General features: G+C 71.4%; 44 protein-coding genes and 2 pseudogenes (1 of these 46 running past the window's edge). 26 read left to right on the forward strand and 20 right to left on the reverse strand.

What is annotated here, in order from left to right; translation table 11 throughout:
- The 4 genes from ACFWTC_RS17570 to ACFWTC_RS17585 form a co-directional block, all read right to left on the reverse strand.
- Window positions 1-47, reverse strand: partial view of a YeiH family protein gene (locus tag ACFWTC_RS17570; RefSeq protein ID WP_384027743.1) — the start only. Its footprint begins 1003 nt before the window's first position; 47 of the gene's 1050 nt are visible here — the first part of the coding sequence; it begins with the start codon at window positions 45-47; the stop codon falls past the left edge of the window.
- Entirely contained in the window at window positions 47-595 is a 549-nt protein-coding gene (locus ACFWTC_RS17575) for a cysteine dioxygenase (RefSeq protein ID WP_383925674.1), read from the reverse strand. Before ACFWTC_RS17575 ends, ACFWTC_RS17570 begins: the two co-directional genes overlap by 1 nt.
- A gap of 79 nt (window positions 596-674) precedes the next feature.
- Window positions 675-1580: a LysR family transcriptional regulator gene (locus ACFWTC_RS17580; RefSeq protein WP_383925677.1), complete on the reverse strand. Its 906-nt coding sequence runs from the start codon at window positions 1578-1580 to the stop codon at window positions 675-677.
- Between the two features lie 108 nt (window positions 1581-1688).
- A complete protein-coding gene (locus tag ACFWTC_RS17585; RefSeq protein ID WP_384027745.1) occupies window positions 1689-3260 on the reverse strand; it encodes a S1C family serine protease in 1572 nt (523 codons plus the stop codon).
- A gap of 226 nt (window positions 3261-3486) precedes the next feature.
- Between ACFWTC_RS17585 and ACFWTC_RS17590 the strand changes: the two genes are divergently transcribed.
- The 3 genes and pseudogenes from ACFWTC_RS17590 to ACFWTC_RS17600 all read left to right on the forward strand — a co-directional run bounded on the left by ACFWTC_RS17590 (window position 3487) and on the right by ACFWTC_RS17600 (window position 6272).
- Complete coding sequence (locus tag ACFWTC_RS17590; protein WP_383925682.1) at window positions 3487-4287, forward strand: glycerophosphodiester phosphodiesterase; 801 nt, start codon at window positions 3487-3489, stop codon at window positions 4285-4287.
- Between the two features lie 85 nt (window positions 4288-4372).
- Window positions 4373-4974 (forward strand): annotated as a pseudogene (locus ACFWTC_RS17595) (ATP-binding protein).
- 323 nt (window positions 4975-5297) lie between these two features.
- Entirely contained in the window at window positions 5298-6272 is a 975-nt protein-coding gene (locus ACFWTC_RS17600; protein WP_383926507.1) for a DUF5926 family protein, read from the forward strand.
- 180 nt (window positions 6273-6452) lie between these two features.
- Here ACFWTC_RS17600 and ACFWTC_RS17605 read toward each other — a convergent pair whose 3' ends face one another.
- Together ACFWTC_RS17605 and ACFWTC_RS17610 are read right to left on the reverse strand one after the other, a co-directional pair.
- Entirely contained in the window at window positions 6453-7025 is a 573-nt protein-coding gene (locus tag ACFWTC_RS17605; protein ID WP_383926504.1) for a hypothetical protein, read from the reverse strand.
- A 110-nt stretch (window positions 7026-7135) separates the two neighbouring features.
- Entirely contained in the window at window positions 7136-7891 is a 756-nt protein-coding gene (locus tag ACFWTC_RS17610; protein WP_384027747.1) for a bifunctional DNA primase/polymerase, read from the reverse strand.
- Between the two features lie 470 nt (window positions 7892-8361).
- Here ACFWTC_RS17610 and ACFWTC_RS17615 point away from each other — a divergent pair, with 470 nt between their 5' ends.
- A complete protein-coding gene (locus ACFWTC_RS17615; RefSeq protein WP_383926499.1) occupies window positions 8362-9891 on the forward strand; it encodes a PP2C family protein-serine/threonine phosphatase in 1530 nt (509 codons plus the stop codon).
- 92 nt (window positions 9892-9983) lie between these two features.
- Entirely contained in the window at window positions 9984-11450 is a 1467-nt protein-coding gene (locus ACFWTC_RS17620) for an aminopeptidase P family protein (RefSeq protein WP_383926496.1), read from the forward strand.
- Between the two features lie 113 nt (window positions 11451-11563).
- On the opposite strand, the gene ACFWTC_RS17625 is transcribed toward ACFWTC_RS17620, so the two are convergent.
- Complete coding sequence (locus tag ACFWTC_RS17625; protein WP_383926493.1) at window positions 11564-12010, reverse strand: ATP-binding protein; 447 nt, start codon at window positions 12008-12010, stop codon at window positions 11564-11566.
- Between the two features lie 263 nt (window positions 12011-12273).
- Here ACFWTC_RS17625 and ACFWTC_RS17630 point away from each other — a divergent pair, with 263 nt between their 5' ends.
- The 9 genes from ACFWTC_RS17630 to ACFWTC_RS17670 all read left to right on the forward strand — a co-directional run bounded on the left by ACFWTC_RS17630 (window position 12274) and on the right by ACFWTC_RS17670 (window position 21999).
- Window positions 12274-13092 carry a hypothetical protein gene (locus ACFWTC_RS17630; protein WP_383926491.1) on the forward strand — a complete coding sequence of 273 codons (819 nt, stop codon included), beginning with the start codon at window positions 12274-12276 and terminating at the stop codon, window positions 13090-13092.
- 107 nt (window positions 13093-13199) lie between these two features.
- Entirely contained in the window at window positions 13200-13928 is a 729-nt protein-coding gene (locus ACFWTC_RS17635) for a YcnI family protein (RefSeq protein WP_384027749.1), read from the forward strand.
- A 68-nt stretch (window positions 13929-13996) separates the two neighbouring features.
- Window positions 13997-14650 (forward strand): SCO family protein, encoded by a 654-nt coding sequence (locus tag ACFWTC_RS17640; RefSeq protein ID WP_383926485.1) that lies wholly within the window; start codon window positions 13997-13999, stop codon window positions 14648-14650.
- Window positions 14647-15114 carry a copper chaperone PCu(A)C gene (locus ACFWTC_RS17645; protein WP_383926482.1) on the forward strand — a complete coding sequence of 156 codons (468 nt, stop codon included), beginning with the start codon at window positions 14647-14649 and terminating at the stop codon, window positions 15112-15114. The genes ACFWTC_RS17640 and ACFWTC_RS17645 overlap by 4 nt, the downstream gene beginning before the upstream one ends.
- 22 nt (window positions 15115-15136) lie before the next feature.
- Window positions 15137-17125: a copper resistance protein CopC gene (locus ACFWTC_RS17650; protein ID WP_384027751.1), complete on the forward strand. Its 1989-nt coding sequence runs from the start codon at window positions 15137-15139 to the stop codon at window positions 17123-17125.
- Window positions 17050-18408, forward strand: a complete 1359-nt coding sequence (gene efeB / locus ACFWTC_RS17655; RefSeq protein ID WP_383926479.1) for an iron uptake transporter deferrochelatase/peroxidase subunit — start codon at window positions 17050-17052, stop codon at window positions 18406-18408. The genes ACFWTC_RS17650 and efeB overlap by 76 nt, the downstream gene beginning before the upstream one ends.
- Window positions 18409-18450: 42 nt before the next feature.
- Window positions 18451-19386, forward strand: coding sequence for a prephenate dehydratase (pheA, locus tag ACFWTC_RS17660; RefSeq protein ID WP_383926476.1), 936 nt, complete (start codon window positions 18451-18453; stop codon window positions 19384-19386).
- 526 nt (window positions 19387-19912) lie between these two features.
- Window positions 19913-21190 (forward strand): serine--tRNA ligase, encoded by a 1278-nt coding sequence (serS, locus tag ACFWTC_RS17665; RefSeq protein WP_383926474.1) that lies wholly within the window; start codon window positions 19913-19915, stop codon window positions 21188-21190.
- Window positions 21187-21999, forward strand: coding sequence for an HAD family hydrolase (locus ACFWTC_RS17670; RefSeq protein ID WP_383926471.1), 813 nt, complete (start codon window positions 21187-21189; stop codon window positions 21997-21999). Before serS ends, ACFWTC_RS17670 begins: the two co-directional genes overlap by 4 nt.
- Before the next feature lie 222 nt (window positions 22000-22221).
- On the opposite strand, the gene ACFWTC_RS17675 is transcribed toward ACFWTC_RS17670, so the two are convergent.
- The 5 genes from ACFWTC_RS17675 to ACFWTC_RS17695 form a co-directional block, all read right to left on the reverse strand.
- Window positions 22222-22884, reverse strand: coding sequence for a rhomboid-like protein (locus tag ACFWTC_RS17675; protein ID WP_383926469.1), 663 nt, complete (start codon window positions 22882-22884; stop codon window positions 22222-22224).
- A 95-nt stretch (window positions 22885-22979) separates the two neighbouring features.
- On the reverse strand, window positions 22980-23699 hold the full coding sequence (locus ACFWTC_RS17680) for an ABC transporter permease subunit (RefSeq protein WP_383926465.1): 720 nt from the start codon (window positions 23697-23699) through the stop codon (window positions 22980-22982).
- 14 nt (window positions 23700-23713) lie between these two features.
- A complete protein-coding gene (locus ACFWTC_RS17685; RefSeq protein ID WP_383926462.1) occupies window positions 23714-24625 on the reverse strand; it encodes an ABC transporter ATP-binding protein in 912 nt (303 codons plus the stop codon).
- Window positions 24622-25509 carry an ABC transporter permease gene (locus ACFWTC_RS17690; RefSeq protein WP_383926459.1) on the reverse strand — a complete coding sequence of 296 codons (888 nt, stop codon included), beginning with the start codon at window positions 25507-25509 and terminating at the stop codon, window positions 24622-24624. The genes ACFWTC_RS17685 and ACFWTC_RS17690 overlap by 4 nt, the downstream gene beginning before the upstream one ends.
- Window positions 25499-26488, reverse strand: coding sequence for an ABC transporter ATP-binding protein (locus tag ACFWTC_RS17695; protein WP_383926456.1), 990 nt, complete (start codon window positions 26486-26488; stop codon window positions 25499-25501). The genes ACFWTC_RS17690 and ACFWTC_RS17695 overlap by 11 nt, the downstream gene beginning before the upstream one ends.
- A 216-nt stretch (window positions 26489-26704) precedes the next feature.
- On the opposite strand from ACFWTC_RS17695, the gene ACFWTC_RS17700 reads away from it, so the two are divergent.
- From ACFWTC_RS17700 to ACFWTC_RS17715, 4 genes and pseudogenes are all read left to right on the forward strand, one after another.
- On the forward strand, window positions 26705-27562 hold the full coding sequence (locus ACFWTC_RS17700) for a M24 family metallopeptidase (RefSeq protein ID WP_383926453.1): 858 nt from the start codon (window positions 26705-26707) through the stop codon (window positions 27560-27562).
- The gene (locus ACFWTC_RS17705; protein WP_384027753.1) at window positions 27559-29349 is read left to right on the forward strand and encodes an SDR family oxidoreductase; all 1791 of its coding nucleotides are present in this window, start codon (window positions 27559-27561) and stop codon (window positions 29347-29349) included. Before ACFWTC_RS17700 ends, ACFWTC_RS17705 begins: the two co-directional genes overlap by 4 nt.
- 4 nt (window positions 29350-29353) lie before the next feature.
- Window positions 29354-29947: pseudogene (locus ACFWTC_RS17710) on the forward strand (metal-dependent hydrolase); the annotation flags it as partial.
- Between the two features lie 10 nt (window positions 29948-29957).
- Window positions 29958-30872, forward strand: a complete 915-nt coding sequence (locus ACFWTC_RS17715; protein WP_383926448.1) for a MerR family transcriptional regulator — start codon at window positions 29958-29960, stop codon at window positions 30870-30872.
- Between the two features lie 196 nt (window positions 30873-31068).
- Here the strand turns inward: ACFWTC_RS17715 and ACFWTC_RS17720 are convergent, their stop codons facing one another.
- Window positions 31069-31959, reverse strand: coding sequence for an aquaporin (locus ACFWTC_RS17720; protein WP_383926445.1), 891 nt, complete (start codon window positions 31957-31959; stop codon window positions 31069-31071).
- Between the two features lie 133 nt (window positions 31960-32092).
- On the opposite strand from ACFWTC_RS17720, the gene ACFWTC_RS17725 reads away from it, so the two are divergent.
- The 3 genes from ACFWTC_RS17725 to ACFWTC_RS17735 all read left to right on the forward strand — a co-directional run bounded on the left by ACFWTC_RS17725 (window position 32093) and on the right by ACFWTC_RS17735 (window position 37677).
- A complete protein-coding gene (locus ACFWTC_RS17725) occupies window positions 32093-32632 on the forward strand; it encodes an RNA 2'-phosphotransferase (protein ID WP_383926442.1) in 540 nt (179 codons plus the stop codon).
- A gap of 129 nt (window positions 32633-32761) precedes the next feature.
- A complete protein-coding gene (locus ACFWTC_RS17730; protein WP_384027755.1) occupies window positions 32762-34648 on the forward strand; it encodes an HSP90 family protein in 1887 nt (628 codons plus the stop codon).
- On the forward strand, window positions 34645-37677 hold the full coding sequence (locus ACFWTC_RS17735; protein WP_384027756.1) for a tetratricopeptide repeat protein: 3033 nt from the start codon (window positions 34645-34647) through the stop codon (window positions 37675-37677). The genes ACFWTC_RS17730 and ACFWTC_RS17735 overlap by 4 nt, the downstream gene beginning before the upstream one ends.
- 49 nt (window positions 37678-37726) lie before the next feature.
- Here ACFWTC_RS17735 and ACFWTC_RS17740 read toward each other — a convergent pair whose 3' ends face one another.
- Window positions 37727-38632, reverse strand: coding sequence for an LLM class flavin-dependent oxidoreductase (locus ACFWTC_RS17740; protein ID WP_383926434.1), 906 nt, complete (start codon window positions 38630-38632; stop codon window positions 37727-37729).
- Between the two features lie 171 nt (window positions 38633-38803).
- On the opposite strand from ACFWTC_RS17740, the gene ACFWTC_RS17745 reads away from it, so the two are divergent.
- Window positions 38804-39709 carry a Cof-type HAD-IIB family hydrolase gene (locus tag ACFWTC_RS17745; RefSeq protein WP_383926432.1) on the forward strand — a complete coding sequence of 302 codons (906 nt, stop codon included), beginning with the start codon at window positions 38804-38806 and terminating at the stop codon, window positions 39707-39709.
- Between the two features lie 39 nt (window positions 39710-39748).
- Here ACFWTC_RS17745 and ACFWTC_RS17750 read toward each other — a convergent pair whose 3' ends face one another.
- The 4 genes from ACFWTC_RS17750 to ACFWTC_RS17765 form a co-directional block, all read right to left on the reverse strand.
- Window positions 39749-41485, reverse strand: a complete 1737-nt coding sequence (locus ACFWTC_RS17750) for a GAF domain-containing sensor histidine kinase (RefSeq protein ID WP_384027758.1) — start codon at window positions 41483-41485, stop codon at window positions 39749-39751.
- Between the two features lie 23 nt (window positions 41486-41508).
- Complete coding sequence (gene cydD / locus ACFWTC_RS17755) at window positions 41509-45060, reverse strand: thiol reductant ABC exporter subunit CydD (protein ID WP_383926426.1); 3552 nt, start codon at window positions 45058-45060, stop codon at window positions 41509-41511.
- 62 nt (window positions 45061-45122) lie between these two features.
- Window positions 45123-46124 carry a cytochrome d ubiquinol oxidase subunit II gene (gene cydB, locus ACFWTC_RS17760; protein WP_383926423.1) on the reverse strand — a complete coding sequence of 334 codons (1002 nt, stop codon included), beginning with the start codon at window positions 46122-46124 and terminating at the stop codon, window positions 45123-45125.
- A gap of 18 nt (window positions 46125-46142) precedes the next feature.
- Entirely contained in the window at window positions 46143-47648 is a 1506-nt protein-coding gene (locus tag ACFWTC_RS17765) for a cytochrome ubiquinol oxidase subunit I (protein WP_383926420.1), read from the reverse strand.
- A 183-nt stretch (window positions 47649-47831) separates the two neighbouring features.
- On the opposite strand from ACFWTC_RS17765, the gene ACFWTC_RS17770 reads away from it, so the two are divergent.
- The gene (locus tag ACFWTC_RS17770; RefSeq protein ID WP_383926418.1) at window positions 47832-48200 is read left to right on the forward strand and encodes a cyclophilin-like fold protein; all 369 of its coding nucleotides are present in this window, start codon (window positions 47832-47834) and stop codon (window positions 48198-48200) included.
- Window positions 48201-48289: 89 nt separating this feature from the next.
- Here the strand turns inward: ACFWTC_RS17770 and hisC are convergent, their stop codons facing one another.
- Entirely contained in the window at window positions 48290-49369 is a 1080-nt protein-coding gene (gene hisC, locus ACFWTC_RS17775; RefSeq protein ID WP_383926416.1) for a histidinol-phosphate transaminase, read from the reverse strand.
- A gap of 361 nt (window positions 49370-49730) precedes the next feature.
- On the opposite strand from hisC, the gene ACFWTC_RS17780 reads away from it, so the two are divergent.
- The 3 genes from ACFWTC_RS17780 to ACFWTC_RS17790 all read left to right on the forward strand — a co-directional run bounded on the left by ACFWTC_RS17780 (window position 49731) and on the right by ACFWTC_RS17790 (window position 53210).
- Window positions 49731-50846, forward strand: a complete 1116-nt coding sequence (locus ACFWTC_RS17780) for a LacI family DNA-binding transcriptional regulator (protein ID WP_383926413.1) — start codon at window positions 49731-49733, stop codon at window positions 50844-50846.
- A gap of 215 nt (window positions 50847-51061) precedes the next feature.
- Window positions 51062-52249, forward strand: a complete 1188-nt coding sequence (locus ACFWTC_RS17785; RefSeq protein ID WP_383926512.1) for a metallophosphoesterase — start codon at window positions 51062-51064, stop codon at window positions 52247-52249.
- A 148-nt stretch (window positions 52250-52397) separates the two neighbouring features.
- On the forward strand, window positions 52398-53210 hold the full coding sequence (locus tag ACFWTC_RS17790) for a hypothetical protein (protein ID WP_383926410.1): 813 nt from the start codon (window positions 52398-52400) through the stop codon (window positions 53208-53210).
- A gap of 78 nt (window positions 53211-53288) precedes the next feature.
- Here ACFWTC_RS17790 and ACFWTC_RS17795 read toward each other — a convergent pair whose 3' ends face one another.
- Window positions 53289-54293 (reverse strand): aldo/keto reductase, encoded by a 1005-nt coding sequence (locus tag ACFWTC_RS17795; RefSeq protein ID WP_383926509.1) that lies wholly within the window; start codon window positions 54291-54293, stop codon window positions 53289-53291.
- Window positions 54294-54400 lie beyond the last annotated feature (107 nt).

A 54400-nucleotide genomic window follows, 5' to 3' on the forward strand; every position in this document is an offset into this window, starting at 1 on the left:
ACAGTGCGGGCCGCCGACGCCCCCTGGGGGCGGTGGAGGAGCGCCATCAGTCGACGGGGAGCGTGTAGGAGCGGCGGATGCTGGTGCCCAGGCGGGACACGTCGGCGCCGTACACGTGGAGGGATATCGCCGTGGTGGAACAGGAGTTGCGGACCTGGTGGATGTCACCGGGCGGGGCGAAACCGCACACCTCGCCCTGCCCGTTGACCACGTCCTCCGTGGCCACCAGCCGGGCCGTTCCGACGCCGGGCGCCAGCCGGTAGCGCCGCTCGCTCTCCTCGCCCTGATGCACGCCGGCCACGCACCACGACACGTGGTCGTGGATGCAGGTCTCCTGGCCGGGCAGCCACACCAGGGCCACCACCGAGAAGCTGCCGTCGGACTCGGCGTGCAGGATGTGCTGCCGGTAACGGTCCGGGGACCCTTCGCTCTGGGCCGGGGTCAACAGGTCGGGAGCGCCCAGGTGCGGTGCGAGGCGTTCGCCGACCAGGTACGCGGTCAGGTCGGGAGCCAGGCCCCGGTGCACGACAGTACGGATCTCACTGACGAGGGCGGCCATCCTCGTGGTGGGAGGGGCCGGCGTGGTGGTGGTCATGTCGGCAGGGTCCTGCGGACGTTCCATCACGTCCAACGACAGTTGTGACCCGAAAGCCCAAGCACCGCTTATGGGTCGGTCAGCAGCCGACCCGGTTCGCCGCGACCCGCTTCAACGCGTCGAGCACCACGGCCGTCGCCGGGACGCGCAGGTGGTCCCGGTAGACGTAGGCGGCGATGTGACGGCGGGCGGCGGGCTGGAGCGCCCGACCGCAGACCCGGTTGAGGGACAGGGAGGGGAGCACCAGCGCGGGCATCATCGCCACGCCCAGACCCTGCGCCACCAGGCTCTGCACCACCAGGTTGTCGTCGGTCGCGAAGCGGATGTCGGGTACGAAGCCCAGCTCGGCGCACTCGTGCAGCAGGTTCGCCCGGCAGCGCGGGCAGCCCGCGATCCACCGCTCCCCGGCGAGGTCGGCCAGGTGCACGGCGCGCCGCCGGGCCAGCGGGTGGCCGGTCGGGAGCAGAACCGTCAGCTGGTCCTCCAGCAGCCTGACCTCGGCGACCTCCTCCGGGATCTCCTCGTGCAGCCCCGGATAGGTGAAGGCCAGCGTGATGTCGCACTCCCCGCGCTCCAGCCTGCGCAGGGAGTTCGGGGGCTCGCCCTCCAGCAGTTCCACCTGAATGCCGGGGTGGTCCTTGTCCAGGCCGCTGAGCGCCTCGGGGACCAGGGTGGCGTTGGCGCTGGGGAACCCGCACAGCCGGACCCGGCCGGTGCGCAGGCGGGCGTACGCCTTCAGCTGCGCCTCGGCCGCGGAGAGGCTGCCGAGGATGCTCACGGCGTGCCGGGACAGGGACTCCCCCGCTTCGGTGAGCTGCATCCTGCGGCCGACCCGGGTGAACAGCGGGGTGCCGACGGCGCGTTCGAGCGCCTTCATCTGCTGGGTGATGGCGGGTTGGGTGTACCCCAGGACGCGGGCAGCCGCCGAATAGGACCCGGAGGCCACGACCGTGTGGAACGTCCTTATGTGCCGGGAATCGAACACGAGCGAAGCATAAGCGGACGTTGGGAGGGGCCGCAGGCGGAATCCCGCCTACGGCCCCTCCGGACCCGCCACCGTCAGCCCCCCGCTGTCGGCTGCTTGTCCCCCCGGCTACTTGTCGCCGACCCGCGAGCCGAGCGTGATGTCGACCGTGCTCGGCTTGCCGTCGCGCTGGTAGGTCAGCTTCACCGTGTCGCCGGGCTTGTACGTCCAGATCATGCTGATGAGCGTCGGGCCGCTGTCGACCGGCTTGCCGCCGAACTCCGTGATCAGGTCGCCGGGCTTGAGGCCCGCCTTGCCGGCCGGGCCGTTCGGGTCGACCAACTCGTTGGCGGGCGCACCCTGCTCGGAGATCTTGGCGCCCGCGACCTTGGCCTGGAGGTCCACGGAGACCGAGATCACCGGGTACACCGGCTTGCCCGTCTTGATCAGCGACTCGGCGACGTTCTTCGCCTGGTTGATCGGGATGGCGAAGCCGAGGCCGATCGAGCCGGCCTGACCGCCGCCGAAGCCGCCGTTGCCGGCCGACTGGATGGCGGAGTTGATGCCGATGACCGCGCCGCGTCCGTCGAGGAGCGGGCCCCCGGAGTTGCCCGGGTTGATCGAGGCGTCCGTCTGCAGGGCGCTCATGTACGAGTTCTTGCCGCCGGAGCCGTCACCCGAGGCGACCGGGCGGTTCTTGGCGCTCACGATGCCGGTGGTGACCGTGTTCGACAGGCCGAAGGGAGCGCCGATCGCGATGGTGGAGTCGCCGACCGCCACCTTCTCGGAGTCGCCGAGAGGCAGCGGCTTGAGGCCGGCCGGCGGGTTCTTCAGCTTGAGCACCGCCACGTCGTAGCCCTGGGCACGGCCCACGACCTCGGCCTCGTACTTCTTGCCGTCGGAGAAGGTCGCGGAGAGCTTGCCGCCGTTCGCGGCGGAGGCCACGACGTGGTTGTTGGTGAGGATGTGGCCCTGCTGGTCGTAGACGAAGCCGGTTCCGGTGCCGCCCTCGCCGTCGCCGGCCGAGGCCTCGATGGTGACCACGCTGGGCAGCGCTCCGGACGCCAGCCCCGCGATGGAGCCCGCCTCACGCTTGAGGTCCTTGGGGGTGTTGCCCGCGCTGATCGTGGTCGAGCCGGTGCCGTTGTCGCTCCGGTCGGCCGCCCAGTAGCCGACGCCGCCGCCGATGCCGCCCGCGAGCAGGGCCGCGACGAGGACGCCGGCGATCAGACCGCCCTTGCCCTTCGGCTTGGGCGGCGGGGTGCCGTCGGCGCCCAGCGGGGTGCCCCAGCCGCCGCCGTGGCCGCCGCCGCTGTAGGCCGGGACGGTGGGCGGCGGGGGCGGCCACCCCTCGGCGCCGTGCGCAGCCGGGCCGGGGCCCTGGCCGTACGCCGGACCCTGGGCCTGGGGACCCTGGCCGTAGCCCTGGCCCTGGGGGGCCTGGCCGTACGCGGGAGCCGGCGGATGGCCGTACGCCGGGGCCGGGTGCGCCGGGACGGGTGGGATCTGCTGCGTCGGCTCGGTCCCCGGCGGGGTCGTCGGCGGAAGCTGCTGGGTCACCGGCTCGGAGACGGGCGGAACCGGCGCGGAAGCGGGCTGCGGGGCCGGGCCCGCAGCCCGCGTCTCGGAGGCCGGAGCAGGTGGTACGGACGGGGCCGCGGGGTGCTGGGGGGCCGCGGTGCCCTCGTTCTCGTTGCTCACAGCGCTCTCTCCTCGTCACACACGGCTTCGGCAATCTCTGGCGATATCGGTTCGGCTGAACGTTCGACGTGCCGCACAAGTTCCTGGGCAAAGCCTTTCCCATGACCCGTCAGAGCACTGTAAGCCGGACCTGTGAGTCTCCCCGCATTCTTTATATCTGACATTTCGGACGGCCGACAGGACCCGGCCCCGCCGCCCCGCGCCCGCTCGATGGCACCATGACCCGGTGACCCACGCAACGCCGCTTCCCATCCAGGTCGTCGCCCACCGCGGCGCCTCGGAGGATGCCCCCGAGCACACCCTGGCCGCCTACCGCAAGGCCATCGAGGACGGCGCCGACGCCCTCGAATGCGACGTACGGCTCACCGCCGACGGCCATCTGGTCCTGGTCCACGACCGCCGGGTGAACCGCACCTCCAACGGCCGCGGCGCCGTCTCGGCCCTGGAACTGGCCGATCTCGCCGCGCTCGACTTCGGCTCCTGGAAGGACCGCGAGGAGTCCCCGGACTGGGACTCCGACCCCGAGCGCACCTCGGTCCTCACCCTGGAGCGCCTCCTCGAGCTGGTCTCCGACGCGGGGCGCCCGGTCCAGCTGGCGATCGAGACGAAGCACCCGACCCGCTGGGCCGGACAGGTGGAGGAGCGGCTCCTCTTCCTCCTCAAGCGCTTCGGCCTGGACGCCCCGCCCGCCACGGGCCCGCACCCGGTCCGGGTCATGAGCTTCTCCGCGCGCTCCCTCCACCGGGTGCGGGCAGCCGCTCCGACCGTCCCGACGGTGTACCTGATGCAGTTCATCTCGCCCCGGATGCGGGACGGGCGGCTGCCCGACGGAGTGCAGATCGCCGGCCCCGGGATGCGGATCGTGCGCAACCACCCCGCCTTCATCCGCAAGCTTCAGGCCTCGGGCCACTCCGTTCACGTGTGGACGGTGAACGATCCGGAAGACGTTCGGCTGTGCGCTGATCTGGGCGTGGAAGCAATCATCACGAACAGGCCCCGGCAGGTTCTGTCACAACTGGGACGCTGACGTCCCGTTTTGCCCTCCTGTCACCACTAGCCCTCCGGTAACAGGGAGTGCACCGGCGCATCCGCTCCGCATTCGACCGCCGCGAGTGCGTCAGAGGCCTCCGCTACGGCGGTTTCCGGTCCAGGCCAATGGGGCATCCAGACCATGCGTGGGGCTAAGGAGGTTCCGGGGGTGGCGTTGGTGGTGGCACAAGAAGTGCCCACGTCGTCGTGCATGGTCGTACGCCATGGCCCTGCTGGCGTGGGCGAGGCGAGGCACCGGATGCGCGAGGAATTGCGTCTCTGCGGGGTGTCCGAATCGGTCATGGACGATGCCGTACTGATCCTGTCCGAACTGCTCAGCAACGCCTGTCGACACGGCAGGCCGCTGGGTTCACGGGAGATCGGCGACGGGGAGATACGCGCCGGATGGCGCGTCGACGGGGCGGGGCGGCTGACGGTCGAGGTCACGGACGGGGGCGGGCCCACTCGCCCTGTCCCAGCCACGCCCTCGGTCACCGCGCGCGGCGGCCGGGGGCTGAACATCATCAGCGCTCTGGCACAGACCTGGGGTGTCCGGGATGGAGCGGCGGGTGAGGTCACCGTCTGGGCGGTCGTTGCCTGTGGGGCCCGGCACGACGATTTCGCTACGCGCGTCGCGCCCCCGGCGATCGACTTCGGCACGGCGTTCGGCGAGCCCGATTCCTGACGTCGGACCGACCTCAGAGCCAGCCGCAGAACCGACCGCACAAGCGACCGCGAACGCGGAAACGACCGGTAAGGCAACTGCGGAGGCGATCGCGTGACAACCGTCGCCCGATCAGAAACGTCAACGATCGACCGCAACTGACCCGCAACTGACAACAACCCGCGCCCAACAGTGCGGAGAGCAGTACGGCCCGCGACAAGAGCGGCCGCCCGGGAGCGCACGCCGACCGTGCTCCCGGCCGCACCCACCGGTTCCGGCGGTACGAACGGCTAGGCTCGCGCCCAGACACGACGCCGTACCGCCGCAACCGGGAGACACCCACGATGGCCAAGAAGCGCCCCGCAGCCAAGACTGCAAAGCCGCAGCTCAACAACGGTGAGATCCCGGTGGTGGGCGCTCGCGAGCCCTGCCCCTGCGGATCCGGGCGCCGCTACAAGGCGTGTCACGGCGCAGCTGCCGCACACGCCGTCACCGAGCACGTGCAGCGCCCGTTCGAAGGCCTGCCGGGCGAGTGCGACTGGGTCGCGCTGCGCGAGCTCGTTCCCGCGGCCACCGTGCCGCTCACCCTCAAGGCCGGTCTGCCCGAGGGCGTCCCGTCCGTCACCCTGGTGACCGTACTGCCCCTGGCCTGGCCGGCGCTGCGCCGCGAGGACGGGTCCGTACTGCTGGCCCTGCAGAACGAGTCATCCACCGGGGACCTCGGGCGGGACATGGCCGACACCCTGGAGCGCGCGCTCGCCGCGGAACCGGGTACTCCCGTTCCGGCCCGCCGGGTTCCCGCCGAGGGCCCGCGACTTCAGGACCTCCTGGACACCGAGGGCGGTTTCGAGCCGGTTGTCCACAGCGGATTCGAATTCTGGATTCCGGAATCGGAGAGCGCGCAGAGCGCCTCTCCGGAGCTCGCCGCCTCCCTGGAGCGCGCGAACGCGGCGGCCATTCCCACCGTCAAGCTGGCCGGCGTGGACGCGGCCTACTGGTGCGAGACCCCGGACAAGAACCACCTGCGCTGGGTCATGCCGCACCCCGAGGAGAAGCTACTCGACGCGCTCGCGCGGCTGCACGCCGCCGGCACCTCCTCGCTGGGCGAAGGCACCCGGCTGGTCGGTTCCTTCCGCGCGCACGGCCTGATGGTCCCGGTCTGGGACCTGCCCACCGGCGTCACGGCCGACGACGTCGAGAAGCCCGCTGCCGAGCTCGCCGAGCGGCTGGCCACGGCTCTGGCCACGGACGCACCGCTGACCACCGAGGAGCGCCGGGCGCGCGGCGGGCTCACCAACCGCCAGGTCACCCTCAGCTGACCGCGGCACCCGTGCGGGACCGGTGACCGGAGTCACAACTCCCGCTAATCGTCTGCAAATCGCTGTCTGAATATCAGAGATCGAATTTGCGAACAGGCGATCTCTTGTTACCGTTCTTGTAGCCCGGTCGCTGGTGCATCCCCCGTCGCCAGCGACCGGGCGCTTGATTTTCGACGGTTCTCAACCGTCGGACGGTGCCGGTGAGTTACTCCCGGACCGCAGCAGCAACTCGCCTTCATCATCCGGAACTGCAAACTCCGCTACGGCCGAGTAGCTTTCCGGCTTCCCGGCGGAGTCGTCCCTCGGCGTCTCGCACAGACCGGGCTCGTCTCCCGCCCCGACCGCGCAGCGGATCTGCACCGTGCGCCCTGCCGGACCCATCACGGTGAGCACCGCGTCGAGCGCGCGACCACTCGTGTTGCGGTAGTAACTACGGCCCCACGTACGCCCTTCGCCGACTAGCACGCAGGTCTGTGCCTCCACGCCGTGGGGCGAGGACACCTCGGGCCCGCAGCTGGAGTCCGTACGGGGCTGCTCGGCCGGCCCGGGCCGCTCGCGGCCGGACACCGCAGCCGGTCCCGAGGACGGCGCGGACGCGGTGCGCGCGGCGTCCGAGAGTCCGAGCGTCGAGAGCAGGCCGCCGCCTTTCCCGTCGTCCTGACCGGCGATATCCGGGCCTGCGATCGCACCGGCGAGCGGAAGCGACAGGATGATCAACACACCGGCGCCGATACCGATCAGGCGGAGATTCATTCGCCGAAGATAGCGATCCGGGAATGGGGCGCGGAGAGCTCCGCGCCCAATTCCCTTGCAAACTCGTTCCGCTGGCACCCGTACGAGTGATCCGCCCGGTCCCGGACGGGTCAGTACGCGAGCCTGCTGCCGCCGCCCGGGGCGCCGCTGCTCGCCTCGACCAACGCGTCCACGACGGCCTCGACCTCGGGCAGCCAGGGGGTCCGTGCCGCGCCACCCGCTTCTGCCGCGCGCGTCAGCCGGGGCCGGGTCCGGGGCTGCGACTCCGGACGCGGTTCCCGCTCCCAGCGGACCTGGCCCCCGCCGGACGCGGCCGAGGGCGGCAGCAGCACGTAGCCCCCCTCGCCGTGGAAGCGCAGGGAGGACGGCACGTGGTCCTTGGCGTAGAGCAGCTCGCCGAGCCGCTCCAGGGAGTACGGCGCCACCAGCAGCGACCACCGGGTGGGCGTGGCCACGACCGGCCCGAGCCGCAGGCCCTGCGCGTCCAGCCGTACGAGGGCCTGCGCGCCCGCGGCCGCCGGCAGGCTCACGGCGCACGGGGCGGTCCCCCCGGTGGCCAGCAGCACGGGGGCGGCGGGCCGGTTGGTCCACCACCAGGTGATCATCCGGGGATCGGTGGTGGCGGCGAGGAGCCCCGGGTCGAAGGGGTGCGCGCCGGGGACGACGCAGTCGGGGTCGGGGCAGGCACACCGCGATCCGTCCGCGGCCGACCGGCCGATGCCGGGCAGGACCGGCCACTGCCACGTAGTGGCGCAGGTGAGCGCGGCGTCGAGGAGATCCGGCGCGCCGCTGCGCCCCCGGGCCGGATGCAGGGATGGAAACCGATCGCGGAGCCGCTGGAGACGCCTTCCGAGGATCTCGCGCATGAGCGCTCGTTCCTTTCCGTTGAACGCCGAGGGCCACATCACACCATGTAACCGATGTCTCACCGCACGTACATGTTTCGCGTCACTGTCCGCACTGTTCGCCAGAAGCGGGTTCGCACTGTTCGCGCAGTCTCCTCGCGGTCCGCCGAACAGCCGACGGGGGCGGAACGCGCCCCGTACCGGTACCGAGACCGGCTGCCGCCGTTAAGGACGACGGCCCGCGCCGGGTGGTTCCCGACGCCCGCCGGGGCGTCGCCGCGGAGGTACCGCGACGCTGCCTGATGACCGACGGATGGCCGTCGGGAGGCGTCAACTGGCCCCGGGCGCTGCCGAATACGTACCCGGGCCCCTGGTGGAGCTCGCCCAGTCGACCGCAAAAACCGTCGGGTTCCAGCTTTTTCCGGCCAAGTTCTAGCCTTGGCTCGACCGTGAGTTGCCGTTCCGCGAACACCAGAATTGGCACCTGGGCAATGCTGGACATGCATCCACGTGTGCGTGTAGATGTGGATTCCTTGATGGCGGCGCAGCACGATCTGGGGGTTTGCGATGCTATATGGCGAATCGCACCAGGTGGAAAGGCGGACGCCATGAGCGCCCCGCATCTGCCGAAAGTGGCTGGAATCGATCCGGCAGTTACCGCGTCACCGCAAACTGCGGCGCCCGCACCCGCCCGGAGCGCGCCCGCGGCAGTGCCCGCGCCCGCCCCGGGCAGCCTCATCCAGGACCGGCTCGCGGGCATGGTCTCGGACCTCACCACCCTCCACGAACTCACCGAGCGCCTGGCCCGCGCCAACGACCTCGACTCCTCCCTCCGCGAATTCCTGCGCGCCGGGGCCACCCTCGTCGGCGCCCGCCGCGGCCTGATCGTCCTGGAGCCCTCCGACGGACTGGGTCCCACCACGACGATCGGCCTCGGGCTCGGCCACGCCGACCTCGGTCACATCGAGACCGTGCCGCGCAGCGCGACCTCGTACGGCCGCATCCTCGACGGGCTCCCGGACGCCGAGGGCGGCTTCGAGGTGCTCCCCGAACCGGGTGCGCCCGCGGGCACCGGCGGCTTCGCCGCCCCCGTCGACCCCCGCCACCGCGAGGTGGCCGCCCGCCTCGGGTACGCCGCCAGCTACGCGCTGCCGCTCACCGCCGAGGCAACGGGCCGGCTCGGCGCCGCCGTGTGGCTCTACGACGAGCAGGCCGAGCCCAGCGACCGCCAGCGCGACCTCGCCGGGCTGTACGTACGGCACGCCGCCGAGCACCTGGCCCGGATGCTGGAGGTGGAGCGCTCCCGCTCCGGCCTGGCGACCGTCGCCGAGGAACTCCTGCCCAGCAGGCTCCCGCGGATCCCCGGGGTCCAGCTCGCCGCCCGCCACCACACCGGGCCGCGCGGCGGCGGGGACTGGTACGACGCCCTGCCGCTGCCCGAGGGAGCACTGGGCCTGGCCGTCGGCTCCGTCACCGGGTCCGGGCCCAGCGCCGTCGCCGCGATGGGCAGGCTGCGCGCCTCCCTGCGCGCCTACGCGGTCATGGAGGGCGAGGACCCCGTCGCGGTCCTGTCCGACCTGGAGCTGCTGCTGCGCCTGACCGAGCCCGCGCGCTCGGCCACCGCGCTCTTCGCGTACTGCGAGCCCGCCCAGCGGAAGATCATCCTGGCCGGGGCCGGACACACCCCGCCGCTGCTCACCGGGGAACGGCGCACCGAGTACGTGGAGACCTCGCTCTCCGCGCCGCTCGGGATGCTGTCCTGCTGGGAGGCGCCGAGCGTGGAGATCGAGCCCGCTCCCGGAGAAACGGTGCTGCTGTACACGGACGGCCTGCTGCGCCGCACAGGCGACCCGATGGACCGGGCCTACGCCCGGCTGCACGCGGCCGCCGCAGGGGTTCCCCGCGCCGTCCGGGACGATCCCGCGGCCCTCTGCGACCACATCCTGCGGACCGTGCTGCCCGAGCGGGAGCCAGCCGACCTCCCCGAGGACATCGTGCTGCTCGCCGCCCGATTTGAGTGATATGGCACATGCCCTCCGGGCGTCTTCCGCTCACACATACGATGGATGAGGTCCACACCCAGGTCCGTGCCTGTCGTAGCTGAGGAGAAGACGTGGCTGACGAGCTCACCCCGGAGACCCCGGAAGAAGAGCAGCCTAAGAAGAAGCACAAGCAGCGCAAGAACGGTCTGTACCCGGGCGTCAGCGACGAACTTGCCGAGAGCATGCGCACCGGATGGGCCGACACCGAGCTGCACGGCTTGGAGCCGATCCCCCAGGCCGCGCACACCGCCGCGCGCCGGGCCGCGCTGTCCGCGCGCTTCCCGGGCGAGCGCCTCGTCGTCTCCGCGGGTCGTCTGAAGACCCGCTCGAACGACACCGAGTACCCCTTCCGCGCCTCCACCGAGTACGCGTACCTCACCGGTGACCAGACCGAGAACGGCGTCCTGGTCCTGGAGCCCACCGGGGAGACCGGCCACAGCGCCGCCGTCTACCTGCTGCCCCGCTCCAACCGGGAGAACGGCGAGTTCTGGCTGTCCGGCCAGGGCGAGCTGTGGGTCGGCCGGCGCCACTCCCTCACCGAGGCCGAGCAGCTGCTGGGTATCCCCGCGCGGGACGTCCGCGAGCTCGCCGAGTCCCTCACCGAGGCCGAGGGCCCGGTCCGCACCGTGCGCGGCCACGACTCCGTCATCGAGTCCGCCCTCACCGACAAGGTGACCAAGGAGCGCGACGAGGAGCTGCGCGTCTACCTCTCCGAGGCCCGCGCCGTGAAGGACGACTTCGAGATCGGCGAGCTGCAGAAGGCCGTCGACTCCACCGTCCGCGGCTTCGAGGACGTCGTGAAGGTCCTCGACAAGGCCGAAGCCACGTCCGAGCGCTACATCGAGGGCACCTTCTTCCTCCGCGCCCGCGTCGAGGGCAACGACGTCGGCTACGGCTCCATCTGCGCCGCCGGTCCCCACGCCTGCACGCTGCACTGGGTCCGCAACGACGGCGACGTCCGCTCCGGAGACCTGCTCCTGCTCGACGCCGGTGTGGAGACCCACTCCCTCTACACCGCCGACGTCACGCGCACGCTGCCGATCAACGGCGCGTACACCGACATCCAGCGCCAGGTCTACGACGCGGTCTACGCGTCCCAGGAAGCCGGCATCGCCGCCGTGAAGCCGGGTGCGAAGTTCCGCGACTTCCACGACGCCTCCCAGCACGTGCTGGCCGAGAAGCTCGTCGAGTGGGGCCTGCTGGAGGGCCCGGTCGAGCGCGTCCTGGAGCTCGGTCTGCAGCGCCGCTGGACCCTGCACGGCACCGGCCACATGCTCGGCATGGACGTCCACGACTGCGCCGCCGCGCGGACCGAGGCGTACGTCGACGGCACGCTGGAGCCGGGCATGTGCCTGACGGTCGAGCCCGGTCTGTACTTCCAGGCCGACGACCTGACCGTGCCCGAGGAGTACCGCGGCATCGGCGTCCGGATCGAGGACGACATCCTCGTCACCGAGGACGGCAACCGGAACCTTTCGGCCGGGCTGCCCCGGACCTCGGTCGAGGTCGAGGCCTGGATGGCGCGCCTCAAGGGCTGATCCCCGGCGGCCGCAGCCGGCCGCGAGGCCGTCACCACACCCTTCCGATGGGCGGGACCCCGAGCGGGTCCCGCCCATCGGCGTACCCGCGGCGGCGTGTACGGCCCAGGCGGCTAGGACACCTTGAGCAGCGCGCCGTCGCGCCACTTCAGCATCTTGTCGAAGCTCACCACCGCGCCGCGTCCCGGCCGGTTGCGGAAGCGCACATGGTCGGAGAGCTCCGCGATCAGGTGCAAGCCCCGGCCGTGCTCGGCCAGGGAGGGTCTGCGGCGGGCCACTGTCGCGGCGGGGAAGCCCGGACCCGAGTCGGTCACCTCGATGCGGCAGCAGTCCCCGTCCAGGTAGGCCGTGACGTCGTACGCCCCGGCCCCGTCGTCCGGGAGACCGCCGCATCCGCCGTGCTCCACCGCGTTCGCGCAGGCCTCGCTCAGTGCCAGCGAGAGATCGAAGGAGATGTCCGGGTCCACCCCCGCGGTCTCCATCGTCCCCAGCAGCAGTCGCCTGGCGAGCGGCACGCTCGCGGCCTCGCGCCTCAAGTGGAGAGACCACCAGATGCTCATACGGTTACCTATTGCCTCCCGCGGGGGGCGGTAAGCGCCCTGCGGCCGACGGAGCGCGCATTGACCTCGTTCAGCCGATGTGGCACGCCCGCGCCGCGGGGTATGCGGGGCGAGTGCGGCGCCGTGCCCGCAGCGGTGGTGGCGCGCGGGCGCGGCCCGGGGTGTCCGTGTGCCGTGCGCGTGCCGTCCGCACAGGGGGACTCATTGGACCTTCCGGACCTGCCGTATGGAGGGCCTAAGCGCAGTGCGATGATGACCGGGCCATGACTGCCCCCCACGCGACGCACGCCGGAGTCGGCCTCCGGCTGATCCGGGCCGCGGTGTTCACCGCGGTCTGCGTCGTGCTGTCCGCGGCCGGGCACGCCCTGGCATCCTGCGCGACCGTGCCCTGGTGGTCACTGTGCATCGGCTTCGTCGCGGTGTTCTCGATCGCCGCCCCGCTCGCGGGACGCCGGCGCACCCTGCCCGGGCTCGCCGCCGGTCTCACCGCCGGACAGCTCGCCCTGCACGCGTTGTTCGGTCTCGGCCAGCACGATGCCACCGTCGCGAAGGCACCGACGCCGAGCGCCGCCGACGCCTCGCTCGCGACGCTCGCCGCCCGGCTGGTGTGCGGCGGCAACTCCGTACCCGTCAGCCCCGCTGACGCCCGGCAGATCCTGGAGACCGCCGGTCTCGATCCGGCCGCGCTCGCCGCCCAGGCCGCGGTACAGGGGCACGGGGCGCACGCGCACCTCAGCCAGGCGGCCGCTGCCGCGCCCGATACCGGCTTGTTCAGCCCGGCCATGCTGGCCGGGCACCTGCTGGCCGCGCTCGGCGCCGGGTGGCTGCTCGGCCGGGGCGACGCCGCCCTGTTCCGGCTCGTCGACCTCTCCCGGCTGTCTCGCGAAGCCGCCCCCGTACGACCGCTGCGTGCCGCACTGGCCTTCGTACGCGCCCTCGGCGCCGGACTCGCGGGCACGGTCTCCCGTACGCCGCGGGCCCTGCGGACCGGTTCCGTGCCCGACCCGGCCACCGGCCGGGCGACCCTCCAGCACACGGTGATCAGGCGGGGGCCCCCCGGCGCGCTCGCCCTCGCAGCCTGACGCGGCACCCCCCTTCCCGGGACACGGGGCGGGCACCGGTGCCGCGAACTCCGTGCGCGCCCGTGCCCGGAGCGAACGCCACCCTGCTTCCGTGGAGTGTTTCTGCCGTGAAGACCTCTCGCGTCTCCTTCGCCGCCGCCCTCGCCGCCGGTACCGTCCTGGTCCTGTCGGGCCCCGCCTTCGCCCACGTCAGCGTGCAGCCCGGCGAGGCCACCCAGGGCGGCTACGCGACGATCAACTTCAAGGTCCCCAACGAGCGCGACAACGCCTCGACCATCCAGCTCGAGGTGAACTTCCCGATCGACCAGCCGCTCACGTCCGTCATGCCGCAGGACATCCCCGGCTGGACCGTGAAGGTCGAGACGAGCGACCTCGACAAGCCGCTCACGGTGCACGGCAAGCAGATCACCAAGGCCGTCACCAAGGTCACCTGGTCCGGCGGCAAGATCGAGTCCGGCAAGTTCCAGCAGTTCCCGCTCTCGGTCGGCAAGCTCCCCGAGAACGCCGACCAGATGGTCATCAAGGCGATCCAGACCTACGACAACGGTGAGGTCGTCCGGTGGATCGAGGAGGCCAAGGAAGGCGCCGCGGAACCGCAGAACCCCGCGCCCGTCCTGAAGCTGACCGCCGCCAAGGCCGACGACCACCACGACGGCGGGGACAAGAAGGCCGACGAGGCCAAGAACGCCGACAAGGACGCCAAGGCGGGCCACGACGAGGCCGCGTCCGAGCACGGCTCCGACACGACCGCGCGGGCCCTCGGCATCACGGGCATCGTGGTCGGGCTCGGCGGTGTCGCCTTCGGCATCGCCTCGCGCCGCCGCCGCTCCGCCTGACCTGACGTGCCCGCGGGCACTGCCCTTCGGACCATCCGTACTTTCCCCGATCCCAGGGACACCTCCTCATGCGCACCACTCGTGTGACGATCGCCGCTCTCGCAGCGGCGGCCGCGCTCACCCTCACCGCCTGCGGCGGTGAGACCGCCAAGACCGGTTCGGTCACCCAGATCTCCGGCGGCCAGAACACTGCCAAGGCCGCGACCGTTCTGGACCGCCCCTTCGCCAAGCCGGAGCTCGTCCTGACGGACACCACGGGCAAGCCGTGGAGCCTGCGCGAGCAGACCAAGAACAAGCCGACTCTCATCTACTTCGGCTACACCCACTGCCCGGACGTGTGCCCGCTGACGATGAGCAACATCGCCGTGGCCAAGAAGTCGCTCCCCAAGGCGGACCAGGACAACCTCCGGGTCGTCTTCGTCACCACCGACCCCGCACGGGACACTCCCGAGTCCCTCGGCGCGTGGCTTCGCTCCCTGGACCCGGCCTTCACCGGCCTGACCGGGGACTTCGCCGCCATCCAGGCCGCAGCACGCTCGCTCGGCATCGGTATCGAGGCCGCCACAACGGGAGCCGACGGCAAGGTCGTCTCCATGCACGGCGCCCAGGTCATCGCGTTCTCGCCCAAGACCGAGGAGGGCTACGTCCTCTACGGCGAGGGCACCACCGTCGACGACTACGCCAAGGACCTGCCGAAGATCATCAAGGGAGAGAACCCGTGACTGCCCGCACCACCCGCACCCTCGCCGTCGCCCTCTCCCTGACGGCCGCACTCGCCATATCCGGCTGTTCCTCCGACGCGGACGAGCCCGCGATGAAGGTCAGCCAGGGCTTCATGCCCGAACCGGTCAACGACAAGATGGCCGGCGCGTTCATGGTCATCAAGAACGGCTCCGCGACCGCCGACAAGCTCACCGGCGCCTCCTCCCCGCTCTCCGGCGATCTCCAGATCCACGAGACGAAGGACCAGAAGATGCAGCAGGTCCCGTCGCTGGACGTGCCTGCCAACGGTGAGCTCCGGCTGGAGCGCGGCGGGAACCACGTCATGTTCATGGGCCTCAAGAGCACTCCGAAGGTCGGCGAGAAGGTCACCGTCGAGCTGCGCTTCGAGAAGGCCGGCCCCGTGAAGGTCGAACTCGACGTGAAGGAACGGACGTACACCGCGCAGAACTCCAACGCCCACTGACGGACCGAGGAACCGACACGCCATGACGGCCACCGCCCCCGCACCTTCCGCGGCCCGCGCCCATGCCACGGCACTCCTGCCGCGGCTCGCGCTGGTCCTCGCAGCCCTGCTGGCAAGCCTGTTCACCGCGGCCTCCCCGGCCGCGGCGCACGCCGCACTCACCGCGAGCGACCCCAAGGAAGGGGCGGTGGTCGCCACGGCGCCCGCACAGGTCTCGCTCTCCTTCTCGGAGCAGGTCGCCATGGGCGACGACTCCATCCGCGTCCTGGACCCCCAGGGCAGGCGGGTGGACACCGGCGAGCTGCGCGACATGTGCAGCGGACACATCATCCGCTACGGCACCGCCCTGAACTCCGGCCTGCCCGAAGGCACGTACACCGTCGCCTGGCAGGCCGTATCGGCCGACAGCCACCCGATCTCCGGCGCCTTCACCTTCTCCATCGGCGCACCCTCGGCCACCAACGTCACGCTCCCCACCCGGGAGGCCGGCGGCGGCCCGGTCGGCATCGCGTACGGGATCGCGCGCTACGCCGCCTACGCCGGCTTCACCGTCCTCGTCGGCGGCGCCGCCTTCATCCTGCTCTGCTGGCGCCGGGGCGCCGGGGCGCGCCCGCTCCAGAAGCTCGTCGTGCGGGCCTGGGTCACCCTGACCGCGGCCACCCTCGCGATGCTGGTGCTGCGCACTCCGTACACCGGGTCCGGGCAGTTCGCCGACGCCTTCGACCTCGCCGGGCTGAAGACCGTCCTGGAGACGAAGACCGGCGCCTCGCTTATCTCCCGACTGCTCCTGCTCGGTGCCGCCGCCCTGTTCATCGCGGTCCTCTTCGGTGTCTACGCACGGCGCCAGCAGGGTGCCGGAACCACCGAGGAGGACAAGGACACCAGCGACCTCACCTTCGGCCTGGCGATCGGCGGCGCCGTGGTCTCGGGCGGCATCGCCGCGACCTGGGCCTTGTCCGAGCACGCCTCCACCGGGATCCAGCCGGGCATCGCCATGCCGGCGGACATCCTGCACCTCCTCGCCGTCGCCATCTGGCTCGGCGGTCTCACCGCCCTGCTCGTCGCCCTGTACAAGGTTCCGGGGATCGAGCGCGAAGCGGTGCGGCGCTTCTCGAAGGTGGCTTTCGTCAGCGTGGTGGTGCTCGCCGTCACCGGGGTGTACCAGTCCTGGCGTCAGCTCGGCAGCTGGTCCGCCCTCACCGGGACGGACTACGGACGGCTGTTGCTCCTCAAGGTCGGCCTCGTCGCCGTCCTGATCGGCATCGCCTTCATGTCCCGCCGGTGGACCGGTCGGCTGCTCGACGGGTCGGCGGGCGCCGAGCGGGAGGACGAGCGGGCCCTCGCACCGCTTGATGTTTCACGTGAAACGACGGGCGGTGTTTCACGTGAAACCGAGGCCGTTTCACGTGAAACGGCGGCAGCGACCTCCTCGGCCGACCCGAAGCGTGCCGCCCAGCTCGCCCGGCAGCACGCCGCCCGTGAGACGGCCCGCGAGAAGCAGGTCCGCGACGCCGACCCTGACCGCGCCGGGCTGCGCCGCTCGGTGCTCGCCGAGGCGGGTGTGGCCGTGATCCTGCTGGCCGTCACCACGGTGCTCACCAGCACCGAGCCGGGCCGCGCGGTGGAGCGCGAGGCCGGGCGAGGCTCCACCTCCACCGCCGTGCCGGACCGCGCGGTCAAGATCACGCTGCCGTTCGACACCGGTGGCCCGAGTGGCAAGGGCGACGTCCGGCTCGAACTCGACCCGGGCCGGGTGGGCGCCAACACCCTGCACGTCTGGGCCGGCTCCCCCGACGGCCGACCGCTCGACCTCCCCGAGGTCAAGGTCGCCTTCACCCTTCCGGCCAAGGACGTCGGCCCACTGCCGCTCGTTCCCGACCGCGCCGCGCCGGGGCACTGGACGGCCTCCGGGGTACAGCTGCCGCTGGCCGGAGAATGGCGCATCGACGTGACCGTACGAACCTCCGACATCGACCAGACGACCGTCCAGAAGACCGCGAAGATCGGCTGAGCAGAGTGACCGAGAGCACCCCCGACATCGAGATCTCCCGGCGACGCCTGCTGGGCACCGTCGGCGCCGCGGGCGCCGCGGGGCTCGCACTCGGCGCCGCCGGTGGCGCCCTCGCGCACGCGGCGGCGACCGACGCGGGAACAGCGTCCCCCGGCGGAGCCGCCGGGAGCCTGTCCTCCCTCGGCGCCACGCAGGTCGCCTTCCACGGCAACCACCAGGCCGGCATCACCACACCGTTGCAGGCCAAGGGACATCTCGTCGCCTTCGACCTCGCGGCGGGCGCGGGACGCACGGAGGCCGCGGCGCTGTTGCGTCGCTGGTCCGACACCGCACGGCTGCTCATGGCGGGCGAGAGCGCCCCGGACTCCGACACGGGTATCGCCCTCGACGCCGGCCCGTCCTCCCTCACCGTCACCTTCGGCTTCGGCCACTCCTTCTTCGAGCGCACCGGCCTCACCGCCCGCCGTCCCGTCGCCCTCGACGCGCTGCCGGACTTCTCCTCCGACCAGCTCGACGGGCGGCGCAGCAACGGCGACCTGTGGGTCCAGATCGGCGCGAACGACGGTCTCGTCGCCTTCCACGCCCTGAGGGCCCTGCAGCGGGACGCCGGGCAGGCGGCCCGTGTCCGCTGGCAGATGAACGGCTTCAACCGGTCCCCCGGGGCCACCGGCACCCCGATGACCGCGCGCAACCTCATGGGGCAGATCGACGGCACCGGAAACCCCAAGCCCGCCGAGCCCGATTTCGACCGCCGCATCTTCGTGCCCGGCACGGGCCCCGGTCCAGCCGAGCACGCCTGGATGGCCGGCGGCTCGTACGCCGTCGTCCGGCGCATCCGTATGCTCCTCGACGACTGGGACAAACAGTCGCTCGCCCAGCAGGAGCAGGTGATCGGCCGGAACAAGGCCACCGGCGCCCCGCTGACGGGTGGCGGCGAAACCACCGAGCCGGAGCTCACCAAGATCGGCGCCGACGGGAAGCCGGTCATCGCGGCCAACGCCCACGCGCGGATCTCCGCGCCCGAACAGAACGGCGGGGCGGCCATGCTGCGGCGCCCGTTCTCCTTCCACGACGGGATCGGCGCCGACGGCGCCCCCGACGCCGGGCTCCTGTTCGTCTGCTGGCAGGCCGATCCGCTGCGCGGGTTCGTCCCGGTCCAGCGGAAGCTCGACCGGGGGGACGCGCTGTCGGAGTTCATCCGGCACGAGTCCAGCGGCCTGTACGCGGTCCCGGCCGCTCCCCGTCCCGGGGAGTACGTGGGGCAGCGGCTGCTCGAAGGGTGAACAGCACCCCGGCGTGGAGCACCCCGGCACTAGGCTGATCACATGACGGCCACGCGCTTCACCTATCTCGGTCCAGAGGGCACTTTCACCGAGGCCGCCCTCCGTCAGCTGCCGGAAGCCGCGACCCGGGAGCTGGTCCCGATGGTCTCGGTGCCGGCCGCACTGGACGCGGTGCGCAACGGCGAGGCCGCGGCCGCGCTCGTCCCGATCGAGAACTCGGTGGAGGGCGGGGTCACCGCCACCCTCGACGAGCTGGCCTCGGGCGAGCCGCTGATGATCTACCGCGAGGTGCGGCTGGCCATCGCCTTCGCCCTGCTCGTGCGGCCCGGGACCGCCCTGTCGGACGTCAAGACCGTCACCGGGCACCCGGTGGCCCAGCCCCAGGTGCGCAACTGGCTCCGCGCGAACCTGCCCGATGCGGTGTGGGAGTCGGCGGCCTCCAACGCCGACGGCGCCCGGCTGGTGCAAGAGGGCCGTTTCGACGCCGCCTTCGCCGGCGAGTTCGCCGCCGCCACCTACGGGCTCGTCCCGCTGGTCACCGAGATCCACGACGCGGAGAACGCGGAGACCCGGTTCGTACTCGTCGGGCGGCCGGCCAGGCCCGCCGCGCCGACCGGCGCCGACAAGACCTCCGTCGTGCTCTGGCTCGCCGACGACCACCCCGGCGCCCTGCTGGAACTCCTCCAGGAGTTCGCCGTGCGCGGGGTGAACCTGATGCTGATCCAGTCCCGGCCGACCGGCGAGGGCATCGGCAACTACTGCTTCGCCGTCGACGCCGAGGGCCACATCTCCGACCGGCGGGTCAGCGAAGCCCTCATGGGCCTCAAGCGCACCTGCCCCCAGGTCCGCTTCCTCGGTTCCTACCCACGGGCCGGCGTCGCTCTGAGTGACGTACGGGCTGCGCGGCCGGGGACCTCCGAAGCCGACTTCACGGCCGCCTCCGACTGGCTGACACGCTGCCTGGACGGCAGGGCGTAGGGCTTCGTCCACTGTCCACAGAGTTATCCACAGGGGGAGATGGCAACCTGGGGACAAGTCGACAGAACAGCACGACAAGGTCGACAAATCGGCTGGAGGTCCAGGTTTCATGCTGGGGAGCAGAGGGTGAACGCTGTCACCCGTGCATCGCCGATCAACTCTTTGGAGCGAGCCATTCCCACCCGAATGAGCGTGTGAGGGTGGTTTGAACCCCGATTCGACCCGGTCGACTGCCGAACGGGATTGATCTATTCCCGTGTCCACAGAGGCGGCACACAGCCTGTGGATAAGCTGGCGGCAACGGTAATTCCTGTGGACAAAGAACCTCCTGCCGCCCTGCTCAGGGCCAGCCCGACCGTTGCTCCCGGGCCCCATTTCGGGGAAAGGCGCGACATTTATCGACCGCAGGAGAAGAGCCCCTTCCAGCCGACCGGCAAGACTTATCCAATACTGGCAATTGGGACATAGCGACACGCAGCGTGATATCGGTGTGATCCCCGGAACCCCAGCCCGGTAGCCTGGAGGGGTGATTGACCTCCGGCTGCTCCGTGAAGACCCTGACCGTGTCCGCGCCTCGCAGCGCGCCCGTGGAGAGGACGTCGAGCTCGTCGACGCACTGCTCTCCGCCGATGAGCGCCGCAGGTCCTCCGGCATGCGCTTCGACGAACTGCGCAATGAGCAGAAGTCGCTCGGCAAGCTCATCCCGAAGGCCTCTCCGGAGGAGCGGGCGGAGCTGCTGAAGCGGGCCGAGCAGCTCAAGCAGGACGTCAGGGCGGCCGAGTCCGAACAGAACGAGGCGGACGAGGCTGCCAAGCAGCTCCTGCTGCGGCTCGGGAACATCGTCCACGTGGACGTCCCGGTCGGCGGCGAGGAGGACTTCACCGTCCTCGAGACGCACGGGACCATCCGCGACTTCGCCGCCGAGGGGTTCGAGCCCAAGGACCACCTGGAGCTGGGCGAGTCGCTGGGTGCCATCGACGTCGAGCGCGGCGCCAAAGTGTCGGGCTCCCGCTTCTACTACCTGACCGGTGTGGGTGCCCTGCTGGAGCTGGCCCTGGTCAATGCGGCCATCGCGCAGGCCACCGAGGCCGGCTTCATCCCGATGCTGACCCCGGCCCTGGTCCGTCCGCGGGCCATGGAGGGCACTGGCTTCCTCGGCCAGGCCGCGGAGAACGTGTACCACTTGGAGAAGGACGACTACTACCTCGTCGGCACCTCCGAGGTCGCCCTCGCCGCGTACCACATGGACGAGATCATCGACGCCGACAAGCTGCCGCTGCGGTACGCGGGGTTCTCCCCCTGCTTCCGCCGCGAGGCCGGCACGTACGGCAAGGACACCCGCGGCATCTTCCGCGTCCACCAGTTCGACAAGGTCGAGATGTTCTCGTACGTCGCGCCGCAGGACGCCGAGGCCGAGCACCAGCGCCTTCTGGAGTGGGAGAAGCAGTGGCTGACCAGCCTGGAGCTGCCCTTCCAGGTGATCGACGTCGCCACCGGTGACCTCGGCTCTTCCGCCTCGCGCAAGTTCGACTGCGAGGCGTGGATCCCGACCCAGGGGAAGTACCGCGAGCTGACTTCCGCGTCGAACTGCGACGGATTCCAGGCCCGCCGCCTGTCGATCCGCTACCGCGACGGCAAGAAGACCCAGCCGCTGGCCACGCTGAACGGCACCCTGTGCGCCGTGCCGCGCACGATCGTCGCGATCCTGGAGAACCACCAGCAGGCCGACGGCTCGGTACGGGTGCCCCAGGCACTCCGTCCGTACCTTGGCGGCCGCGAGGTCCTGGAGCCGATCAACAAGTGAGCCCGGCCCCGTTCCCGTACAAGCTCGTCGCGACGGATCTCGACGGCACCCTGCTGCGCGGCGACGACACCGTCTCGGAACGCACCCGCGAGGCGCTCGTCGCCGCCACCGCGGCCGGTGCGGCGCACATCATCGTCACCGGCCGGGCCGTGCCCTGGACCCGGCACGTCCTGGACGACCTCGGCTATCAGGGGATCGCCGTGTGCGGGCAGGGCGCGCAGGTCTACGACGCGGGATCGCACCGGCTGCTGACCTCGGTGACGCTGGACCGGCAGCTGGCCGGTCTGGCGCTGTCGAAAATAGAGGCCGAGATCGGCCCACTGGCCCTCGCGGCCAGTCGGGACGGTGTCGACGGCGACGTCCTGATCGGACCCGGTTACCGGGTACAGGAGGGCCTTCCCGCCGTCTACCTTGAGGACACGACCGCGGTGTGGACCGCACCGCTGAACAAGCTGTACATCCAGCATCCGGGTCTGGACGACGACGCCCTCGTCAAGGCGGCGCGGCAGACCGTGGGCAGCCTGGTCGACATCGTGATGGCGGGTCCGGGCGTGGTGGAGATCCTGCCGCTCGGCCTGACCAAGGCCACCGGCCTGTCACTGGCCGCACGCCGGCTGGGTGTGAAGGCCGCGGAGACCATCGCCTTCGGCGACATGCCCAACGACATCCCCATGTTCGGCTGGGCCACACACGGGGTCGCGATGGCCAACGCCCATCCGGAGCTCAAGAGCGTGGCGGACGAGGTGACGACCTCCAACGAGGAGGACGGCATCGCAGTGGTGCTGGAACGCCTGCTGGGAGCCGCCTAGCACGTACAGCGGAGGAGGTCCGGGGCTGCCCGCGCCCAAGGCGCGCTCGAAGTGGCTGCCCCGGACCTCTTGTTGCTCCCCGCACGGCTCACTCTGCCCCGGCCGGAAGCCGCGTACCAGTGAATTTCCGCGCATCAGCCGTGAATCCGGCGGTAGCGCAGGCAGGACCCAGGCAGGCAGGACGCGGGTGTGGGAGCACTACGTCGCGAGGGCAACGCCCGGCTATCCCTGTTTCACGTGAAACACGGGCCGTGTTTCACGTGAAACAACGCGGCGGGTGAGCGGCCAGGCGAGCAGGCCGACCGCGAGGGCGATGGCGTGGCCGAGGTCGGTGAAGGTCCCGCCGGTGGCGAGGGGGAGTCCGAAGAAGGCGACCACCCCGGCGAGGTAGAACCATCTCCAGGGACCGGGCAGCCGGTAGGTAAGCACGCCCGCGGCAGCCGCGAGTCCGTAGCTGACGCCGATGTCAACGACATGGGTCATGGTCCGCGGGGCTCGATGGTCCTGAATGGCCGTCAGGAGAACCTTCTGGCTGACCAGAGTGGCGACGACGTGGGCAGTCGCGACGATCAGGAGCCAGCGCAGGGTGCCGAGCCAGCGTTCGACGGGGGCGTGGAAGACCTCGAAGAGCAGCGCGTAGAGGGCGAGCGAGGCCGGGTTCTCGATCCAGAAGGCACTACTGAAGAGCGCCCGCACCGGATGCTGGACGAGCTGCTGGATATTGCTGCTGTTGCGGTGGAGCAGGACGTGGTCCACCCGGTCGGGTGCGATCACGACGACGATGCTGGTGACGGCGATGATCAGCAGCCAGAGGTGCGTTCCGGGCGAGGAGCGTATCCAGGACCCCAGGGGCCTGGAGGGCTCCGGCTCGGTGTGCTCGATCATGCACCGATGATGCCGTGCGCAGCTGTGCCCCGCCCGGCCGGTGGGCCGGGCGGGGCACAGGGTCCGCCGTGGTGTACCGATGCGCAGACCGGGTCCTACTCCTCGCCGGCCAGCGTGAGGCGGCGCAGCTTCTGGCCCGCGTAGACGGTGGCTCCGACGGTGACCACCGCGAGCAGGACGACCGCGGTGGGCAGGCCGACGGTGGCGTCGACATACCCCTCGCCCGCGACCTTCTCGGCCAGGGAGAGGGCCCACTGCTGGACGCTGAGGGTCTTGGCGCCCGAGACGAGGCTGCCGAAGAGCGACTCCCAGATCAGCGCGTAGACGAGGCCGAAGACGACCGCGTGCCGGCTGACGGTGCCCAGCAGCAGGAACAGTGCGCTGTAGGCGATCGAGGCGACGAGGGCGGCGACCGTGTAGGCGATCGCGATCTGCTGGCCGTTGCCGTTGAGGATGAAGCCGGCGATCAGGGTGGGGATCGCCGAGAAGGCCATCGTGACGGCGATGGCGACGATCAGCTTGGTCATGATGATCGTCGGTCGCTTCACCGGCTTGGAGAGCAGGTAGACGATCGATCCGTCGTCGATCTCCGGGCCGATGGCGCCCGTGCCGGCGATGACGCCGATCAGCGGGACCATCGTCGCCAGCGCGAAGCCGCCGAGCAGGTCGGCGGCGACCTTGTCGTCCACGCCGGTGAGGGCGCGGACGGCGATGGCGATGACGATCAGCAGGGCAGGAAGCAGGAAAAGGATCAGCGCACGGCGACGGCCGAGCAGGGCCCGGTAGGTGAGCCGGGCAACGGTGGGGTTGTACATGGGTGCCAGCTCCTTCAGGCCGAGACGAGGTAGGAGAAGACCGACTCGAGGGACTCGTCGGAGGGCGAGACCGTCAGCAGCCGGATGCCGTGCGCGCGGGCGACCCGCGGCAGCAGTTCGGTGAAGCGTCCGAAGTCGACGGCCTGGATGCGCAGGGCGCCCTCCTTCAGGTCGACCTCGATACCGGCGGTGGACGGGTCGGCGATCAGGGCCGCTGCGAGGACCCGGTCGTCGGAGGAGCGGACGAGGTAGCGGTGGGGCCGGTCGGTCATCAGCCGTCGGATCTTGCGGAAGTCACCCGAGGCTGCGTGCCGGCCGGCGACGACCACCTCGATGTGGGAGGCCAGCTGCTCGACCTCCTCCAGGATGTGCGAGGAGAACAGCACGGTGCGGCCGGCATCGCCCATGCGCCGCAGCAGGTCCATGAGCTGCATGCGCTGGCGGGGGTCCATGCCGTTGAACGGCTCGTCGAGGAGCAGCACGGCCGGGTCGTGGACCAGGGCGGAGGCCATCTTCACGCGCTGGCGCATGCCCTTGGAGTACGTGGAGATCTTGCGGTCCTGGGCGTACTCCATCTCGACGGTGGCGAGCGCCCGCCGGGCGGCAGCGTCGTCGAGCCCGTGCAGTTCGGCGTTGGCGACGACGAACTCGCGGCCGGTGAGGAAGTCGTACATGGCCTCGCGCTCGGGCACGACGCCGATCTGCTTGTAGACCTGTTCGTTGCGCCAGATCTGCGTTCCGTCGATCGTGACCGTGCCCGTGGAGGGGGCCAGGAAGCCGCCCATCATGTTGATGAGCGTGGACTTGCCGGCGCCGTTGGGGCCGAGCAGTCCGGTGACGCCCGGGCCGATGCGCATGGTCACGTCGTTGACGGCGACGACGTTCCCGAACCAGCGGGACGTGTGGTCGATGTCGATGATGGTCACAGCCCGGCCTTCCGGTAGCGGGCCATCAGAGCGGCGTAGGAGCCGGCGATGAGGCCGAGGGCGACGAGCAGGTAGACGAAGCCGGTGCCGGCCGCGGGGCCCTCACCGCCGGGGAAGGCGGAGGTGGCGCCGAGGAACGCGGTCTGGATGCCGTCGATCAGGGTGATCGGGGAGAACAGGCCCATCCAGTCGATGGCTCCGGTGTTGCCCGTGCTGTAGGCGATGCCCTGGACGGCGGTCACCGCACCGTAGGGGATGAGGAGCACGGCGATGATGGCGGCGACGCCGAAGCCGCGGCGCGGAGTGAGCGCGGCCATGATCAGGCCGAGGCCCGAGAAGAGCAGCGACAGCAGAAGTACCGACACCAGTCCCTGCCCGAATCCCTTGGTCTGATCGCCGAAGTCGAACTTGGCCAGCAGCGAGCCGATCCACATGATCAGCAGCGGCGTGGCGGTGAGGATGAACAGGGCCGCGGCCATGGCCGCGAACTTGGCGACGACGTAGTCGACCCGCTCGATGGGCCGCGAGAAGTACAGCGGCACGGTCTTGAAGCGCAGGTCGCGCGAGACCGACTGGGGCGCCTGGGAGGCGAGGAAGAGCCCGATGACCACCTGGGTGGTCAGGGCGTACGTCGTGTACTTGATCGGCAGGTCGGTGCTGCCGGGGACGGTGATGGCCACCGCGACGAGGATCAGCGCGGGAACGCACATCACTGCGAAGAGGATCATCGGCAGGACCTTGGACTTGGCGGAGCGGCCGAGCCCGTACGCGCCGCGCAGGGACTGCGAGAACAGCGACTTGCGGGCGTAGGAGCGGCCGAGCCGGGCCCCGTCGTAGGACCGGTAGCCGATGTTGTGGATCTGGGTCGAGGTGTCAGGCGCCATCGGAACCGGCTCCCTTCTGCTGGGCGGTGGGGACGGGCTGGTCGTTGTCGCGGAAGACCTCCGCGATGTGGTGGCGGCGCTGCTCCATGCGGACCAGGCCGAGGCCCAGGTCGGCGACGGTGTCGCGGACGGTGTCGTAGGTCTGCTCTCCGGTGGCCTCCACGAGCAGGACGTGGCCGGCACCCGGCAGGCCCTGCTCCTCTCCCGCGTGGAGGGTGAGCCCCACCTCGGTGAGCGCCTTGCGCAGGGCGGCGGCGCCGTCCGGGTGCTCGTCGGAGTCGGTCACCTCGACCGCGAGCGTCGCTGTGCTCTGGGTGAAGTCGCTGGTGGAACTGGAGCGCAGCAGCTTGCCGCCGTCGACGACCACGACGTGGTCGCAGGTCCGCTCCAGTTCTCCGAGGAGGTGGGAGGTGACCAGGACGGAAATGCCGAAGTCCGTGTAGATGCGGCGGATGAGTCCGAGCATCTCGTCGCGGCCGACGGGGTCGAGGCCGTTGGTGGGCTCGTCGAGGAGGACCAGCTGCGGGTCGTGGACGAGCGCCTGCGCGAGCTTGACGCGCTGCTTCATGCCGGTGGAGTAGCCCCCGATGGGGCGGTAGCGCTCCTCGTACAGTCCGACGTGGCGCAGGGTGTCGGCCGTGCGTTCGCGGGCGGCGGTCGGCGGGAGGCCGGACATGCGGGCCATGTGGACGACGAACTCGGTGGCCGAGACGTCGGGTGGCAGGCAGTCGTGCTCGGGCATGTAGCCGACGCGTTCACGGATGGCGCTGCCATGCGTGGTGACGTCGAGGCCGAGCACGGCGGCACTGCCCTCGGTGGCGGGGGACAGTCCCAGCAGAATCTTGATCAGCGTGGACTTGCCGGCTCCGTTGGCACCCACGAGGCCGGTCACACCAGGCCCGATGTCCAGGGAGAGCCGGTCGAGGGCGGTCACTCGGGGGTACCGCTTGCTCAGGCTTTCGGTCGCGATGACAGTCACGGGTTCGACGTTAGTGGTCCGGGCCCCGCGAATCGTCAGACCTTGAGCTGGCTCCCGTCTCCGCCTTGAGGCGTACGCGCCCGTACTGGAGGCTGATGTGACCCGGACAAGTTTGTCCACAGGTCCGTGCACGGGCCTTGACGTCGTCTCCAGTCATTGTCACATTCATCAGTGTCAAGTTACGGGCGCGTACGGCTACAGGGACGGACTGCTGGCATGGCTGGGGACACCAAGCAACGCACCGCGCAACTCACTCCCGAACTGCGCGGGTTCAGGGAAGTGCAACGGCTCTCGTACGAGTGCGCGGAGGCCGTCGCCGCGCAGCTGCGGCCCGGGGTGACCGAGCGGGAGGCCGCGCGGATGCAGCGCGAGTGGCTGCGCGAGCGAGGCGTGCGGGACTGGTTCCACCTGCCCTTCGCCTGGTTCGGCGACCGCACCGCCTTCGCGAACTTCAGGATCCCGCTGCAGTTCTTCCCGACGAACCGGAAGCTGGAGCCGGGGATGCCGTTCATCCTCGACATGGCGCCGGTCTTCAAGGGCTACGCGGCCGACGTCGGCTACTCGGGCAGCCTGGGGCTGAACCCGGTCCAGGACCGGCTGATGTCCGATCTGCACGCACACCGCGTGCTGATCCTGGAGCAGGTGCGCGAGCGCCGCCCCCTGCGCGAGATCTACGAGAACGTCGAGCGGCTGATGACGCGCCAGGGTTATGCCAACCGGCACCGCGCCTATCCCTTCGGCGTGATCGCGCACAAGATCGACCGGGTCAAGGAGCGGCGCTGGTCGCCCACCGCGTTCGGATTCGGCACCCAGTCCCTGAAGGGACTGGCGGGTGACGCCCTGCACGGGCACCGTGAGGGCTGGTCCCCGCTGTGGAGTCCGTACCGCTTCTCCGACCACCCGCCGCAGCCCGGCCTGTGGGCGGTGGAGCCGCACCTGGGCTTCCGGGGCACCGGCGCGAAGTTCGAGGAGATCCTGGTGGTCACCGATTCCCGGGACCCCGGGGAAAGTGCGTTCTGGCTGGACGACGATCTGCCGCACGTGCGGCGCTGGGCTGAGGAGGAGGCGGCATGAGCGGGACGAGCGGGACAGGACCGGCGGGACTGGCAGGTGCGCGCGAGCGCCGGGTGAGCACCGGCGGCGTCGAGCTGTGCGTCGCCGAACTCGGCGAGGCGGGCCGGCCGACCGTCGTGCTGGTGCACGGCTACCCGGACAGCAAGGAGGTGTGGTCGGAGGTCGCGGAGCGGCTCGCGACGCGCTTTCACGTGGTGCTGTACGACGTACGCGGCCACGGGCGCTCCACCGCGCCGCAGCCGTTGCGCGGCGGGTTCACCCTGGAGAAGCTGACGGACGACTTCCTGGCGGTCATCGACGCGGTCAGCCCGGACCGGCCGGTGCACCTGGTCGGCCACGACTGGGGCTCCGTACAGGGCTGGGAGTTCGCGACGGTCGCCCGCACCGAGGGCCGGATCGCCTCCTTCACCTCGATGTCGGGCCCCTCCCTGGACCACTTCGGTCACTGGATCAAGAAGCGGATCGCGCGTCCCACCCCGCGCCGGGCGGCGCAGCTGCTCGGCCAGGGCGCCAAGTCCTGGTACGTGTACATGCTGCACACCCCCGTGCTCCCGGAACTCGCCTGGCGCGGGCCCCTCGGCAAGCGCTGGCCGGCCATCCTCCAGCGCGTCGAGAAGGTTCCGGCCGGGGCCTACCCCACGGCGTCGCTGCCCACGGACGCGGCGCACGGCGCCTGGCTCTACCGCGACAACGTCCGGCCCCGGCTGCGCCGCCCGCGCGCCGACGCCTACGCGCACGTACCGGTGCAGCTGATCACCCCGACCGGGGACGCCTTCCTGTCCGAGCGGCTCTACGACGACCTGGAGCGGTGGGCCCCGGATCTGGTGCGGCGGACCCTCCCCGCCAAGCACTGGGTGCCCCGGACCCGGCCGGACCAGCTCGCCGCCTGGATCACCGGCTTCGTCACCGCCCGGGAGGACCCGGCCGCGCGGGCACCGGAGCAGCGGGCTCCGGGCAGGTACGCGGACCGCTTCGGCGGGCAGCTCGTCCTGGTGACCGGCGCGGCCAGCGGCATCGGCCGGGCCACCGCCTTCGCGTTCGCCGAGGCGGGGGCCCGGGTCGTGGCCGTGGACCGGGACGGCGAGGGCGCGGCGCGCACGGCCGAGATGGCCCGGCTCGTCGGAGCCCCCGAGGCCTGGGGCGAATGCGTGGACGTCAGCGACGAGCAGGCGATGGAGAAGCTCGCCGCGAAGGTCGCCGCCGAGTACGGCATCGTGGACGTCCTGGTGAACAACGCCGGGATCGGCCTGTCCGGAGCCTTCCTCGACACCAGTGCCGAGGACTGGAAGAAGGTTCTCGACGTCAACCTGTGGGGCGTCATCCACGGCTGCCGGATCTTCGGCCGGCAGATGGCCGAGCGCGGCCAGGGCGGACACATCGTCAACACCGCCTCCGCCGCCGCCTACCTGCCGTCGAAGACCCTTCCCGCCTACAGCACCTCGAAGGCTGCGGTCCTGATGCTGTCGGAGTGCCTGCGCGCGGAGCTGGCGTCGAAGTCGATCGGCGTCTCCGCCATCTGCCCCGGCATCGTCAACACCAACATCACCGCCACCTCACGCTTCGCCGGGGTGGACGAGGCCGAGGAGAAGCGCCGCCAGGAACGCTCCTCGCGCCTGTACGGCCTGCGCAACTTCCCGCCGGAGAAGGTCGCCGACGCGATCCTGCGGGCCGTGGTGCGCAATGAGGCCGTGGTGCCGGTGACCCCCGAGTCCAAGGGGGCCCTGTGGATGTCCCGCTTCGCCCCGCGCACCCTGCGGGCCTTCGCGAAGCTGGAGCCCCCGCTGTGAACCCGACTTCCTCTTCGGGAAGCTGCTGGGCGAGGTCCCGCCGTTGGGAGCGCCCGTCACCGCCCAGGAGCGGCTGCGCTTCCGGCTCTCGATCGTCGCCGCCATCGAGCAGTTCACGGCCGTGCTCGGGGACTGGGTGCTGCGGGCGGAGGGGCTCGACCGGGCCGGCACGGACGAGGTCATGCTGGACCTGCTGCGCTGGCACGGCGCCGAGGAGGTGGAGCACCGCTCCGTCGCCTTCGACATCTACCAGCACTGCGGCGGCTCCGGCCCGCCCCGGTACGCGCGGCGGATCGAGGGGATGATCGTGGTCGCGCCGGTGCTGGCCTGGCTGTGGGTGTGGGGGGCCTCGTACCTCATGCGCAACGACCCGGAAACGGGCGGACGGCCGCGCTATTCGCCCGGCGGCCACACCCGTGCGGTGGCCAAGGGGCTGCTGCCCACCTGGAGAGAGCTCGGCACGGCCATACCCCGCTACTTCCGGCGGTCGTACCATCCCTCGCAGGAGGGCTCGCTGCGCAGGGCGGTCGAGTACCTCGCGGCCTCACCCGCCGCCCGGACCGCAGCGGGTGCGGTCGGCCGACCCGCGATGTCGTAGGGAGCCGGGATTGTCCGAGCAGACGGTAGCCGAGTACCGGATCGAGGATCTGGCGCACCACAGCGGGGCCACGGTGCGCACGATCCGGGCGTACCAGGACCGCGGTCTGCTGCCGAAGCCGGAGCGGCGGGGCCGCTCCAACGTCTACCGGGACACGCACCTGGCGCGCCTGCGCCAGATCGCGGACCTGCTGGACCGCGGCTACACGCTGGCCTCCATCAAGGAGCTGCTGGAGGCCTGGGACGCCGGGCGCGGGCTCGGCGGCGTCCTGGGGCTGGTCGCCGAGGTGCACGGGCCGTGGACCGACGAGGAGGCGGCGTGGATATCCCGGGAGGAGCTGAACGAGCGGTTCGGCGGCAGGCCGGACGACGACGCGGTCGGTGAGGCCTGCGAGCTGGGGGTGCTGGAGCGCATCCCCGACCGGCCGGACCAGTTCCTGGTGCCCTCCCCGCAGGAGCTGGCGGTGGCCGCCGAGCTGTACGCGGCCGGAGTGCCGCTGGCGGCGATCACCGGGCACCTGCGGGAGCTGCGGGGGCAGGTGGAGCACATCGCCTCGCGCTTCCTGGAGTTCACCACCGAGCACGTCTTCGCCCGCTATCTCGGCGAGGTACCGCCCACGGACGCCGACGCGGCGGAAGCGGCCACGATGGTGCGGCGGCTGCGGCCGCTGGCCCAGCAGACGGTCGACGCCGAACTGGCGCGGGCGATGCGGCTCTTCGCGACGCGCCACCTCCAGCAGCACCTCGGGGCGCCCGGTGCTCCTCAGCCGACGGGGCCGTCACCGGTGGCCCTGCCGGCCGGCACGGTGCGGGCCGTGCAGGAGCTGGTGGGCGCCGATCACGTGGCGGAGTTCGTCCGGGCCGCGACGGAGCGGGAGCTCCAGGCCCGGACGATGAACGATCTGGCCCGTCGGGGCGAGCGGTAGGGTCGGGTGCCGATCGACCGACGGCGCCGGGAGGTACGCAGCCCGCGGTGCGACCAGCGGTGCACGGCCCGCGCTGCCGTGTACCGATCGGCCGGTAGTCCACAGGGCAATCACGCGTTTGCCGTCAAAACATGCCCAAACGGCTGTGGATAACCGGCCCTTCCTGTGGGCAACGGGGTTCCGGCTGGACCGTTTCTCAACCGATGGTCTCGTACGCCGCCTTGCTGGTGGCCGTTCCCTCCGCCGGTCCGGTCCCGGACAGGGACTCGGCCACAGCCTCCCTTTCCACCGGGACGTCCACCACGACGTCCACCACGACAGGCGCCACGGCGACCGGAGTGACGGCGACCGGCACACCGGCGACAGGAGCCTCCTCCGCCGCCGGTGCGTCCGTACGCCCGGCCCGGACGCCTCCGTACAGCAGGGCCGCGAGGGCCAGGCCGACCGCCCCGCCGAGCAACTGGGCCGCGACGAAACCGGGCAGCGACTGCGGGGCGATGCCGGTGAAGGAGTCGCTGAAGCTGCGCCCGATGGTGCCGGCCGGGTTGGCGAAGGAGCCGGACGAGGTGAACCAGATCGCGGCCGCGATGTACGCGGCGACAGCGACCGGTATGAGCTTGGCGCGCCCGATGCGCCCGAGGCCCTGGATGACGAGGACCAGCCCGGCGGTGGCCACGACCTCGCCGACCAGCAGATGGCCGCCGTCGCGGACCTGGGTGGCGAAGGCGCCCGGCGTCCGCCCGAACATGGCCTCCGCGAGGACGGCGCCACCGATGGCTCCGGCCGTCTGGGCCGCGGCGTAGACGAGCGCCTCCCGCCCGCCGAGCCCTTCGCCGCCGGTGCACCTCGCCCACCAGGAGGTGAGGGTCACCACCGGGTTGAGATGCGCTCCGGACAGCGGCCCGAAGAGCGTGATGATCAGCCCGAGGCCGACGGCCGAGGCGAGCGAGTTGGCGATCAGGGCGACACCGGTATCACGACTGAGCTCGGCGGCCTGGATTCCGGAACCGACCACGACCACGAGCAGACCGGCGGTGCCGATCAGTTCGGCAGCCGCACGGCGTGGAAGAGAGGTATGGGCTGTCATGGTTTCTCCCCTTGGGCAGAAGTAGCAGCGGAAAATATATTCCGTATCCTGGAATCGTGATAGAGGGTGTCCACCCCCGCCGCCGCCGTGAAATTCGCTGCCGGAACGGCCTCCGACCGGGCACCCTGGGGCCATGGACGACAGACGCACCGTGAAGGTGTCCAAATACGTCTCGAAACACCTCCGGCATCAGCCGGAACGGATCGGACTGGCGCTCGACCCGCACGGGTGGGTGGAGATCGACGACCTGCTGCGCGCGGCCGCCGACCACGACTTCGCCATCAGCCGCGCCGAGCTCGACCACGTCGTGGCCGCCAACGACAAGCAGCGGTTCGCCGTCGAGGGCACCCGCATCCGGGCCAGCCAGGGGCACACCGTCGCCGTGGACCTGGACCTGCCGGAGGCGGAACCGCCCGCGTACCTCTACCACGGCACCGTCGCCGCAGTCCTGGACGCGATCCGCGCCGAGGGCCTGCGCCCGATGGCCCGCCACCACGTACACCTGTCGCCCGACCGGGAGACCGCGACCCGGGTCGGCGCACGCCGCGGCCGGCCCGTCGTGCTGAGCGTAAACGCGGAGGCGATGCGCGCGGCCGGGCACGTCTTCCGGATCAGCGCCAACGGCGTGTGGCTGGTAGAGGCCGTTCCGCCGGACTTCCTGCGTTTTCAGTAGCACTGTCCCGGAGGGAAAACACCGGGGAATTGTCAGATCATCCCCCTACTCTGTTCCCACTCCGGGATCTGTGAGGGGGGAACCTCGCGATCGCCGAACCACCCCTGAACGCACGCGAGGTGACGCCTTATGACGTCCACGTCCCCGTCCACGCCGCCCTCCTCGTCCGAGGCCCCGTCCGCGGACCCGTCCGCGCCCCACAGCTTCCAGGTCGATCTGCGCGGCCTGGTCGACCTCCTGTCCCACCACCTCTACTCCAGTCCGCGTGTGTACGTCCGCGAGCTGCTGCAGAACGCCGTGGACGCGGTCACCGCCCGCAACGCCCTCGACCCGGAGGCGGAGGTCCGCATCCGGCTGTCGGCGTCCGACGGGCGCGTGACCATCGAGGACAGCGGAATCGGCCTCACCTCCGAGGAGGCCCACTCCCTCCTGGCCACCATCGGCCGCAGCTCCAAGCGCGGCGGCGAGCACGGCCTGGAGGCCACCCGCCGGGAGTTCCTCGGACAGTTCGGCATCGGCCTGCTCGCCTGCTTCGTCGTGGCCCGTCAGATCCGCGTCGTCACCCGGTCCGCCCGCGACCCGCAGGCCGCGCCCGTCGAATGGCTGGCCACGGACGACGGCTCGTACACCATCCGCGAGCTACCCCGCTCGGCCCGCCCCGAGCCCGGCACCACCGTGGTCCTGGAAGCCCGGCCCGGCGCCACCGAATGGACCGTCCAGGCCAAGGTGGAGCAGCTGGCCCGCGACTACGGCTCCCTGCTGCCCCACGACATCACCTTCGACGACGGCCTCGGCGGCGAGCCCCGCCCCGTCACCGATCGGCCCGCCGTGTGGGACCGGCCCTTCCCGACCCCGGTCGCGCGCCGCGTAGCGCTCGCCGGGCACTGCGCGCAGCTCTTCGGTTTCACCCCGCTCGACACCATCGACCTCGACCTGCCGGTGGCCGGGGTGCGCGGAGTGGCGTACGTCCTCCCCGAACCCACCAGCCCCGCCCACCGGGCCGGACACCGCGTCCACCTCAAGGGCATGCTGCTGACCGACCGCGCCGACAACCTGCTGCCGGACTGGGCGTTCTTCGTCCGAGCCGTCCTCGACACGGACACGCTGCGGCCCACGGCGTCCCGCGAGAACCTCTACGACGACGAAACCCTCTCCGCCGTACGGGACGCCCTCGGCACCCGCATCCGCGGCTGGCTCGCCGAGCTCGCGGCGAGCGACCCGGAGCGGCTGGCCGCCTTCCTGCGCGTCCACCACCTCGGCGTGAAGTCCATGGCACGGCACGACTCCGAGCTGCTCGCCCTGATGCTGCCGTGGCTGCCGTTCGAGACCAGTGACGGCTCGATGAGCCTCGTGGAATTCACGGCTGCCCACACGGAGATCCACTTCACGCGCACCGTCGAGGAGTTCCGCCAGATCGCGCCGATCGCCGCGGCCCACGGCCTCGGCGTCATCAACGCCGGCTACACCTACGACGCGGACCTGCTGGCCCTCCTGCCCTCCGTACGCCCGGAGCTCAAGGTCACCGAGCTGGACGCCGGAGCCGTCACCGAACGCCTCGACCAGGTGCCGACCTCCGCCGAGCTGGCACTGGCCCCCTTCCTGGCCACCGCGCGCACCCGCCTGGAGCCCCTGGGCTGCGACGTGGTGCTGCGCGCCTTCCAGCCCGTCTCCGTACCCGCGCTCTACCTCGACGACCGCCAGGCGCGGCAGGAACGCGACCGGACCGCCGCGCTGGAGAGCGCCGACTCGCTGTGGAGCGGCATCCTCGGGGCGCTGCGGGGCTCCGCACCCCGGGCCCGGCTGGTCCTCAACCACAACAACCCGCTGGTCCGCCGGATCTCCACGCTCCCCGACGGGGAGCTGACCGGCACCGCCGTCGAATCGCTCTACGGGCAGGCCCTGCTGATGTCCCAGCGACCGCTGCGCCCCGCCGATTCCACCCTGCTCAACCGGGCCTTCCTCGGGCTCCTGGAATGGGCGACCCACTCCACCGACGCCGCGGAGGACCAGAAGTGACAACGACCCGTGAAGAGATCGAGCAGGGGCTGGCCCAGAACCGCGAAACGCCGAACGGCTCCGCGCGCAACGCACACGCCGAGGCCCTGGCCGGGGCAGCGGAGGCGAGCGGCGACCGGGCCCTGTTCCGCGAGACGCTCGACAACCTGATCAACGCCTACTTGTACAGCTCGGAGTCGTCGAAGATCCTGGTGCCCTTCGCCCGGCTGCTCCAGGAGTACGACAAGGACCCGGCCGCCTTCTCCGAGTGGGAGGCACACTCGCTGTTCTGGCAGTTCAAGTGGGTGGCCTCGGCGATCTCCGACTCCCCGGGCATCCCGCTGGAGTCGGCCGCCGGCTGGCTGGACGAGATGGAGCGCCGCTACCGGGTCGCGGGCTACAGCGAGCGTCCCGTACGCGAGGCCGAGCTGTGGCTCGCCCACACGACCGGCGACGACGCGCGCGCCGAGCGGGCCTTCGGGCGCTGGCTGGCGGCGGACCGCGACGACATGAGTGACTGTCAGGCCTGCGAGCTCAACAGCCAGGGGCAGTACGCCGTCCTGCACGGCGACGACGCCGAGGCCCTGGAGCTCTGGAAGCCGGTTCTGGCCGGTGATCTGACCTGCGCGGAGGAACCGCATCGGGTCCTGGCCACCTCGCTGCTGCCGCTGCTCCGGCTCGGCCGGGCCGACGAGGCCCGCTCCCACCACCTGCGCGGCTACCGCATGGCCCGCGGCAACGAGAGCCTGCTGCCGACGATCGGCAAGCACATCGAGTTCTGCGCGCTCACCGGGAACGAGTCCCGCGGCCTGGAGATCCTGGCCGAACACGCGGGCCACGTCGGCCCGCTCGCCAACGTCGACGACCAACTCGCCTTCCACGGCGGCATCCTGGTCCTGCTGCGCCGACTGGAGCAACTGGGACACGGCGGAAGCCCCGCCGCCCCCTACGAGGGAACCCCGCACACCGTCTCCGAGCTGTACGCGGTCCTGTACGCGGGCTGCCTCGACATCGCCAGGCGCTTCGACACCCGCAACGGCACCACCCGGATCTCGGACCGCTTCCTGGAGCGGATCGGACGCGAACCGCTGCTCGGGGTACTCCCGTTGGGGGTACGCAGTGCGGCGCTGCCGCGCGACGGGGCGGCGGCCGCTCCCGCACCCGCCCGGAAGCCCGGTTCCGCCGTGCCCGCAACCGCCTCCGGCTTCGAAGAGCTGGTCGAGCGGGCCCGGCGCGCCCGCGACCTGGGGCACCCGGGTACCGACGCGCTGTGGGCGGAGGTCGGCGTACGGCTGGACGCGCGGCCGGAGCCCGATCCACTGGTCTCGGCCGACCTGGCGGACCAACGGGCCCTGGCGGCCGCGCGACACGGGGCCGATGACGCCCCCGAGCTCCTGACGGCGGTGCGGGACGCATACCGGGCGCTCGGCCGGCCGGAGCGCGCCGCGCTGGCGGAGCTGCGGCTGGCCGGTGTGGCCGCCCGGTCCGGGGCGGCGCCCACGGAAATCCGGGCGTTGTTCCGGGTGGCGGCGCGGGCAGCGGAGGCGCTCGACCCCGCCGAGCCGTCGCGGACCCGGCGGATCGCCCTGGTGGAGCTTTCGGTGATCCGCGTGGAGTCCTACCTGCGCTCGCTCGAAGCGCCCCATGACCACGACCACGGCCATGACGGCATCCACGGCCACGGCGAGGTCGTGGCGGAGCTGGCGGACTTCGTCGCCGCCTACGCCGGCACGGTGCCCGACCTCGCCGCGGAGGCGGAGGAGATGCTGGGCCGCCTCGCCCTGTCCCAGGGCGACCCCGACCGGGCCGTGGTGCTGTTGGCTTCCGCCGCGGAGCGGGCGGTCGCGGCCGGTCGCCCCTGGCAGGCGGTGGAGCCGCTGTCACTGCGGGCGGGGGTGCTGATGTCGCTCGGCCGGCCGGAGGAGGCGGAGGCCGCCGCGCGTTCGGGTCTGGAGCACGCCTCCGAGGTCACCGACGCCGAGGCGCAGGGCGCCGTCCGGCTGACCCTCGCGGACGTCCTGCTGCGCCGCGGCGACGCGGTACGGGAGGCGGCCGGGCACGCCCTGTCCGGGGCCCACTGGTTCGACCAGGCCGGGCTCACCGCCGACGGCGGGGCCCAAGCGCGGCTGATGCTGGCGCGGGCGTACGCGCGGGACGGCCGCACCGCCGAGGCGGCCGAGGTACTGCAGTCGGCGCTGCCCGACCTGCTGGAGCACGGAGAGGAGCAGGTGGTGTCCGGGCGGGAGTTCCTGGGGGACCTCCTGCGCGAGCTCGGCGAGTCCCGTCCCGCGGCGGAGCAGTACCTGCTGGCGGCGGAGGCGGCCAAGGGCTGGGAGAACCCGCGCCCCCAGGCGCACCTGGCGCGTTCGGCCGCGGAGGCCCTCGCCGGCGCGGGCCTGGCCGTGGAGGCGACCGCCGCCTACGAGCGGGCCCTGGACCTGTACCGGCTGACCGGGGACGCTCCCGTCTCCGAGGTCCGCGTCCTGCGGTCCCTGGCCTGGCTGGGGCTGCGGGAGGAGGTCACGGACTCGGCGGTGGCCCGGGCGCGGGAGCTGATGGCCGAAGCCGCGGGGGTCCTGGAGACGGCCCTGGCCCCCGACCCGGACGACCGGGAGCTGAGGTCGGAACTCGCCCAGACCTGGCACCAGCTCGCGCAGGTGCTGGACCGCCGGGTCAGCGAGGACGCGGCGGCCGACGACACGGAGGACGACGCCGACACCGGGGAGGAAACCACGGCGGACGAGCCCGCTGCGCGCCCGGGGGCCGCGGAGAAGCTGGGCGACGCCCGGGTCGAGGCCCTGCGCGTCGAGGAGATCGAGCTGTGGGACCGGGCCGCGGCGCTCTACGCGGAGCTCGGACCGGACCACCTGCGGGACCGGTTCCAGTGCCTGAACAACGCCGCCTGGACGGAGCAGGAGCGGGGCCGCCCCGAAGCCGGCGGCGCCCGGGTCTCGGCCCTGGTCGACGAGGTGCGTGCCTGGCCCGAGGACGCCGTGCCCGACTGGCTGCTGCCCTCGGCGGAGCACCTGCTCAAGCAGTTGGCGAGCTGACGCCGGCACCGGCGCCGCTGCCCGTGGGGAGCGGCGCCGGTGGAGGCGTTCAGCCGTCCAGCTGAGCCGGGGCCTCGGTCGCGATGCGCTCGAAGACGGTCTCGTCGGCGGCGAAGTCGGATCCGGGGATCGGCGCGTGGATCACCAGCTCGGTGAAGCCCAGCTGCCGGTGCCGGCCCGCGAAGTCGACGAACGCGTCCACGGACTCCAGCAGCGTGTTGCGCTCGGGCGTGAAGCCGGTCAGCAGGACCTTCTCGATGGAATCGGGCTTCCGCCCGGCCTCCGCCAGGGCCTCGTCGAGCCGTCCCGCCTGACCGCGGAGGGCCTCCAGCGACTGGCCGGGGGTTCCCTCCTCGAAGAGCTTCGGGTCTCCGGTGGTCACCCACGCCTGCCCGTACCGGGCGGCGAGCTTCAGCCCGCGGGGCCCGGTCGCGGCGACCGCGAACGGCAGCCGGGGTGACTGCACGCAGCCGGGGATGTTGCGGGCCTCCTCGGCCGAGTAGAACGCTCCGCGTTCACTGACCGCCCCCTCGGTCAGCAGCCGGTCCAGCAGCGCCACGAACTCGGCGAAGCGGTCGGCCCGTTCACGCGGCGTCCAGGCCTCCTGCCCCAGAGCGGTCGCGTCGAAGCCGTTGCCGCCCGCGCCGATGCCGAGGGTGACCCGCCCGGCGGAGACGTCGTCCAGGCTGATGAGGTCCTTGGCGAGCGTCACCGGGTGGCGGAAGTTCGGGGAGGTGACGAGCGTCCCCAGCCGGATCCGCTCGGTCACCGCGGCGGCCGCGGTCAGGGTGGGCACCGCGCCGAACCAGGGAAGGTCCCGGAAGCCCCGCCAGGAGAGGTGGTCGTAGGTGTAGGCGGTGTGGAACCCGAGGCGCTCTGCCCGCTGCCACTGGTCGCGGCCACCCTCGTGCCATCGACGTACCGGAAGGATCACCGTACTCAGACGCAGACTCATGCGATCGAGCCTACGGGGCCGGACACGACGCCCGCACGTCACCCGCCAGTGGCCCCGGCCTCGGTACCTCGGTCGTGTTTCACGTGAAACACGGCCGCGGTACCGATGTTTCACGTGAAACACAGGCCACCCCGGCACGACCTTCCGATCATGGTCCGTCCGCTCGGGACCATGGGCGAAGATGGAGCCGTGACCTCGGCTTCCCAGTGCCCGGAAGGGCCCACCCTCGCGCCCCGGCTGATCGCCACCGACCTCGACGGCACGCTGCTGCGCGACGACAAGTCGCTCTCGCCGCGTACCGTCGCCGCGCTCGCCGCCGCGGAGGAGGCCGGGATCGAGGTGTTCTTCGTGACCGGACGTCCGGCGCGGTGGATGGGCGTGGTCAGCGACCACGTCCACGGCCACGGACTCGCGATCTGCGCCAATGGCGCAGCGGTGGTCGACCTCCACGCGGGACCGGAGTTCGTCCAGGTCAGGGCGCTTCCCCGGGAGGCGGCGAACTCCGTCGTACAGGCCCTGCGGGCCGCCGCGCCCGGCACGTCCTTCGCGGTCGAGCTGACCACCGGCATCAACTACGAGCCGGAGTACCCTCCGTTCTTCCAGGACCCCGGCGCCAAGGTCGCCACCGCCGAGAAGCTCCTGCACGAGGACACGGACGACAGCGCCGCACCCGTGCTCAAACTGCTCGCGCACCACACCGAACTCGACCCTGACGCGTTCCTGGCGCTGGCCCGCTCCGCCGCCGGCGCGTACGCGTCCATCACCCGCTCCAGTCCCACCTCCCTGTTGGAGATCAGCGGCCAAGGCGTCTCCAAGGCCAGCACCCTGGCCCTGTGCTGCGCCGAACGAGGCATCACCCCGGCGGAGGTCGTCGCCTTCGGCGACATGCCGAACGACGTGGAGATGCTCGGCTGGGCGGGCACCTCGTACGCGATGGGCAATGCCCACCAGGACGTGATCGCGGCCGCGTCCGGCCGTACGACCGCGAACAACGAGGACGGGGTCGCCGTCGTCATCGAGCGGATCCTGGCCGAGCGCATCGCTGCCATCACGGCGGCGGAGCAGCAGAACGCCTGATCGCGCCACCCGGTCTGGAACGCCTGACCGCGCACCCGTCTAGAGCGGGGCCTCCCACACCAGGGTGGTCCCGCCGCCGTCCTCGCCGATGCCGGGGCCGTACGAGCTCGCGCCGCCCAGCGACTCCGCCCGTCGGCGGAGGTTGCGCAGACCGCTGCGGCGGCCGCCCTCCGGAATGCCCACGCCGTCGTCGGCGACCTCCAGCCGCACCCCCGGCCGCCCGTCGGCCAGCGCGATCGTGGAGTCCACGACGACTTCGATCCGGGAGGCCTCCGCGTGCCGGAAGGCATTGGACAGGGCCTCACGGAGCGCGGCGATCAGGTTCTTGCCGACCAGCTCACCGACGACGGCGTCGATCGGTCCGAGGAAGCGGTGCGCGGGCTTGAAGCCCAGCGGCACCGCGGCCATGTTGATCTCCCGCAGCACCCGGGTACGCAGCCCCGAGGGCGCCTCCGCCGGACCCTGCTGGAGGGCGAAGATCGCCGTGCGGATCTCCTGGATGGTCACGTCCAGCTCGTCCACGGCCTTGCCCACACCGTCACGGACCTCCGGGACGATGGACCGGCGCTGGGCTCCCTCCAGCATCATCCCCGTGGCGAACAGCCGCTGGATGACCAGGTCGTGCAGATCGCGCGCGATGCGGTCGCGGTCCTCGAACACGGCGAGCCGCTCCCGGTCGCGCTGCGCCTCGGCCATCATCAGCGCGAGCGCCGCCTGCGAGGCGAACTGCGTGGCCAGGGTCCGCTCGGCCTCGGTGAACGGCCGCTGACCGCGGGCCCGGGGCGTGACCAGCGCCCCGAGCACCCGCCCGCCGCTGTGCAGGGGCAGCATCATGCAGGGGCCGTACTGGCTGGTCAGCCTGCTGACCATCCGCGGGTCGGAGGCCGCGTCGTCCACGAAGACGGCCTCTCCCTGGAGCAGCTTGTCCACCACCGGGCTCTCGGCCGGGACCACCACGCCGAGAGAGGTGGCCGGGTTGTCGGCGGAGACGGCTACGATCTCCATCCCGCCGTCCTCGGCCGGAAGCATGACGATCCCTGCGGAGGAGTCGGCCAGGCGGCGGGCCTGCTCCGCCACCACCGCGAGGGCGTCGTCCGCGTCCCCGCCGGACAGCAGCGCCGTGGTGACGGCCACCGAGCCGTCGATCCAGCGCTCGCGCTGGGTGGCGGCCTCGTACAGCCGGGCGTTGCCGATGGCGATGCCCGCCTCGGTGGCCAGCACCCGGACCATGTGGACGTCGTAGTCGTTGAACTCGCCCCCGCCGTTCTTCTCGGCGAGGTACAGATTGCCGAAGATCTCCCCCTGCACCCGGATCGGAACGCCGAGGAAGGTCTTCATGGGGGGATGGTGCTTCGGAAACCCGGCCGATCGCGGATCTTTGGTGAGATCGGCGAGGTGCACCGTGTCCGGGTGGGAGATCAGTGCCCCCAGCAGGCCCCGCTTCCCGTCCGGGCGGTGGCCGATCTTCCGGGCCGGCTCGGGACTGATCCCGAAGGTGACGAAGTCCGAGAGGCCCCGGCCCTCCGTGTCGACGACGCCGATCGCCGCGTAGCGGGCGTCCGCGAGCTCGGCCGCCGTCTCGCAGATGCGGTCCAGCGTGGAGTGCAGCTCGAGACCCGTACCGACCGACCTCATCGCCTCCAGCAGTTGGGGGACCCGGGCGGTGAGCTCGGTGGAGAGGCCTTGCAGACTCCTGGTGGCCCGGGTGGCGGCCTCCAGCGGGTCCGGCGTTCCGGATGATGCGTCCGGCGATTGCTGCGACTCCTGCGCTGACATGCCTTGAGACTAGTTAGTCCCTTTTACTGGGGAAAGTCGGCGGGCGTCCGGTCCGCCGCCCTCTCCCGTTCCAGCAGTCGCCGCAGCGGCCCGTCCACGGCGGCCAGCTCCGCATAGCCGCCACGCTGGGCGACCTCTCCGCGGTCGAGCACGAGCACCTCGTCGACGGCTTCCAGACCGGCCAGACGGTGCGTGATCAGCACGGTGGTACGGCCCTCGGTCGCTACCAGCAGGTCCGCCGTCAGTGCGTCCGCCGTCGCCAGGTCGAGGTGCTCGGCCGGCTCGTCGAGGACCAGGACGGGGAAGTCCGCGAGCAGCGCCCGGGCCAGGGCGAGGCGCTGGCGCTGGCCGCCCGAGATCCGCTCGCCGTGCTCGCCGACCAGGGTGTCCAGACCGTCCGGCAGACCGTCGGCCCACTCCAGCAGGCGAGCGGCGGCCAGTGCCTCCCGCAGCTCCTCCTCGCTCGCTCCGGTCCGGGCCAGCCTCAGGTTCTCCCGTACCGAGCTGTCGAAGATGTGGGCGTCCTGGGCGCACAGCCCCACGCGTGCCCGTACGTCGTCGCCGTCGAGCGCGCGCACGTCCGCGCCGCCCAGCGTGTACACCCCCTCGCGGGGGTCAAGGAACCGCAGCAGCACCTGGGCGAGGGTGGTCTTTCCGGAGCCCGAGGGGCCGACCACGGCGATGCGGCGCCCGGCCTCCAGGGTCAGGTCCAGTCCGCGCAGCGCGTCCCGCTCTTGGCCGGCGTGCCGGGCGGTGAGGCCCGTCAGCCGCAGGGGGAAGGGCGAGACGGGCGGCTCGGAGGCCCGCTCCGGCTCGGCGACCGGAACCGGCGCGTCGATCACCTCGTAGACCCGCTCGGCACTGCGGAGCACCCGCTGGCGGTACTGGACCGCGAGCGGAAGGCCGTTGACGGCCTCGAACGCGGCGAGGGGGGTGAGCACCGCGACGGCCATGGCCACCCCGGACAGCCGTCCGTCGTGGACCGCGTTCGCGGCGGCGGCCGCGGCGGCCACCACGGTGAGTCCGCAGATCAGGGCCGACAGCCCGCTGCCCAGCCCGGTCGCGGCGGCGCCACGGGCGGCGATGCGCGTGAGGACGCCGTCGCTCTCGCGGGTCCGGCCCTTGCGCTCCTCCAGCGCCCCGGCGACGGTCAGCTCCGCGGTACCGGTGAGGAGGTCGGCCACCCGGGTGGCGAGCTCGCCCCGGGCCGGCGCGAGCCGGCGCTCGGCCCGGCGGGCGGTCGCCCCGCTGATGAGCGGCACCCCGATCCCGGCGGCGAGGAGGCCGACGGCCAGGACGGCTCCGGCCTCGGGCAGGAGCCAGGCGGTGAAGGCGACCGAGCCGGTTCCCACGAGCACCGCGGTGCCGACCGGGAGGAGCCAGCGCAGCCAGTAGTCCTGCAAGGCGTCGGCGTCGGCGACCAGCCGGGCCAGCAGGTCCCCGCGCCGGTGCTCGCGCAGCCCGGCGGGGGCGATTCGCTCCAGCCGCCGGTACACCGAGACCCGCAGGTCGGCGAGCATCCGCAGCACGGCATCGTGCGAGACGAGCCGCTCGGCGTACCGGAAGACGGCCCGCCCCATCCCGAAGGCACGGGTGGCGGTGACAGCCACCATCAGATACAGCACGGGCGGCTGTTCGGAGGCCCGTGAGATCAGCCACCCGGACACGGCCATCAGGCCCACGCTGCACCCGACGGCCAGGGCCCCGAGCAGCAGGCCGAGCCGGAAGCGCCCCTGCCATGCCCTGGCCACCGCCCGCACCCGGCGCAGCGGGTCCGTCCCGCCCGAGTCGGTTCCGCCCCCGGCCCGCACCCGCTCGGGCGCGGCGCCGAGGATCCACTCACCGGCGTCCGGATCGGAGGCCGGCGGCCCGGCCTCCGTCCCGACCCCGACCCGAGGGGCCGCGGTCCGGGGGAGGGGCCGCGCCGGAGCGCCCGCGGCCGCCATCGGGACCACGCGGTCCGCGACGGCGAGCAGCGCCGGGCGGTGCACCACCAGCAGCACGGTGCGGCCCGCGGCGAGCCGGCGTACGGCGTCCACCACCGCAGCCTCGGTCTCGCCGTCCAGCGCGGCGGTCGGCTCGTCCAGCAGCAGGACGGGCCGGTCCGCCAGGAACGCCCGCGCCAGGGCCAGGCGCTGGCGCTGCCCGGCGGACAGCCCCGCGCCGCCCTCGCCCAGCGCGGTCCGTACTCCGAGGGGGAGGGCGGCCACGAACTCCGCTGCCCCGGCGTTGTGCAGCGCTTCGGCCACATCGGCTTCGGAGGCCTCTGGGCGGGCCAGCCGCACGTTCTCGGCGATCGTTCCGGCGAACAGGTGCGGGCGCTGCGGCACCCAGGCGATCCGCTCGCGCCACTGGGCACGCGACAGCTCGGCCAGGTCCACGCCCGCGACCCGGACCCGGCCGACGGTGGGTTCCACGAATCCCAGCAGCACCTGGAGGAGCGTGGACTTCCCCGCCCCGCTCAGGCCGGTGAGGGCGACGACCTCGCCCGGCCCGACGGTCAGGGAGACCGGGCCGGGGGAATCCTCGCCGCGGCCCTCGTACCGGACGGCGACCCCGTCGATCTCGATCCGCAGCGGGGCACCGGCGGGCAGGAGGGCCCCGCCGCCCGGGTGCGCGTCGGACCTCTCCAGGACCTCGAAGATCTGCTCCGCGGCTGCCAGGCCCTCCGCGGCCGCGTGGTACTGCGCACCCACCTGCCGCAGCGGGAGGTAGGCCTCGGGGGCCAGGATCAGGATGACCAGGCCGGTGTAGAGGTCGAGCTCGCCGTGGACCAGCCGCATGCCGATGGTCACGGCCACCAGAGCCACCGACAGGGTGGCGAGCAGTTCCAGCGCGAAGGAGGAGAGGAAGGCGATGCGCAGGGTCCGCATCGTGGCGCGCCGGTAGTCGTCGGTGATCGCGCGGATCGACTCGGCCTGCGCCTTCGCCCGGCCGAACACCTTCAGGGTCGGCAGCCCGGCCACCACGTCGAGGAAGTGCCCCGACAGCCGGGACAACATCCGCCACTGGCGGTCCATCCGGGACTGGGTGGCCATACCGATGAGGATCATGAACAGGGGGATCAGGGGGAGCGTGACCACGATGATGGCGGCCGAGACCCAGTCCTCGGTGATGATCCGGGCCAGCACCGCCACCGGCACCACCACCGCGAGCCCCAGCTGTGGCAGGTAGCGCGAGAAGTAGTCGTCGAGGGCGTCCACGCCCCGGGTGGCCAGCGCCACCAGCGAGCCCGTCCGCTGCTTGTCGATCCGGCCGGGCCCCAGGTCTGCGGCCCGCTCCAGCAACTGCCCCCGCAGCTCGGATTTGACCGCCGCGCCCGCCCGGTGCGCGGCCAGCTCGGTCAGCCAGGCCACCAGGGCCCGTCCGAGGGCCACTGCTGCCAGGAGCAGCAGCGGGGTCCTGAGCGCCGCGCCGTCCAGACCGTCCTCGAAGGCGCCGACCACAATCTCGGCCATCAGCATCGCCTGACCGACGACCAGCCCCGCCCCGGCGAGGCCCAGGACCACCACCGCCCCGAGGAAGAGGCGGGTGGAGCGGGCGTACCGGAGCAGGCGCGGGTCGATCGGTTTCACGTGAAACATCCCCAGGGGCAGGGTCAGGCAGGCAGGTGGGCCGGAGTCGGGCTCCGAGGTGCTCAGTGCACGTCGACGATGTGCTGCGTACCGATCCGCTTGCGGAACACCCAGTACGTCCAACCCTGGTAGAGCAGGACAAGCGGAGTGGCCACGCCCGCGCACCAGGTCATGATCTTCAGGGTGTACGCGCTGGACGAGGCGTTGGTGACCGTGAGGTTCCAGGCGTCGTTCAGCGAGGACGGCATGACGTTCGGGAAGAGGGTCAGGAAGAGCATCGCCACGGCCGCCGCGATGGTGATGCCGGACAGGGCGAACGACCATCCCTCGCGACCTGCCAGGTTGAGGCCCAGGGCCCCGAGCAGGGCGAGCACTGCGACGGCCATCGCGATCAGGCTCTTGCCGTCACCCCGCGAGACCTGGGTCCAGATCAGGAAGACCAGGGCCAGCACGGCGGTGACGGCTCCCAGCCGGGTGGCCAGCCGGCGCGAGCGGACCCGGATGTCACCGACCGTCTTCAGCGAGGTGAAGACCGCGCCGTGGAAGGTGAACAGGGTGAGGGTGACCAGGCCGCCGAGGATCGAGTACACGTTGAGCAGGTCGAGGAAGGTGCCGACGTACTCCTTGTGCTCGTCGATCTTCACGCCCCGCACGATGTTGGCGAACGCCACGCCCCAGAGGAACGCCGGGATCAGCGAGGTCCAGAAGATCGCGTGCTCCCAGTTGGTCTGCCACTTGTCCTCGGGGCGCTTGTGCCGGTACTCGAAGGCAACGCCGCGGATGATGAGGCAGACCAGGATGAGCAGCAGCGGCAGGTAGAACCCGGAGAAGAGGGTGGCGTACCAGTCGGGGAAGGCGGCGAAGGTCGCGCCGCCGGCGGAGAGCAGCCAGACCTCGTTGCCGTCCCACACGGGCCCGATCGTGTTGATCAGGACTCGCTTCTCCGTACGGTTGCGGGCGAGCAGCTTGGTCAGGACGCCGACTCCGAAGTCGAAGCCCTCCAGGAAGAAGTAGCCGATCCACAGGACGGCGATGAGCACGAACCAGACGTCGTGGAGTTGCATGATGTGGACTCCTCAGCCTCAGTACGAGAAGGCCATCGGCCGGTCGGGGTTCTTGTCGTCCCCGCCGATCTTGGTCGGCGGGTTGAGGTCGGCTTCGGTGAGTTCGGGCGGGCCGGCCTTGACGTACTTGACGAGGAGCTTGACCTCGATGACCGCCAGCACGGCGTACAGGAGGGTGAAGCCGATCATCGAGGTGAGGACCTCGCCCTGGGAGACGTTCGGCGAGACGGCGTCCCGGGTGCGCAGGACCCCGTAGACCACCCACGGCTGGCGGCCCATCTCGGTGAAGATCCAGCCCCAGGAGTTGGCGATGAGCGGGAAGCCCATCGTCCAGAGGGCGACGACCCAGTACAGGTCGGCGAAGCGGGGGCTCAGGGCCTTCCTGAAGAGGACCAGGTGCGGGACCTCGTCCTCACCGGTCCGCAGGCCCGGCGGCAGCAGGAACTTCTTGCGGGTCAGCCACAGTCCCAGTGCTCCGATGCCGAGGGAGGCCATGCCGAAGCCGATCATCCAGCGGAAGCCCCAGTAGGCGACGGCGATGTTCGGCCGGTAGTCGCCGGGCCCGAACTTCTCCTGCTGTGCCTTGTTGACGTCGTTGATGCCGGGGACGAAGGAGGTGAAGTCGTCGTTGGCCAGGAACGAGAGCAGGCCGGGGATCTCGATGGCGACCTTGTTGTGGCCCTTGTCGACGTCTCCGTACGCGAAGACCGAGAAGGGTGCGGGCGCCTCTCCGTCCCAGAGCGCCTCGGCGGCGGCCATCTTCATGGGCTGCTGCTTGTACATGACCTTGCCGAGCAGGTCGCCGCTGACGGCCGTGCCCATACCGGCGATGATCATGACGATCAGGCCGAGCCGCAGCGAGGAGCGCATCACCGGGATGTGCTTCTTGCGGGCCAGGTGGAAGGCGGCGATGCCGGCCATGAACGCGCCGCCGACCAGGAACGCGGCCGTGATGGTGTGGAAGAACTGGGTGAGCGCGGTGTTCTGGGTGAGCACCAGCCAGAAGTCGGTGAGCTCGGCCCGGCCCCGCTCAGCGTTGATGCGGTATCCGACGGGGTGCTGCATCCAGGAATTGGCCGCCAGGATGAAGTAGGCGGACAGGATGGTGCCGATGGACACCATCCAGATGCAGGCGAGGTGGATCTTCTTCGGCAGCTTGTCCCAGCCGAAGATCCACAGACCGATGAAGGTCGACTCGAAGAAGAAGGCGATCAGCGCCTCGAAGGCCAGCGGGGCCCCGAAGATGTCACCGACGAACCGCGAGTAGTCGGACCAGTTCATGCCGAACTGGAACTCCTGGACGATGCCGGTGACGACACCCATCGCGATGTTGATCAAGAAGAGCTTGCCCCAGAACTTCGTGGCCCTGAGGTACTTCTCCTTCTCGGATCGCACCCACGCGGTCTGCAGGCCGGCCGTGAGCGCGGCGAGCGAGATCGTCAGCGGGACGAAGAGGAAGTGATAGACGGTGGTGATGCCGAACTGCCATCGCGCCAGGGTTTCCGGCGCCAAAGCGAGGTCCACGTCATCTCCTTCGGCCGTGAGGGACAGCGGCGTTTGCCTTGTGCATCCCACTCGACTCGGGAGGAAGCGGGACACGCTTGTGAACGCGTTCACATTCACAAGCATTATGTCCTACTGCATTTCGGATCTCCGAAGGGGGGGTGCCTCTAGCCAACGACTTCAACAGATTGTTGAATGCGGCCCATGCAGATACGAATCTCCTGGCCCGCCGGCCAGCTCACGGCGACCCTGGACGAGACCCCGACCAGCAAGGCGCTGGCCGAGGCCCTTCCGATCTCCGCCTCCGCCAATCTCTGGGGCGAGGAGGTCTACTTCGACACCGGCGTATCCGTGGCCCTGGAGCACGACGCCCGGCAGGTCGTGGACCCCGGCACGATCGCCTTCTGGACCGAGGGCGACGCGCTCGCGCTCCCCTACGGACCCACACCCGTATCGCGCGGCGGCGAGAGCCGCCTGGCGAGCCCGTGCAACGTCCTCGGCTCGTTCGACGGCGACCCCCGCCTGCTGTCCACCGTCCGCGAGGGCGACCCCGTCCGCGTGGAACTCGCCTAGCGAACGGGTCCGGCCCGACCGTCCGGGCGCAACCGGCACACCGGCCCGCGCGCCGGCCGGCGAACCGGCCGGCGAACCGGCCGCCCCGCCTACAGCTCCTTGAAGAACGCCCCCGCCGTGTGCAGGAAGAGGTCGTTCGCCTCGGTCTCACCGATCGTGACCCGCAGGCCCTCACCCGCGAAGGGCCGGACCACCACACCGGCTTTCTCGCAGGCCGCCGCGAAGTCGGCGGTCCGCTCCCCCAGGCGCATCCACACGAAGTTCGCCTGCGTGTCCGGGACCGTCCAGCCCTGCGCGAGAAGCGTCTCGTGCACCCGGGCGCGCTCGCCCACCAGCGACCCGACCCGGCCCATCAGCTCGTCCTCGGCGCGCAGCGAGGCCACCGCCGCGTCCTGGGCGAGCTGGCTGACCCCGAAGGGCACCGCCGTCTTGCGCAGCGCCGCGGCCACCGGCTCGTGCGCCACCGCGAAGCCGACGCGCAGGCCGGCCAGCCCGTACGCCTTGGAGAACGTACGCAGCACGGCGACGTTCGGGCGGTCGCGGTACAGCTCGATGCCGTCCGGCACGTCCGTGTCGCGCACGAACTCGCGGTACGCCTCGTCCAGCACCACCAGGATGTCCGAGGGCACCCGGTCCAGGAACCGCTCCAGCTCGGCGCGGCGCACCGCGGTGCCGGTGGGGTTGTTGGGGTTGCAGACGAAGATCAGCCGGGTCCGCTCGGTGATCGCGTCGGCCATCGCGTCCAGGTCGTGCACGTCACCGTCGGTCAGCGGTACCTCCACGGAGGTCGCACCCGAGATCCGCACGATGATCGGGTAGGCCTCGAAGGAGCGCCACGCGTAGATGACCTCGTCGCCCGGGCCGGCGGTCGACTGGATCAGCGACTGGGCCACCCCCACCGAGCCCGTGCCGGTGGCGATGTGCTCGACCGGCACCCCGAACCGATCCGCGAGCTCGTTCACGAGCCCGGTGCAGGCCATGTCCGGGTAGCGGTTGAAGTTCCCGGCCGCGGCGACCGCGCTCTCCAGCACCCCGTGCAGGGGCGGGTACGGGTTCTCGTTCGACGACAGCTTGTACGCGACGGCTCCGCCCGCGGCCGCCGGCTTGCCGGGCTTGTATGTCGGAATGCCGTCCAGCTCGGCGCGCAGCTTCGGGCTCTTCTCGCTCACCGCAGGTCCTCCTCGACCGTCCCGTACGACGTCGCCGTCGACTCAATACTGCTCACCTTATGAGGATTCCTCGCTCCCGAGAATGGGGGCGCCTGGAATGCGGGGGAGCGCGCGCATATATGCGCGCGCCGGTGGCCTGCGCCGTGGCGCGCATCCCTCGTGCAGGTGAGTTGAGACCGGTCCGAGACCACACCGTTTTGGCATGCCCGGTCCCGCCGACAAGCGCCCCACCCTCCCTTTGTCTTCAAATGCCTTCATTTCCAAGGTCATTAGGGGTGGCGAACCATGCAGAAACGTGCCTGTCAACGCGTGCATATGCACCCGGACCACCCGCCCCGCCGAGCCCTACTATCGGCTCGCCATGACAGCAGCAGGGAAGCATCAGGTGAGCCGGACCGAGACCACCCGGCGACCGGCCGGCCGACAGGGCCGGGCCGGCATCAGGGACGTGGCCGCCGCGGCGGGCGTCTCCATCACGACCGTCTCCGACGCGCTCAATGGCAAGGGGCGGCTGCCGGACGCCACCCGCCGCCACGTCCGCGAGGTCGCCGACCGGCTGGGCTACCGCCCGTCGGCCGCGGCCCGAACCCTCCGTACCGGAAAGTCCGGCCTGATCGGTCTGACCGTGACGACGTACGGGGATGAACCTTTCACCTTCACCGAATTCGCCTACTTCGCCGAGATGGCCAGGGCCGCGACCTCAGCAGCGCTCGCGCGCGGCTACGCCCTCGTCATCCTCCCCGCCACCTCCCGACACGACGTGTGGTCCAACGTCGCCCTCGACGGCACCGTCGTCATCGACCCCTCCGACCACGATCCCGTCGTCACCGAACTGGTCCGCCAGGGCCTGCCCGTCGTCTCCGACGGCCGCCCGGCAGGCTCCCTCCCCGTCACCGCCTGGGTCGACAACGACCACGAGGCGGCCGTACTCAACCTGCTCGACCACCTCGCCGCCGCCGGCGCCCGCCGGATCGGACTCCTGACCGGCACCACCACCGACACCTACACCCGGCTCTCGACCACCGCTTACCTGAGCTGGTGCGAGCGGGTCGGCCAGGACCCCGTCTACGAGTCCTACCCCGCCCACGACCCGTGCGCGGGCGCCGTCGCCGCCGACCGGCTCCTCGCCCGCCCGGACCGGCCCGACGCCGTGTACGGGCTCTTCGACCCCAACGGCACCGATCTCCTCGCCGCCGCCCGGCGGTACGGCCTGCGCGTCCCCGAGGACCTGCTGCTCGTCTGCTGCAGCGAGTCCACCGTGTACGCCAACACCGAACCGCCCATCACCACGCTCTCCCTCAAACCGCGCCGCATCGGCACCGCCGTCGTGCAGCTGCTGATCGACGCGATCGAGGGGGTCGACACCGGCCGCCCCGTCGAACAGGTCGTCCCGACCGAACTGATCATCCGGACCTCTTCGCAGCGCAGGCAGCCCCGCACCACCGTCAGCCCACCCCGTTCACCGGCCCAGGACTGACCTCCGCACCGCCTCGAAACGCGACCGAAGGCCCCGTCAAAGATTTCACCCACACCGATATGGGGAGAAAACGGTAGGAAGGATCGGCTCCGGTAAGGATTCACCACCCCTGGTGCGTCACAGAGCGCGAGCCGCATTCCTATGATGGGCGCACGACATCACGGACCCTCCTCCCCGGAGGTCAGGAGGGTCCGCAGGTGTACGACAGCGCGACGGTGGTGGAGGGGTCGATGACTCAGGGGGCCGGTCAGGGACCCGCGATGCGGACGGAGACGCTGCGGGACTTCCGAGTTCCGGTCACCGAGCCCGCCCCGTACGAGGTGTCCAAGGGGTTTGCCGCAGAGCAACCCGTCTACGGCTCGTACCCCGCGTACTACGGCGACCGGGCCGCGCCCACAGGAGCCGCGCCCGCAGGCACCGTGCCCGGACCGGCGATGTCCCACGAGCCCGAGCCGGAGGATCCCGAGGGCTACACGCCGACCCAGCGCGACCTGCCCGTCATAGGGCGCGGCGCGGCAGGCGGCCCCGGGGACACCGTCCAGATCCACTACGTCCCCCAGGAGACCGCTCCCGGCGGTCCCGGGCCGCTCTACGTGGTCGGTGACGTCCACGGCTACCTGGACGAGCTCGTCACCGAACTCGGCGCCCAGGGCCTGATCGACGCGGAACGCCGCTGGTCCGCCGGGAACGCCCGGCTCTGGTTCCTCGGCGACTTCACCGACCGCGGACCCGACGGCATCGGCGTCATCGACCTCGTCATGCGACTGTCCGCCGAGGCGGCCGCCGCCGGCGGCTACTGCAAGGCGCTCATGGGCAACCACGAGCTCCTGCTCATCGGCGCGAAGCGGTTCGGCGACACCCCCGTCGCCTCCGGCGCCGGCACCGCCACCTTCCAGGCCGCCTGGTTGCTCAACGGCGGCCAGCGCACCGACATGGAGCGCCTGCAGGACGTGCACCTGCAGTGGATGTCGCGGCTGGACGCGGCCGTCCTGGAAGAGGACCACCTGCTGCTGCACTCCGACACCACGGCCTACCTCGACTACGGCGACTCGATCGAGGACGTCAACGACACCATCCACGAGCTGCTCAACCGCAACGACGCCGACATCACCTGGGACCTGTTCCGCAAGTTCACCAAGCGGTTCGCCTTCCGCGACGAGGACACGGGCCCCCAGGCCGTACGCGAACTGCTCGGCACCTACGGCGGCAGCCGCGTCGTCCACGGCCACAGCCCGATCCCCTACCTCCTCGGCGAAGTGGGCACGGAGGACGGCGACTCGGCCCGCGGACCCGAGGCGGTGGACGGCCCGCACGTGTACGCCGAAGGCCTCGCCATCGCCATGGACGGCGGGGTGACGATGGCGGGCAAACTACTGGTCGTGCAACTTCCTTTGAACAACTGAGCGTTACCGCGGCAGGCTATTTCCGGAAAGCCCCTGTCAACCGGTGGCGTGGGCCCTCTACCATCGCTCTATCCGTAGCAGGCTCTCCTCCGTTTGTGCCGGCGCCCGGGTCTACGCGGGCATACCGGCTTCTACGGAGCATCGGGGGATGCACATGACCAGCGCTCCGCACCTGCTGACCGAAGACCGACCGGAATTCGAGCGCCTCCTCGACGAGGCGCTGCGCACAGCACCCGAGCGTCCCGAGCTCGCCACCCTTGGCGAGCGACTGAACGCCGAACAGCTGCGCACCATGGCCATGGGGGCCAGTGCGCTGCTGTCGGCCGCCGCCGCGGCCGAATACGACCACTACGTCAAGGTCCGCGCGGAACGGCGCGACGAGCTGCTCTCCACCCCGGGATCATCGGGTGAGGACATCGGCGGACAGGGCGAAGACGGCGCCGGAGCAGGCGCCGTCATCGCGGTCCTCGCACCGGTACTGGCGGGCACCGCCATGCTGATCTTCCTGCTCGTGGGCTACAGCCTGAAGATGATCGAGCCGGAACCCGCCTTCGCCGCAACCATGCTGACGGCGGGTTGGCTCTTCGGTGCGCTCACCGTGGCCGGCCTGCTGTGCGCCGTGATCGCCCTGTTGGTGACCGCCGTCCGCAACAGCTCCACCGAGGTCGTGGCCGACGAGTCCGAGACGGTGCCCGACGAGGTGGCCCGGGCGCGCGAGGCCTGGCGTCACGCACTGCTGGAGCGCGGCATCATGCCGTTCCTCCGGGACGCGCTCGCCGACCCGAGTGCGGGTCCGGGCTTCCCGCTCCCGCGCGGGCGCGGCACCCGCATTCCCAGCCTCGGCTACACGGCTCCCGATTTCACCAGTCCGGGCGCCCCTGCCGAGGGGCCCGCGCCCGGCTACTCGCCCCCGGACTTCACGAGCCCGGACTTCGGCGGACCGGAGCACGACCCGAAGTGACGCGTCCGCCCTTCGCGGGCCGTCCCCACCACGCCTCCTGTTTCACGTGAAACATCGGCCCGGAGGGGACGGCGCCCGCTAGCCCGCGGCCCGTTCCCCCAGCGGTCGCCTCCGCCGGGCGGGGTCGGTCAAGGACGGCGGGCGCCATACCCCGTCCGGCTGGTAGTGGTTTCGGCCCGGGGGGACGATCTCGTCGATCCGGTCGAGCACCGCGTCGTCCAGCACCAGCCCGGCCCCCTTGACCAGTGCCTGCAGCTGGTCCATGGTCCGCGGCCCGATGATCACGGACGTGACGGCGGGGTGCGCCACCGGGAAGGCGACAGCGAGTTCCGGCAGGGTGCAGCCGATGGACTCGGCCAGCGCCACCAGCTCCTCCACGGCCTCCAGCTTCGCGACATTGCCTGCGATCGCCGGGTCGAAGCGCGCGGGCGTCAGCGCAGCCCGTCCGGAGGTCAGGTCGACGGGTTCCCCCAGGCGGTACCTGCCGCTGAGGAACCCGGAGGCGAGCGGGCTCCACGTCAGTACGCCCATCCCGTACCGCTGGGCGACCGGCAGGACATCGGACTCGATCCCTCGGGCCAGCAGTGAGTACGGGGGCTGCTCGGTACGGAACTGCGCCAGCGCACGCCGCTCGGCGGTGTGGTGCGCCTCGACGAGCTCTTCGGCAGGGAAGGTGGAACAGCCGAACGCCCTGATCTTCCCGGCACGGACGAGGTCGCCGAGGACGGACAGGGTCTCCTCGATGTCCGTCGTGTGGTCGGGGCGGTGCACCTGGTAGAGGTCGATCCACTCGGTGTCCAGCCGCCGCAGGCTGTCCTCGACGGCGCGGACGATCCAGCGCCGCGAGTTGCCGCTGCGGTTGCGGCCCTCACCGGGCTGCCCCTCGCCCATGTGGAAGTGGACCTTCGTGGCGAGTACCACCTCGTCCCGCCGGCCTTTGAGCGCTTTGCCGACGATCTCCTCGGACTCCCCGGCGGAGTACATGTCCGCGGTGTCGACGAAGTTGATGCCCTGGTCGAGTGCGGCGTGGATGATCCGTCCGCAGTCCCGGTGGTCCGGGTTGCCCACCGAGCCGAACATCATCGTGCCGAGACAGGGCGAGTTCAACCAGTCGTTGCAACGCCTGGCTGTTGTAGTGAGCGTAGCTGCTCCTCGAAGACCTCGGCTGGTGTCCGCCAACCGAGGCTCTT

The sequence above is a fragment of the Streptomyces sp. NPDC058619 genome, from assembly GCF_042717785.1.
Classification (GTDB): domain Bacteria; phylum Actinomycetota; class Actinomycetes; order Streptomycetales; family Streptomycetaceae; genus Streptomyces.

Excerpts from the sequence above, each read along its gene's own strand:
- ACFWTC_RS17575 (WP_383925674.1), bottom strand. The coding sequence starts at position 595 with ATGACCACCACCACGCCGGCCCCTCCCACCACGAGGATGGCCGCCCTC.
- ACFWTC_RS17600 (WP_383926507.1), top strand. The coding sequence starts at position 5,298 with ATGGCCAAGAAGCGCCCCGCAGCCAAGACTGCAAAGCCGCAGCTCAAC.
- ACFWTC_RS17605 (WP_383926504.1), bottom strand. The coding sequence starts at position 7,025 with ATGAATCTCCGCCTGATCGGTATCGGCGCCGGTGTGTTGATCATCCTG.
- ACFWTC_RS17610 (WP_384027747.1), bottom strand. The coding sequence starts at position 7,891 with ATGCGCGAGATCCTCGGAAGGCGTCTCCAGCGGCTCCGCGATCGGTTT.
- ACFWTC_RS17615 (WP_383926499.1), top strand. The coding sequence starts at position 8,362 with ATGCTGGACATGCATCCACGTGTGCGTGTAGATGTGGATTCCTTGATG.
- ACFWTC_RS17625 (WP_383926493.1), bottom strand. The coding sequence starts at position 12,010 with ATGAGCATCTGGTGGTCTCTCCACTTGAGGCGCGAGGCCGCGAGCGTG.
- ACFWTC_RS17630 (WP_383926491.1), top strand. The coding sequence starts at position 12,274 with ATGACTGCCCCCCACGCGACGCACGCCGGAGTCGGCCTCCGGCTGATC.
- ACFWTC_RS17640 (WP_383926485.1), top strand. The coding sequence starts at position 13,997 with ATGCGCACCACTCGTGTGACGATCGCCGCTCTCGCAGCGGCGGCCGCG.
- ACFWTC_RS17650 (WP_384027751.1), top strand. The coding sequence starts at position 15,137 with ATGACGGCCACCGCCCCCGCACCTTCCGCGGCCCGCGCCCATGCCACG.
- efeB (WP_383926479.1), top strand. The coding sequence starts at position 17,050 with ATGGCGCATCGACGTGACCGTACGAACCTCCGACATCGACCAGACGAC.
- pheA (WP_383926476.1), top strand. The coding sequence starts at position 18,451 with ATGACGGCCACGCGCTTCACCTATCTCGGTCCAGAGGGCACTTTCACC.
- ACFWTC_RS17675 (WP_383926469.1), bottom strand. The coding sequence starts at position 22,884 with ATGATCGAGCACACCGAGCCGGAGCCCTCCAGGCCCCTGGGGTCCTGG.
- ACFWTC_RS17680 (WP_383926465.1), bottom strand. The coding sequence starts at position 23,699 with ATGTACAACCCCACCGTTGCCCGGCTCACCTACCGGGCCCTGCTCGGC.
- ACFWTC_RS17690 (WP_383926459.1), bottom strand. The coding sequence starts at position 25,509 with ATGGCGCCTGACACCTCGACCCAGATCCACAACATCGGCTACCGGTCC.
- ACFWTC_RS17700 (WP_383926453.1), top strand. The coding sequence starts at position 26,705 with ATGGCTGGGGACACCAAGCAACGCACCGCGCAACTCACTCCCGAACTG.
- ACFWTC_RS17705 (WP_384027753.1), top strand. The coding sequence starts at position 27,559 with ATGAGCGGGACGAGCGGGACAGGACCGGCGGGACTGGCAGGTGCGCGC.
- ACFWTC_RS17720 (WP_383926445.1), bottom strand. The coding sequence starts at position 31,959 with ATGACAGCCCATACCTCTCTTCCACGCCGTGCGGCTGCCGAACTGATC.
- ACFWTC_RS17725 (WP_383926442.1), top strand. The coding sequence starts at position 32,093 with ATGGACGACAGACGCACCGTGAAGGTGTCCAAATACGTCTCGAAACAC.
- ACFWTC_RS17730 (WP_384027755.1), top strand. The coding sequence starts at position 32,762 with ATGACGTCCACGTCCCCGTCCACGCCGCCCTCCTCGTCCGAGGCCCCG.
- ACFWTC_RS17740 (WP_383926434.1), bottom strand. The coding sequence starts at position 38,632 with ATGAGTCTGCGTCTGAGTACGGTGATCCTTCCGGTACGTCGATGGCAC.
- ACFWTC_RS17745 (WP_383926432.1), top strand. The coding sequence starts at position 38,804 with ATGGGCGAAGATGGAGCCGTGACCTCGGCTTCCCAGTGCCCGGAAGGG.
- ACFWTC_RS17750 (WP_384027758.1), bottom strand. The coding sequence starts at position 41,485 with ATGTCAGCGCAGGAGTCGCAGCAATCGCCGGACGCATCATCCGGAACG.
- cydB (WP_383926423.1), bottom strand. The coding sequence starts at position 46,124 with ATGCAACTCCACGACGTCTGGTTCGTGCTCATCGCCGTCCTGTGGATC.
- ACFWTC_RS17770 (WP_383926418.1), top strand. The coding sequence starts at position 47,832 with ATGCAGATACGAATCTCCTGGCCCGCCGGCCAGCTCACGGCGACCCTG.
- ACFWTC_RS17780 (WP_383926413.1), top strand. The coding sequence starts at position 49,731 with ATGACAGCAGCAGGGAAGCATCAGGTGAGCCGGACCGAGACCACCCGG.
- ACFWTC_RS17790 (WP_383926410.1), top strand. The coding sequence starts at position 52,398 with ATGCACATGACCAGCGCTCCGCACCTGCTGACCGAAGACCGACCGGAA.
- ACFWTC_RS17795 (WP_383926509.1), bottom strand. The coding sequence starts at position 54,293 with ATGATGTTCGGCTCGGTGGGCAACCCGGACCACCGGGACTGCGGACGG.